Annotated in this window: 49 protein-coding genes and 3 pseudogenes (2 of these 52 running past the window's edge); 33 read left to right on the top strand and 19 right to left on the bottom strand. The window is 69.2% G+C overall.

Features of this window, described 5'->3' with window-relative positions:
- Positions 1 to 272: the 5' portion of a DegT/DnrJ/EryC1/StrS family aminotransferase gene (locus ACYP53_RS32045; protein ID WP_459650022.1), read on the bottom strand. Its footprint begins 853 nt before the window's first position; only the first 272 of its 1125 coding nucleotides appear in the window; the start codon lies at positions 270 to 272; its stop codon lies off the left edge, out of view.
- Positions 273 to 653: 381 nt separating this feature from the next.
- Here ACYP53_RS32045 and ACYP53_RS32040 point away from each other — a divergent pair, with 381 nt between their 5' ends.
- The 3 genes from ACYP53_RS32040 (at position 654) to ACYP53_RS32030 (ending at position 5201) form a co-directional block, all read left to right on the top strand.
- Positions 654 to 2855: an MMPL family transporter gene (locus ACYP53_RS32040; RefSeq protein WP_189921808.1), complete on the top strand. Its 2202-nt coding sequence runs from the start codon at positions 654 to 656 to the stop codon at positions 2853 to 2855.
- Positions 2856 to 3150: 295 nt separating this feature from the next.
- A complete protein-coding gene (locus tag ACYP53_RS32035; RefSeq protein WP_459650021.1) occupies positions 3151 to 4527 on the top strand; it encodes a sensor histidine kinase in 1377 nt (458 codons plus the stop codon).
- On the top strand, positions 4524 to 5201 hold the full coding sequence (locus ACYP53_RS32030; protein ID WP_189921804.1) for a response regulator transcription factor: 678 nt from the start codon (positions 4524 to 4526) through the stop codon (positions 5199 to 5201). Before ACYP53_RS32035 ends, ACYP53_RS32030 begins: the two co-directional genes overlap by 4 nt.
- Before the next feature lie 393 nt (positions 5202 to 5594).
- Here the strand turns inward: ACYP53_RS32030 and ACYP53_RS32025 are convergent, their stop codons facing one another.
- Positions 5595 to 6827 (bottom strand): PucR family transcriptional regulator, encoded by a 1233-nt coding sequence (locus ACYP53_RS32025; protein WP_229928986.1) that lies wholly within the window; start codon positions 6825 to 6827, stop codon positions 5595 to 5597.
- A gap of 370 nt (positions 6828 to 7197) precedes the next feature.
- Here ACYP53_RS32025 and ACYP53_RS32020 point away from each other — a divergent pair, with 370 nt between their 5' ends.
- The 4 genes from ACYP53_RS32020 (at position 7198) to ACYP53_RS32005 (ending at position 9484) form a co-directional block, all read left to right on the top strand.
- Positions 7198 to 8103 carry an AMP-binding protein gene (locus tag ACYP53_RS32020; protein WP_189921802.1) on the top strand — a complete coding sequence of 302 codons (906 nt, stop codon included), beginning with the start codon at positions 7198 to 7200 and terminating at the stop codon, positions 8101 to 8103.
- A 56-nt stretch (positions 8104 to 8159) separates the two neighbouring features.
- Positions 8160 to 8558: an SsgA family sporulation/cell division regulator gene (locus ACYP53_RS32015; protein WP_459650020.1), complete on the top strand. Its 399-nt coding sequence runs from the start codon at positions 8160 to 8162 to the stop codon at positions 8556 to 8558.
- 326 nt (positions 8559 to 8884) lie between these two features.
- Positions 8885 to 9040 carry a hypothetical protein gene (locus ACYP53_RS32010; RefSeq protein ID WP_459650019.1) on the top strand — a complete coding sequence of 52 codons (156 nt, stop codon included), beginning with the start codon at positions 8885 to 8887 and terminating at the stop codon, positions 9038 to 9040.
- A 117-nt stretch (positions 9041 to 9157) separates the two neighbouring features.
- Positions 9158 to 9484, top strand: a complete 327-nt coding sequence (locus ACYP53_RS32005; RefSeq protein ID WP_459650018.1) for a hypothetical protein — start codon at positions 9158 to 9160, stop codon at positions 9482 to 9484.
- A 251-nt stretch (positions 9485 to 9735) separates the two neighbouring features.
- Here the strand turns inward: ACYP53_RS32005 and ACYP53_RS32000 are convergent, their stop codons facing one another.
- Together ACYP53_RS32000 and ACYP53_RS31995 are read right to left on the bottom strand one after the other, a co-directional pair.
- Positions 9736 to 10146, bottom strand: a complete 411-nt coding sequence (locus ACYP53_RS32000; RefSeq protein ID WP_459650017.1) for a hypothetical protein — start codon at positions 10144 to 10146, stop codon at positions 9736 to 9738.
- Positions 10143 to 11189: a hypothetical protein gene (locus ACYP53_RS31995; protein WP_459650016.1), complete on the bottom strand. Its 1047-nt coding sequence runs from the start codon at positions 11187 to 11189 to the stop codon at positions 10143 to 10145. The genes ACYP53_RS32000 and ACYP53_RS31995 overlap by 4 nt, the downstream gene beginning before the upstream one ends.
- A 181-nt stretch (positions 11190 to 11370) precedes the next feature.
- Here ACYP53_RS31995 and ACYP53_RS31990 point away from each other — a divergent pair, with 181 nt between their 5' ends.
- The gene (locus ACYP53_RS31990; protein WP_459650015.1) at positions 11371 to 11835 is read left to right on the top strand and encodes a hypothetical protein; all 465 of its coding nucleotides are present in this window, start codon (positions 11371 to 11373) and stop codon (positions 11833 to 11835) included.
- A gap of 20 nt (positions 11836 to 11855) precedes the next feature.
- On the opposite strand, the gene ACYP53_RS31985 is transcribed toward ACYP53_RS31990, so the two are convergent.
- Complete coding sequence (locus ACYP53_RS31985; RefSeq protein ID WP_459650014.1) at positions 11856 to 12560, bottom strand: hypothetical protein; 705 nt, start codon at positions 12558 to 12560, stop codon at positions 11856 to 11858.
- A 67-nt stretch (positions 12561 to 12627) separates the two neighbouring features.
- Between ACYP53_RS31985 and ACYP53_RS31980 the strand changes: the two are divergent.
- Positions 12628 to 12785: pseudogene (locus ACYP53_RS31980) on the top strand (glycosyltransferase family 2 protein); the annotation flags it as partial.
- Positions 12786 to 12957: 172 nt separating this feature from the next.
- Positions 12958 to 15174, top strand: coding sequence for a protein kinase domain-containing protein (locus ACYP53_RS31975; protein ID WP_459650013.1), 2217 nt, complete (start codon positions 12958 to 12960; stop codon positions 15172 to 15174).
- A 44-nt stretch (positions 15175 to 15218) separates the two neighbouring features.
- Here the strand turns inward: ACYP53_RS31975 and ACYP53_RS31970 are convergent, their stop codons facing one another.
- The 8 genes and pseudogenes from ACYP53_RS31970 to ACYP53_RS31935 form a co-directional block, all read right to left on the bottom strand.
- On the bottom strand, positions 15219 to 15911 hold the full coding sequence (locus tag ACYP53_RS31970) for a hypothetical protein (RefSeq protein WP_459650012.1): 693 nt from the start codon (positions 15909 to 15911) through the stop codon (positions 15219 to 15221).
- Positions 15908 to 18268, bottom strand: a complete 2361-nt coding sequence (locus tag ACYP53_RS31965) for an XRE family transcriptional regulator (protein ID WP_459650011.1) — start codon at positions 18266 to 18268, stop codon at positions 15908 to 15910. Before ACYP53_RS31965 ends, ACYP53_RS31970 begins: the two co-directional genes overlap by 4 nt.
- Complete coding sequence (locus ACYP53_RS31960) at positions 18265 to 18591, bottom strand: helix-turn-helix domain-containing protein (RefSeq protein ID WP_459650010.1); 327 nt, start codon at positions 18589 to 18591, stop codon at positions 18265 to 18267. The genes ACYP53_RS31965 and ACYP53_RS31960 overlap by 4 nt, the downstream gene beginning before the upstream one ends.
- Positions 18588 to 19673 (bottom strand): annotated as a pseudogene (locus ACYP53_RS31955) (tyrosine-type recombinase/integrase). Before ACYP53_RS31955 ends, ACYP53_RS31960 begins: the two are co-directional and overlap by 4 nt.
- 55 nt (positions 19674 to 19728) lie before the next feature.
- Complete coding sequence (locus ACYP53_RS31950) at positions 19729 to 20979, bottom strand: hypothetical protein (protein WP_459650009.1); 1251 nt, start codon at positions 20977 to 20979, stop codon at positions 19729 to 19731.
- Complete coding sequence (locus tag ACYP53_RS31945; RefSeq protein WP_459650008.1) at positions 20976 to 22736, bottom strand: hypothetical protein; 1761 nt, start codon at positions 22734 to 22736, stop codon at positions 20976 to 20978. Before ACYP53_RS31945 ends, ACYP53_RS31950 begins: the two co-directional genes overlap by 4 nt.
- A complete protein-coding gene (locus tag ACYP53_RS31940) occupies positions 22733 to 24295 on the bottom strand; it encodes a site-specific integrase (RefSeq protein WP_459650007.1) in 1563 nt (520 codons plus the stop codon). Before ACYP53_RS31940 ends, ACYP53_RS31945 begins: the two co-directional genes overlap by 4 nt.
- A gap of 572 nt (positions 24296 to 24867) precedes the next feature.
- Positions 24868 to 25038 carry a hypothetical protein gene (locus ACYP53_RS31935; RefSeq protein ID WP_459650006.1) on the bottom strand — a complete coding sequence of 57 codons (171 nt, stop codon included), beginning with the start codon at positions 25036 to 25038 and terminating at the stop codon, positions 24868 to 24870.
- Between the two features lie 593 nt (positions 25039 to 25631).
- On the opposite strand from ACYP53_RS31935, the gene ACYP53_RS31930 reads away from it, so the two are divergent.
- The 5 genes from ACYP53_RS31930 to ACYP53_RS31910 are packed head-to-tail and all read left to right on the top strand — an operon-like array spanning position 25632 to position 30635.
- A complete protein-coding gene (locus ACYP53_RS31930) occupies positions 25632 to 26150 on the top strand; it encodes a hypothetical protein (RefSeq protein ID WP_459650005.1) in 519 nt (172 codons plus the stop codon).
- Positions 26150 to 26818 (top strand): hypothetical protein, encoded by a 669-nt coding sequence (locus ACYP53_RS31925; RefSeq protein WP_459650004.1) that lies wholly within the window; start codon positions 26150 to 26152, stop codon positions 26816 to 26818. Before ACYP53_RS31930 ends, ACYP53_RS31925 begins: the two co-directional genes overlap by 1 nt.
- A gap of 46 nt (positions 26819 to 26864) precedes the next feature.
- Positions 26865 to 27884, top strand: coding sequence for a hypothetical protein (locus ACYP53_RS31920; protein ID WP_459650003.1), 1020 nt, complete (start codon positions 26865 to 26867; stop codon positions 27882 to 27884).
- A complete protein-coding gene (locus ACYP53_RS31915; protein WP_459650002.1) occupies positions 27881 to 30055 on the top strand; it encodes a site-specific integrase in 2175 nt (724 codons plus the stop codon). The genes ACYP53_RS31920 and ACYP53_RS31915 overlap by 4 nt, the downstream gene beginning before the upstream one ends.
- Position 30056: 1 nt before the next feature.
- A complete protein-coding gene (locus ACYP53_RS31910) occupies positions 30057 to 30635 on the top strand; it encodes a hypothetical protein (protein WP_459650001.1) in 579 nt (192 codons plus the stop codon).
- Positions 30636 to 30780: 145 nt separating this feature from the next.
- Here the strand turns inward: ACYP53_RS31910 and ACYP53_RS31905 are convergent, their stop codons facing one another.
- Together ACYP53_RS31905 and ACYP53_RS31900 are read right to left on the bottom strand one after the other, a co-directional pair.
- Positions 30781 to 31713: a hypothetical protein gene (locus ACYP53_RS31905; protein ID WP_459650000.1), complete on the bottom strand. Its 933-nt coding sequence runs from the start codon at positions 31711 to 31713 to the stop codon at positions 30781 to 30783.
- Entirely contained in the window at positions 31713 to 32108 is a 396-nt protein-coding gene (locus ACYP53_RS31900; protein WP_459649999.1) for a hypothetical protein, read from the bottom strand. The genes ACYP53_RS31905 and ACYP53_RS31900 overlap by 1 nt, the downstream gene beginning before the upstream one ends.
- Before the next feature lie 173 nt (positions 32109 to 32281).
- Between ACYP53_RS31900 and ACYP53_RS31895 the strand changes: the two genes are divergently transcribed.
- From ACYP53_RS31895 to ACYP53_RS31865, 7 genes and pseudogenes are all read left to right on the top strand, one after another.
- The gene (locus ACYP53_RS31895) at positions 32282 to 35980 is read left to right on the top strand and encodes a CHAT domain-containing tetratricopeptide repeat protein (RefSeq protein WP_459649998.1); all 3699 of its coding nucleotides are present in this window, start codon (positions 32282 to 32284) and stop codon (positions 35978 to 35980) included.
- 155 nt (positions 35981 to 36135) lie between these two features.
- Positions 36136 to 36986, top strand: a protein-coding gene (locus ACYP53_RS31890; protein ID WP_459647992.1) for an IS5 family transposase whose coding sequence is annotated in 2 segments (ribosomal slippage) — positions 36136 to 36502 and positions 36502 to 36986 — 852 coding nt in all. Because the reading frame shifts where the segments join, the coding sequence is not laid out codon by codon here.
- A 279-nt stretch (positions 36987 to 37265) separates the two neighbouring features.
- Positions 37266 to 37451 carry a hypothetical protein gene (locus ACYP53_RS31885; protein ID WP_459649997.1) on the top strand — a complete coding sequence of 62 codons (186 nt, stop codon included), beginning with the start codon at positions 37266 to 37268 and terminating at the stop codon, positions 37449 to 37451.
- Positions 37452 to 37532: 81 nt separating this feature from the next.
- Positions 37533 to 38376, top strand: a pseudogene (locus ACYP53_RS31880) (IS5 family transposase).
- Positions 38377 to 38495: 119 nt separating this feature from the next.
- Positions 38496 to 39146 carry a hypothetical protein gene (locus tag ACYP53_RS31875; protein ID WP_459649996.1) on the top strand — a complete coding sequence of 217 codons (651 nt, stop codon included), beginning with the start codon at positions 38496 to 38498 and terminating at the stop codon, positions 39144 to 39146.
- Between the two features lie 214 nt (positions 39147 to 39360).
- Complete coding sequence (locus ACYP53_RS31870) at positions 39361 to 40122, top strand: NUDIX domain-containing protein (protein WP_459649995.1); 762 nt, start codon at positions 39361 to 39363, stop codon at positions 40120 to 40122.
- Between the two features lie 186 nt (positions 40123 to 40308).
- Positions 40309 to 40920, top strand: coding sequence for a hypothetical protein (locus tag ACYP53_RS31865; RefSeq protein WP_459649994.1), 612 nt, complete (start codon positions 40309 to 40311; stop codon positions 40918 to 40920).
- Between the two features lie 51 nt (positions 40921 to 40971).
- Here ACYP53_RS31865 and ACYP53_RS31860 read toward each other — a convergent pair whose 3' ends face one another.
- Positions 40972 to 41937: a phosphotransferase family protein gene (locus ACYP53_RS31860; RefSeq protein WP_459649993.1), complete on the bottom strand. Its 966-nt coding sequence runs from the start codon at positions 41935 to 41937 to the stop codon at positions 40972 to 40974.
- A 452-nt stretch (positions 41938 to 42389) separates the two neighbouring features.
- Here ACYP53_RS31860 and ACYP53_RS31855 point away from each other — a divergent pair, with 452 nt between their 5' ends.
- A complete protein-coding gene (locus tag ACYP53_RS31855; RefSeq protein WP_459649992.1) occupies positions 42390 to 43631 on the top strand; it encodes an RICIN domain-containing protein in 1242 nt (413 codons plus the stop codon).
- Between the two features lie 306 nt (positions 43632 to 43937).
- Here ACYP53_RS31855 and ACYP53_RS31850 read toward each other — a convergent pair whose 3' ends face one another.
- The 3 genes from ACYP53_RS31850 to ACYP53_RS31840 all read right to left on the bottom strand — a co-directional run bounded on the left by ACYP53_RS31850 (position 43938) and on the right by ACYP53_RS31840 (position 45445).
- Positions 43938 to 44165, bottom strand: coding sequence for a hypothetical protein (locus ACYP53_RS31850; RefSeq protein WP_459649991.1), 228 nt, complete (start codon positions 44163 to 44165; stop codon positions 43938 to 43940).
- Positions 44166 to 44621: 456 nt separating this feature from the next.
- Positions 44622 to 44945: a hypothetical protein gene (locus ACYP53_RS31845; RefSeq protein ID WP_459649990.1), complete on the bottom strand. Its 324-nt coding sequence runs from the start codon at positions 44943 to 44945 to the stop codon at positions 44622 to 44624.
- Positions 44945 to 45445, bottom strand: a complete 501-nt coding sequence (locus tag ACYP53_RS31840; RefSeq protein ID WP_459649989.1) for an ATP-binding protein — start codon at positions 45443 to 45445, stop codon at positions 44945 to 44947. Before ACYP53_RS31840 ends, ACYP53_RS31845 begins: the two co-directional genes overlap by 1 nt.
- Positions 45446 to 45593: 148 nt before the next feature.
- On the opposite strand from ACYP53_RS31840, the gene ACYP53_RS31835 reads away from it, so the two are divergent.
- The 10 genes from ACYP53_RS31835 to ACYP53_RS31790 all read left to right on the top strand — a co-directional run.
- Positions 45594 to 46775 carry a helix-turn-helix domain-containing protein gene (locus tag ACYP53_RS31835; RefSeq protein WP_459649988.1) on the top strand — a complete coding sequence of 394 codons (1182 nt, stop codon included), beginning with the start codon at positions 45594 to 45596 and terminating at the stop codon, positions 46773 to 46775.
- Between the two features lie 11 nt (positions 46776 to 46786).
- Entirely contained in the window at positions 46787 to 47236 is a 450-nt protein-coding gene (locus ACYP53_RS31830; protein ID WP_459649987.1) for an N-acetyltransferase family protein, read from the top strand.
- Positions 47237 to 47886: 650 nt separating this feature from the next.
- Positions 47887 to 50187, top strand: coding sequence for a hypothetical protein (locus ACYP53_RS31825; RefSeq protein WP_459649986.1), 2301 nt, complete (start codon positions 47887 to 47889; stop codon positions 50185 to 50187).
- 88 nt (positions 50188 to 50275) lie between these two features.
- Positions 50276 to 50941: a hypothetical protein gene (locus ACYP53_RS31820; protein WP_459649985.1), complete on the top strand. Its 666-nt coding sequence runs from the start codon at positions 50276 to 50278 to the stop codon at positions 50939 to 50941.
- A 1089-nt stretch (positions 50942 to 52030) separates the two neighbouring features.
- Positions 52031 to 52378 carry a PRC-barrel domain-containing protein gene (locus tag ACYP53_RS31815; protein WP_189922009.1) on the top strand — a complete coding sequence of 116 codons (348 nt, stop codon included), beginning with the start codon at positions 52031 to 52033 and terminating at the stop codon, positions 52376 to 52378.
- 129 nt (positions 52379 to 52507) lie between these two features.
- A complete protein-coding gene (locus ACYP53_RS31810; RefSeq protein WP_189921792.1) occupies positions 52508 to 52774 on the top strand; it encodes a metal-sensitive transcriptional regulator in 267 nt (88 codons plus the stop codon).
- A gap of 375 nt (positions 52775 to 53149) precedes the next feature.
- A complete protein-coding gene (locus ACYP53_RS31805) occupies positions 53150 to 54586 on the top strand; it encodes an endonuclease/exonuclease/phosphatase family protein (RefSeq protein ID WP_459649984.1) in 1437 nt (478 codons plus the stop codon).
- A gap of 14 nt (positions 54587 to 54600) precedes the next feature.
- Complete coding sequence (locus tag ACYP53_RS31800) at positions 54601 to 56613, top strand: phosphocholine-specific phospholipase C (RefSeq protein WP_459649983.1); 2013 nt, start codon at positions 54601 to 54603, stop codon at positions 56611 to 56613.
- A gap of 148 nt (positions 56614 to 56761) precedes the next feature.
- A complete protein-coding gene (locus tag ACYP53_RS31795) occupies positions 56762 to 57235 on the top strand; it encodes a VOC family protein (protein ID WP_459649982.1) in 474 nt (157 codons plus the stop codon).
- Between the two features lie 4 nt (positions 57236 to 57239).
- Positions 57240 to 57671, top strand: the 5' portion of a protein-coding gene (locus ACYP53_RS31790) for an SRPBCC family protein (protein WP_459649981.1). The gene runs 24 nt beyond the window's last position; the window shows 432 of its 456 coding nt (coding positions 1-432); its start codon is at positions 57240 to 57242; its stop codon lies off the right edge, out of view.

Below are 57671 nucleotides of genomic sequence, written 5' to 3'. Positions count from 1 at the left end.
ACGGCGCCGGCGGTCGCGTAGAAGGTGACGGCGGGCACGACGACGTCGCGGCCGCGGACGTCGACGGTGCGCAGGATCATCTCCAGCGCGGCCGTGCCGCTGCTCACCGCGACGGCGTGCGAGGCGCCGTGCTCGGCCGCGAAGGCCTGCTCGAAGCGCTCGGTCCACGGGCCGAGGGTGAGGGCGCCGGTGGTGAGCATCTCGGTCACCGCCTCGGCGACGGCCGCGCGGTCGCTCTCGTCGAACACGATGCGGGCGGCTGGAACGCCCATGGGGCACCTCCGGCGGCGGGCTGCGCGTGCAGCACCGATCAGGTCGGATCCTCCCGAACCGTACGAAAAGCGGTCGGGTCAGGCACATCACGCTACTTCGCCCGGCGGGGTCACGGCCCGTCGTCGCCGTCCGCACGGGTGACCCGGCTGCTTCCGCCGCAGGTAGGAGGGCTACTTCCGATGCGGGGCGTGCGCTCCTCCGTACAGGGGATGGGCGTACTGCGTCCGCAGTACGCAAACGGCCTGCACAGAGATGACGACGGAGCAGGGGGCGGCGATCAAGGATTGGTCACGCTGCGGCGGACCGCGCCCTCGGGGGCGTACGGCCCGCCCGCGGCGCGCTCCGTACCGAGAACCGCATCCGAAGGAGTCCGCTCTCCCGTGGCCACGTTCCTCTATCGTCTGGGCCGATGGGCCTTCGTCCGGCGCCGGCTGGTGACCTTGCTCTGGGTCGCCGTGCTGGCGGCCGTCGGAGTCCTGGCGGCCAAGGCGCCCGCCGCACCCGACGACGGCTTCTCGATGCCCGGCACGGAGGCGCAGAAGGCCTTCGACCTGATGAACGAGCGCTTCCCCGGCGGTCACGCCGACGGCGCCGCGGCCCGGCTGGTGTTCGTCGCGCCCTCCGGGCAGAAGATCACCGCCGCGCCCAACCAGCAGGCGGTCGAGCGGACGGTCGAGGAGCTGGCCCACGCCGACCAGGTCACCGGCGCGGTCAACCCGTTCAAGGCGGGCGCCGTCTCCAAGGACGGCACCACCGCCTACGCGACGGTGAGCTACTCCGCCAAGGCGGGCGAGCTGTCCAAGGGCGCCACCGACGCCCTGGAGCAGGCCGCCCGGCACGGCCGGGACGCCGGGCTCAAGGTCGAGGTCGGCGGCAACGCGCTGATGGCCAAGCCCGAGGCCGGCGGCAGCAGCGAGGCGATCGGCATGGCGCTGTCCGCCGTCGTCCTGGTCATCACCTTCGGCTCGCTGGTCGCGGCCGGCCTGCCGCTGCTCACGGCGGTCGTCGGCGTCGGCCTGGGCATGGCGCTGATCACCGCGCTGGGCAGCACGCTGGGCCTGTCCGGCACCACCGGCACGCTCGCCATGATGCTCGGCCTCGCCGTCGGCATCGACTACGCGGTGTTCATCGTCTCCCGCTACCGGGCCGAGCTCAGCGAGGGGCGGACACCGCAGGAGGCGGCCGGCCGGGCCGTGGGCACCGCCGGTTCCGCCGTGGTGTTCGCCGGCCTCACCGTGGTGATCGCCCTAGCCGGGCTCTCCGTGGTCGGCATCCCGATGCTGGCCAAGATGGGCCTGGCTGCCGCCGGCACGGTCGTCATAGCCGTGCTGGTCGCGCTCACCCTGGTCCCCGCGCTGCTGGGCTTCCTCGGCCGCAAGGTGCTGCCGCGCAAGGTCCGCAAGGCCCGCGGCGACGCGGACCGGGCGGCGGCGAAGGAGAACGGCGGCGCCCGCTGGGCCCGGTTCGTGCTGCGCCGCCCGCTCGCGGTGCTGCTCGGCGGTGTGATCGGCCTCGGCGTGCTCGCGGCGCCCGCGCTCGACCTGCGGCTCGGCCTGCCGGGCGACGAGGCCAAGCCCACCTCCACCACCCAGCGCCGCGCCTACGACCTGCTCTCCGAGGGCTTCGGCCCCGGCTTCAACGGCCCGCTGACGGTCCTGGTGGACGCCAAGGGCGTCGCCGACCCGAAGGCGGCGGCGGACGCGGTCGCCAAGAAGGTCGCCGGCATGTCGGGCGTGGTCACCGTGACGCCGCCGATGTTCAACAAGGCGGGCGACACGGCCCTGCTCAACGCGGTACCGGCGACCGGCCCGAGCGAGTCCGAGACCAAGGACATCGTGCACACCATCCGGGGCGACGCGGCCGGTCTGAAGTCGGCCACCGGGGCGACGGTCCTGGTCAGCGGCACCACGGCGATGAACATCGACGTGTCGCAGAAGCTCACGGACGCGCTGCTGCCCTACCTGGCGGTGGTGGTCGGCCTCGCCGTCCTGCTGCTGCTGGTGGTCTTCCGCTCCGTGCTCGTCCCGCTGAAGGCGGCGCTCGGTTTCCTGCTCTCGGTGGCCGCCGCGCTCGGCGCCGTGGTCGCGGTCTTCCAGTGGGGCTGGCTGGCCGACCTGATCGGCGTGGAGCAGACCGGCCCGGTGATGAGCATGATGCCGATCTTCATGATCGGCGTGGTCTTCGGGCTCGCCATGGACTACGAGGTGTTCCTGGTCACCCGGATCCGGGAGGCCTTCGTCCACGGCGAGCAGCCCGAGGAGGCGATCGTCACCGGCTTCCGGCACAACGCCCGGGTGGTCACCGCCGCCGCCTTCATCATGATCGCCGTCTTCGCGGGCTTCATCGGGATGGGCGAGCCGATGATCAAGATGATGGGCCTGGGCCTCGCGGCGGCCGTCGCCTTCGACGCCTTCGTCGTCCGGATGACCATCGTCCCGGCGGTCCTCGCCCTGCTCGGCCGCCACGCCTGGTGGCTGCCGCGCCGGCTCGACCGGCTGATACCGGACGTGGACGTCGAGGGCAGCAAGCTGCAGACGCCCGCCGCCGAACCGGCCCCGGCCCGGGAGTCGGTCACCGTCTAGGCCGCCGTCGTACGAACTGGTCGTACGGAGCAGTCGTACGGAGTGGTCGTACGGACACACCGGACCGGCTCGTGCAGGCACACCGGACCGGCCCGGGCGGGACAGGCCCGGGCCGGTCCGGCACCGGCAGGTTCGGACACCGGTTCGAGCCCCTACCGTTACCGTTGCTGTCGGGGGCCACCGCCCGCGCGGAGGCTCCCGACCCGGCCCGCCGCCCCCACCGGGACGCGGCGCGGCACCCACTGGCGAAGCCCGGCGAGGGTGCGGCCAGGGCCCCGACCCGGAGAGCACGACCATGACCGACACCTGGCGCCAGCGCCTGCGCCGCGACCACCCCCGGCTGCTCGACGTCGCCGGCGGGGCGACGGTGCTCACGATCACCGCCCTCGGTGCCACCATCGACCAGACCGGTGGCCACTTCACCCCGGTCGACCCGGCCACCGGCGTGATCGCGATGGTCTCCGCCGTCACCGTCCTCGCGCACCGCCGCCACCCGCGCGCGGTGGTCGCCGTCACGCTGGCCTGCACGATGCTGCTCGCCTGGACCAGCCCCCGGCTCACCGCCACCCTGGCCACCCCGCTGCTGCTCGCCCTCTACTTCCTCGCCGTCCGCACCGACCGCGCCACCGCGCTGCGCGCCTCGATCACCACCGCCGTCCTGCTCACCGGCATCGCCCTGCTGTTCGGCCCCGGCGGCCCGCTCGGCGAACGGCTCGGCGTCCTCGCCTGGGCCCTGCTGCCGGGCGCACTCGGCGACTCGATCCGCAACCGCCGCGCCCACCTCGCGGCCATCGAGGAGCGCGCCGAGCGCGCCGAACGCACCCGCGAGGAGGAGGCGCGCCGCCGGGTCGCCGACGAGCGGATCCGGATCGCCCGCGACCTGCACGACGTGGTCGCCCACCACATCGCCCTCGCCAACGCCCAAGCCGGCATCGCCGTCCACCTCATGGACAACCACCCCGTCCAGGCCCGCGAGGTGCTCAGTCACATCACCGACGCCACCGGCTCGGCCCTGCAGGAGCTGCGCGCCACCGTCGGCCTGCTGCGCCGCGCGGAGGAGCCCGCCCCGCTCGAACCCACCCCGGGCCTGGACCGGCTGCCCGAGCTGATCGGTTCCTTCGAGCGGGCCGGGCTGCCGGTCCGGCTCACCGTCCGGGGCGAGCCCCGTCCGCTGTCGCCCGGGGTCGACCTCACCGCCTTCCGGATCGTCCAGGAGTCGCTGACGAACGTCGCCAAGCACGCCCACGGCGCCGACGCCGAGGTCACCCTCGCCTACACCGAGAGCCGGGTGGCCGTCAGCGTCGCCAACGGCCGTCCGGCCGCGACCGCTCGCCCCCGCGCCGCGCTGCTGCCCGAGCCCGCCCCGGGGGAGAGCGGCTTCGGGCTGATCGGCATGCGGGAACGGGCCGGTGCGGTCGGCGGCCGGCTCAGTGCCGACCGGCGGACCGACGGCGGCTTCCTGGTGACCGCCGAGCTGCCCCTGCGCACCGGCGCCCGCGACGAGGGCCCGGCCCAGGCCGGCGCGGCCGGCGGGGCAGGGGCCGTCGGTGGGGCCGGGGCCGCCGAAACGAGGGCCGAGGGACGGGACCACGCCGTTCGCGGCACCGCCGCACCGCACTGCTTCCCCCGCGCGGTCCGGGCCGTCCGCTCCGAGGAGAGGGATCACGCATGACCATCCGGGTGCTGCTCGCCGACGACCAGGCCCTGCTGCGCGGCGCCTTCCGCATGCTGATCGACGCGGAGGAGGACATGGAGGTGGTCGGCGAGGCCGCCGACGGGCGCGAGGCCGTGGCACTCGCCCGGGCCACCAAGCCCGACATCGTCCTGATGGACATCCGGATGCCGGGTGCGGACGGCCTCGGCGCCACCGCCGAGATCTGCGGCGACGAGGAGCTGTCCGGCACCCGGGTGCTGATCCTCACCACCTTCGAGATCGACGAGTACGTGGCCCAGGCGCTGCGGGCGGGCGCCGGCGGCTTCCTCGGCAAGGGCGCCGACCCCAAGGAGCTGCTCGCGGCCGTCCGGACGGTGGCGGCCGGCGAGGCCCTGCTCTCGCCCGCCGCCACCCGGGCGGTGATCGACCAGTTCCTGTCCCAGCCGGACCGGGGCGTCACCGGCCCGGTGAGCGAGCGGTTGGCCGTCCTCACGGCCCGCGAGCGCGAGGTGATGTCGATGGCCGCGACCGGACTCACCAACGAGGAGATCGCCGAGCGGATGTTCGTCAGCCCCTTCACCGTCCGCACCCATGTGCACCGGGCGATGTCCAAGCTCGACGCCCGGGACCGCGCCCAACTCGTCGCGATCGCCTACCAGTCCGGCCTGGTCCCGCCCGGCCGCCCGTCCTGACCGGGCGGGCCGGCCGCTCGCACCCCGTTTCCATCTCCGCTTCCACCACTGCTTCCACCCCGCGCGGCGTCTTTCGGCCGAGTGTTCGTCAGATTTCCCTAGAGCGCCCGGCAGTAGGCGGCACGTCAGGCGCTTGGCGGTGGGCGGCCGTCCGAGCGGTAGCAGGGGGACGCACGGCGGATGAGCATACGCAGCGTGACGATCGCAGCGGTCAGGGAGACACCGGTCCGGCCGCAGAGCGGCGAGCACGGGCTGCAACTGGCGGCAGTGCCTGCGGGTGTTCAGGGCGTCGTGGCAGACGGTCCTCGCGGCCCGGGCATGGGTGTGTCCGGGCAACGGCTCTGCCCTGTATTCGATTCGCGACAGAGCTGAAGATCGCACGGACCCCAGGGATCACGATGTGGCGCTGGAGACCGGCTCTGACACGCGGTTGCGGTCCAGGAGCGTCGGAAAGGTGCCGACGGCGTCGACGGCGATGGCGAGTTCGGCGATGACTTTGGGGTCGTCGAGCGGGCCGCGCAGGTACTCCTCCAGGCGGTGCATGCGGTAGCGCACGGTGTTCTGGTGGCAGTAGAGCGTGCGGCTCGCTTCGGCCGCCGATCCGTGGGCGTCGAGCCAGGCGCGGGCGGTGGTGAGGAGGGTGGTGCGGTCGCTCTCGGGCAGGGACAGTACTCCGCCGAGGATGCGGTTGACGGCGCGTCGGGTCGTCTCCAGGTTGGTCATCACCATCTCGGTCAGCGGTGTGTCGTCGAGCCGGCGCACCGCCGCGGTGCCCGCGGGCAGGGATTCGAGCGCGACCTGGGCGTAGCGCAGTGCGCGGGGTGTCTGGTCGAGTCGGTCGTAGGCGGGGCTGACTCCCACCCGCCCGTTTGTGGTGGCCCGGACGGCTTCGAGGATGTGCGGGACGGCGTCCCGGTTGGGGCAGGAGAGCACGCCCATCTCGTGGCCGGGTTGTGCGCGCCATGCTGTTCCGGTGTCGAGGGCCCGGCACTTGGCGTCCAGTCCGGGCAGGGGTGGGGTGCCGGTCGCCTGGGTCTCGGCTGTCACGACGAGGAAGGTTCCGCGATAGGGGAAGTCGAGCATGTGGGCGATCTCCCAGACGGTTTCGTCGCCCGGTGGGGGCCCGTCGACGAGTGCTGCTACCAGGGCCGAGCGGCGCCGGTCTGTCTCGACCAGGCGCTCGGCGAGGGCGTCCCGGTAGGAGGCGGTCAGGGCCTGGGAGTACGCGTCCGACACCTCCCAGTAGCCGGTGGCGGCGTGCAGGAGCGCGGCCTGGGCCTGCGGGCCGGACCGCAGGGCCTCGGCGAGCAGTTGTTCCCAGGTGTAGATGAAGCCGAGTCGGTAGGCGCGCAGCACCTCGGGCAGCGGCACTTCCTGGGTGGCCCGGAGTCGGCCGGTCGCCGTCGGCCCGGAGAGGTCGATCGCTTCGTGGGAGCCGGTGAGGTAGGCGAGGGTGAAGGCGGTGTTGTGCCGTAGCGACCTGCGCAGGTCTTCCGGCGGCACGGTCCGGTAGTGCTCGATCTCGGCCAGGAGCCGTTCGGCCATGGCCGACACGTGCGTGTCGAGCCTGGCGAGGAAGGCATCCGAGATGTCGGCCACGCTCGGCCCTGGGACTGCCTGGTGCACGCCTACTCCTGTTTTCGCTGATCCGGTACTGGCCTCTTTACGCGGGGCGGGCCTCCCCTTGGGCGGTCCGTGGGGAGTGAGTCTGGCGCACGATCCGGCCGCTGTGCGACGTCTTCGCCGGGGCGTCACGCTTCAGGGAAGGTCTCGGCTCCCGGTTGACTGAGGGTCATGCCGCTGGTCGTGCGGCCTGGTTGTCGCGGGCGACAGCGACCGACGGGGGAACACTGTCGGTGTCCACATGGGCTCTGACGGTTGCGACGCGTGAGGATCGTCCCCATCGAGACAAGCGGTCCTCCTCAGGTACGGGGGCCCGCGTGCGCAGGTGCGCGACCCCAGTCTCGCGTCGATGTCTGTGTGCCAGGAGAACCAATTGAGCAACCTCGCGACCAACCTCAAGGACGCAGCCGGGCAGTACCCGCAGCGTCCGGCGATCCGCGCCGACGCGGACGTGCTGACCTACGCCGACCTGGACGAACTCAGCGCGCGGGTCGCCGGCGGGCTGCTCGCCCACGGCGTGCGGCCCGGCGAACGGGTGGGACTCGTGCTGCCCGCCGTCGCGGCCTTCCCGGTGCTCTACTACGGTGTCCTGCGGATCGGCGCGGTGGTCGTCACGGTCGACCCGGTACTCGGCTTCCGCACGGTCCGCCGTCGCCTTCGCGAGTCCGGAGTACGGCTGGTCTTCGCCTCGCACGACCCCACGGACCGGCCGACGCCAGACGCCAGCCCCGTGTGGGTTCCCACCGGGCCGGACATCCTGGACCAACTCGCTTTCTGGCCCCAGCACTTCAACATCGCCCAAAAGGCAGACGAGGACATCGCCGTCGTGCACCATCCTGCGGGCGCGAGCGGCTCCTCGATGCCCACCAAGCTGACCCACGGCGCGATGCGTGCGGACGCCTTCACCGCGGCGATCGAGCTGCTCGACCTGGCACCGGGCGTCACCCTCGTCAGCGCCCTGCCGATGAGCCACCCCGCCGGGCAGAGCTGTGGGCTCAACGCGACGGTCCTCGCCGGGGCGTGCCTGACCCTGCTGCCGGGCGCGGCGCACCCGACAGCCGCCCCAAGGTCCGTAGAGCGGGAGCCCGCCATCGGGGAGCACCGGCAGGCCCCGCTCCTCGGCGGTGACCGGGGCCTGCGGGGCACCTCCCACGGCGTACTCGCCGCCGACGGCAGGACGCAACCTGCTTCCCGGCACAGTCTCGTCGCCCACGCGAAAGCGCGTGTGGGGGACGCCGGGCACCGGTACACCGTCACGGCGCTCGGGCGACGGCCGTGACCCACCAGGACCCCACCCGTGTGCCGGCCCAGCGGTCCGTGAGCGTGTCGTGCATCGTGCCGGTCCCGCTGGAGGTGGTCGGCAGCGATCTCACCGTCCTCGTCCCGGGCTTCCTGTGGTACGACGTCGGCGAGCCGTACGCCGTCCATCTGGACATCTACACCGGCCACAGTGAACCGATCACCTGGTTCTTCGCCCGCGACCTCCTGCGCACCGGCCTTCGCGAGCCCGCCGGCCACGGCGATGTAACCATCCGTACCGACAGCCGCGAGCGGCCCGGCCACGTCCTGATCACCCTCACCGGCGAGCACTCGACGGCCCTGATGCGCGCCCGGGCGTCCGACATCGAGTACTTCCTGCGACAGACCGACGACCTCGTCCTACCCGGGACCGAGCACGAACACCTCGACCTGGACACTGTCGTCGGTCAGCTCCTGGGCCGTCCGGCCCCGTGACCCCCCGACCGAAGCACGAGAAGGAAACCCACTCGCGTGAGCATCGTCCCGCTCGACCCCGCTTCCCCCGCTTCGCACGCCGTGGGCATCGACTTCGACCAAACACTGGTCTTCCCTGTCAAGTCAGCGTGTTGAGACGGGTGCCAGTTACAGGTGTGCGACATCCCGCGAGTTCTCTTGAGCCCTGCTGAGTGACCGAGGCCGTGGCCAGGTGGTGGCTCGGCTGGGGGCTGACTCGTTGATCTGGTCATGGACATGGACCACGTGCACCCGAGTCCGATCCGGCGGCCGACGACCTGCCCCTGCGGCCCAAGCCCGCGCGGATCGTGCGGTCCGAAGGTCTGCTCACCGCCGAGGAGATCGACCTGCGCGAGCGTCTGGTCGCCCAGCGCGCCCAGCTGACCGCCACCGACCGTGCGGCTGAACCCAAGATCATCCCTTTGCGTCAACGGCTGTACCGCTACTTCTCAGGACCGGGGTGATGTCTTTACGCCACCGTATTGATTCCCGGCCATTCTGCCGAAAGTTACCGCTTCGTGACGCTGTGTCCTGCAACGCTCTGGCCAGGCAGGCAGGGTGCCGGCCAGTGAGGAGACGCCATGTCCGACACCACGCCTAACGCCAAGGGACCGGCCCCGATCCAGGGCAAGCCCGTAACGACCGAGCCGACGCTTGTCCCGGCATCCGAGGTCAAGCCCGAGGACCTCGGGTCGCTGAGCCTGCGCTACGTGGACGGTCAGCCCCAGCTCGTTGTCAGCGGGGGGACGTTCATCCCGGCAGGGCTAACGGTGGTGAATGATTCCGGCACTCCTGTAGCGGCGTACGCGGCGAGCCCCCTAACCGCCGACGCGACCAACGCCAATCCGCAGATCAGCACGCGGCACTGGGCCAGTGTGCACGAGCAGCTCGTCTTCACCGATCGGTAGGGCGCCTTCAACTGCAATGTGCAGTAGGCAAGCCGGGGTACCGGGTGTGAGCGGCGCCCCCGGACACGACGGCGCCACGAAGATCACCTGGACCCCCGGCACGTCCTGACCGTCCTGTCGGACACCCGAGGCGGCGCCGGTCTTCTGGCCGGCGCCGCCTCGCCAGCACGGAGACTGCCGGTGGCCCCGCGCACGGGCAGGGCAGCATCATGAGCCGGCGCGCACCGGAGTCTGGCTCCTCGGGGTGCTCGCTACGAGGGTGTCCGCCGTCTGAGCAGGACGATGTCGGGGTCGTCGGTCGCCAGCTGGTCACGGAGCCGCTGGTTCTCCAGCGTGAGCTGGTTGACGACACGGACCAGGGCCGGGACGTCGGCGCGGAGCTGGCCGAGTTCCTTGTTCTTCGCAGCGATCGTCTTCTTCAGTTTGGCGGCGGTGGCCCGCAGTCGGGCTTCGGTGTCCGGGACGGCGCCGCGCTGCTGGACGTGGTTGTAGAACTCGTTGCGCAGATCGGGGTGGCGCTGGGTCAGGGCGTTGCGGGGGACTCCGGCTTCCTGGGCGAGGGCCACGATCGTGAGCGCGCCGTTGGAGTGCTGCGGGGTGCCGGCCAGGATGCGCTGCATGGCGGCGCGGATGCGGTCGCGCTCGTCGAGGGCGGGGGTCATCGTGGTGAGGTCTCCGGCTCGGTGAGGCGGGTGCGGTCGTGTTCGTCGGCCCAGGACCGGAGTCGGGCGGCGTTGGCTCGAAGCCGTTCGGCGACGGGCTCGGGAGTGTGGTGGGCCTGCTGGTGGAGCTGGTCGGCGCGCGCCCGCAGTTGGTCGGCGTGGCGGTCGGTGCGCACGGTGTTCCCGCAGCCGGGTACGCACCGGTCCAGGGTGGGGACCTCCCGGGCGCCTTCGCGGGCGCACAGGGCGGTGTCGCTGCGGTAGAGGCATAGGAGGAGGGCGTGCGGGTTGTCGTAGAGGACGGTGCCGTCGCGTCCGAGGAAGGTGCGGGCGAAGCGGGCGGTGATGCGGCGGCCTTCGAACCGCGGGGTGTTGGCGGCTTGGAGGAGGGCCCGTCGGGCTGCCGGGCCGGACACGCCGCCGCCGCCGGCGAAGTGCTCGCGTAGGTCGGCGGCGGTTTCGGCGACGCCGAGGGCGGTCTCGATGTCGATGACGCTGTGGATCCCGCCTCGGGCGCGGGTGCCGTAGCGGCCGGAGGTCTCGGTGTCGAGGGCGGTGCGCAGGTGCCCGTACTGGATGGCCAGGGCGACCAGGCCGCCGGGTCTGCGGGCGATGTGCCAGGCGAGGGTGCGGCGGAAGCGGGCGAGCCCGACTTTGCCGGCCGGGTCGGGTGGGATGGTCTCTTGCGGGAGCCCGTGTCGTGCGGCTTCGGCGTTGCACCAGGTGATGAAGTCTTCGACGCGCACTCGCATGCTGTGCTGCTTGAGGGCGCCGGTGCCGGAGCGCTTGCACGCGAAGTCGTGGACGTTGCGGTCGAAGAGAAGGGCTCCGGCGGGGGCGATCTGCTCCAGTACGCGGATCGCGCGGACGACGGGCGGGATCGCGACCCAGGGCACGGTGCGCTCCAGGCCGGCGGCGACGTGGTTGCCGTCGTCGTCGACGGCGGACTTGAAGTGCGTGCTGGTGATCAGATGGGTTTCGGGCTCGGCTGCCTCGTCGCCGGCGGGCTCTTCGGATTCGTCGTTGCCCTCGGGGTCGGCCACGCGGATGAGGTGCCGTGCCGGGGCGCCGCCGGGGCGTTCGCCCGGATCGGGGCAGCACCCGGAGCGCAGCGCGAGCACTACTGGCGGGAGGGGGTTATTCCGACCATGCACTATTCCCTCGCGAAGGGCTGTCCCGTTTAAGCAGGTGAGGTGGAGCTGGCGGTCGCGGTACGGTCCCTTGGTGGAGCTCTTGAACTCCGCCTGCCCGCTGCACGGACCCGGCATCGACCCCTCGTCTTTGGTCGGCAGTCGGCTCGTCGAGGTACTGGCGTCCTGGCACAGATACGACGGGCGCCCCGGCGATGCCCCAGTCGAGATGTGGCTGATCGACGATCGGGGCAGGTCCACCAACATCGCCAGCAGCACCGACTGGTGCCTCATGGTCGATTCCTCCCGGCCCGATGACGGCGTAGACATGGGCGACTGGGGCAGGATCGACGTCCTGCCCATACGTGACGAGACACCGCTGGCGCCCCACCTCGGCGAAGTTCTGCTCGGCGTCCGGCAGGAGTGGGAGCCCGAAACAGGGCGCGTGGCGCTTGAGCTGGACTTCCCATCGGGAAGCGTCCGCTGCGAGAGCTGGAGCGGTGACCTCCGTGTCCTGACCGTGGACCGGCCCGCGGGCCCGATAACGCCAATGCCGTGATCTTGGAGCGGCTGGTGCAATCACGGCGTCGGAGCCATCCTGGATAGCCCCGTCGCCCACAACACCGTCGGTTCGTCCGAGTCCGGCTCGGCGTGCCGGTGGCTGCCACCGCTCAGCGGGGAGTCGGCACCACCACGGCGCCCCGCTCCAGGCCGTCTGCTCCCAAGGAGATGGTCAGCCGTGTCCTGGGCACAGTCGTCGGGTGCTCCGATCGCCGTGAGCGCGGCGTTCACGCGTGCTGGCGCCTCCGGCGGCAACTCGTCGTCGGCGAGCAACGGCAGCAGGAGCAGGAGTCGGGCCGCGGTGTCATGCACGCCGACGGCGGTCAGGTCGGGCGTCTCGGCGATGTGCATGATGTCGCGCCAGGACAAGCCCGGTCCGTACCAGTCGCCGTCAAAGCTGGCCAGCTCCTCTGCCCGAGGCCAGCCTGCTCGGGTCAGCAGGTAGTCGATCCCGAAGTCACCAACGAGATTCCGATACACGACGACGGTGCTGTGACCGCCTTCGAACGGGATGCGGAACGCCGGCCAGGCCTGGTCGTCCAGAAGAACCTCGGCCAGGGCGTCGGTGTCCGCGCCATCGTCACCGAACCACTCGGGTGTCGGTCGGACCTCACCCGAGACGGTCCGGCACATGGCCAGAAGATGATTGGACCAGAACCCGGCGTGTTCAAGCAGCCACTCACTCTCGACCAACGGCCCGAAGTCGTATCCCTTGATCAGCACGGACCAGAGTCTCAGGTCCCACCGACGTTCCCTCGCGCCCGGCCCGTCCGCTGTAGCGGGACAGCCCTTCAGTACTGAAACAGGTCTTCTCTACCGGAAGTGGCCCGGGCAGAGCACAAGCCAACAGCTCATGTCAACGAAGGCGAACGGTTCGCCCGCATGGCAGTCGTGGAAGCACGGGCGCGGGTGCTCGCCGCACTCCGCGGGTGGCGCGTCGACGCCTGATGAGCGCCTGACCCGCCAGACGCTGATCACCGCCTCCAGCAACCCGCAAGTTGGGGCAGTCACCGGAAGTGACGCCGTCGGCTGACAGCTGGCCGACTCCTCCCCTGTGGCCCTGGCCGATGAGGCGATAGCCTGAATTAAGCCTCTGGCACCAGTCACCAGGGAGGCCAGCATGAACCGGGCAGTGATCGTAGGGATTGATACCTATCCCGAGTCACCCCTATATGGGTGCGTGAACGACGCGAACGATATGGCCGCATGCCTTTCGCTGGAACAGTACGATTTTGACTGCAATGTGCTATTGAATAGCCAAGCAACCCGTGCAAAGATTCTGCAGGCCATGTCAGAGATTGCATATAGCGAAGATGGGGGAGATACGCTTCTCTTCTATTTTGCAGGCCATGGCGAAGTGCTCGGACAGGCCGGCCACCTCGTCACCTTTGATGCGGAGCCATTCGACCCCGGCATATCCTTGAGCCACCTGGCTCAAATCATGGAATCCGCAAGCCATGGCTTTAATCACGTAATTAGCATTCTAGACTGCTGCTACGCCGGCGCCGCGTTCGGATGGGTGAACAGCAGGCCGTTGCAACCCGGGGACATCGAGCGCGAAGTAACGACAGTCAACGAAAGCCGCTGCATCCTTGCAGCTTGCCGCCCCGAAGAGGAAGCGCAGGAATCAGACGGAAACGGTGCCTTTACTCAAGCGCTAACCGATGCCTTACTCGGTGCGGCCGTTAATTGGGATGGCAATATAACACTACTTGGAATTTACGAGTACGTCTCCGAAGTGATCCCTCCGGAGATTCAAACCCCAGTATTTAAAGGCGACATCGCGGGAACCGTAGTAGTTGGCACGGGATTTTCACCACGCCAAGGCAAGCAGATTGACAGGGGGGACCTCTCTCAAACGCTCTCAAAAGCCCACCATCTGGTTGACCAGTACCACCACCTGCAACTGAGAGAGCTCTCAGAGCGAACTGTCCGATTGCGACAGGGGGCCAAAACATGCTCTACCGAACTAGAGGACGTGGTGCGCTGGTTTAACGATACCGAGAAGGCCCTTCCAGACATTCGTCGCGCACAGGGATGGATGGATCTCACTTCACGTGTACGTGAGCACAGAAAGAACTTGGCCGACCTTAGCGTAGGCGAAGAAACCCGCTATGGGCGCGTATTGAAGGAACTTGGCGACGGCGGCTACGGAAGGGTTTGGGAACTCGAAGGGCAGGATAACAAGCATTACGCGATCAAGGTTTTTCACGGCAATGAGCTAGGCGATGAAATTAAAGTTCAGCGATTTGCCAATGGCTACAATGCCATGCGCAAGTTGGAGCACCCGAGAATAGTGCGCGTGCACGCCATTATGGACGCACCGTTTGGCTTCATTATGGATGCCATTCCCGGGAAGAACCTCCGGACGGCAATCGACCGCAGCAACCCGGAGCTAATACTGCGCCTAATGATTGACATCTGCGAAACCGTGCAGTATGCACACTCTCAAGGGGTCAAGCATCGCGATATCAAGCCAGAGAACATCATTTTGGTCTATGGCGAGGACGGCCACCTGATCCCCTACCTGACCGATTTTGATCTCGCCTACCACGAAACGAACAGGACTGTGACCATGGTCGGCATGGGAGTTGGTGGTGTAATAAATTATGCCGCCCCTGAACAGTTCTATGAGCCGAACAGCAAGAACGCCAGAAGCGAGACGGTTGATGTCTTCAGTCTCGCGCAGTTGCTCTACTTCCTCTGTACTGGCCGCGATCCGAGCGGCGAGAACTTTGACAGAAACGTTCGCGTGCTAAAGCAAGAGCTTGGAAGCTGGGTTGATGATCGAGCTGCGAGTGCCCTTATCGACGTGTACACGAGCTCGACATCCAAGTCACCCTCCGACCGCCCACAGAGCGTTCTGGAATTGACCACTCCAATCAGAAAGGCAGAGTCTATCGTTCAGATCGCAAGCGGCACGGATCTAATCCCTGAGGACGACCTCTGTCGTCGCATAGGGTCTCTCTATGCAGGTTACGAGCAATATACAGCCACCGACGGCGAGTGCCGAATGGCCAGCCTGTCTGGGCAAATGGAAATTATCGTTCGTCTCAACAACGTCTCGTCATCAAAGTCCGCTTCCCTTGAAATCGAGATCGCGGTTACAGACAAGATCCCAATCCCGTCCCAGAAGTCCGGCAAGTCCGCCAGAGAAACCATCAACACCCGACTTGACAAAGTATTCGCAAAGGATGCCAACGTTATCCGGCATTCGGGAAATAAGGGCGCCTACCAGGTCTTTCTCGCCGTTGATAAAGTTTCGCTCGATGTGCACGGAATAACCGAGGTTGCGGAGATACTTAGCAAGGCGGTATCGGGCATTGAACAGTGGTGATCGGATCCACGGCAGCAATAAGCAAGGTGGCGACGTCTGACGCACTAGTCAACGCGAGCCGCGAGGCAGCCGGCCCGGTCGCGTCGGGTGGTTCCCTCCGGCGTGAAGGTGAAGCCGTCCGTGAACAAGGTGCCACCGTCCCGGAATGCCCAGAGGGCAGGTTCGGCGTGGACGGAAGCCGACGATGAGCTTGGCTCAGGGGCGAAGCTGTTCCAGAGGTGGAAGCAGAGCAGGGTGTCGTCGCGTTGGTCGGTCGCGTAGGCCAGCGTCTTGGGGTAGTTGGGGTTGTTTCCTCCGAAGAGGACCGAGGGCGGCCCGAACGCCGTGACGACGTCGCTGAGAAGACGGTCCTCTCGGCACCAGGTCTCGCTGACGCGACGGATCTCGTAGTGCTCGGCCGAGGTGAGGGTCCGGTCGAGTTGCAGCCATCCCTGGCGGTGTGCGATCTCGGCGTAGACCGAGGCCACGGCGCCCTCGTGTGCATCACCCCAGAGATCTTGAAAGGCTCCGCGCACGCCGGTAGAGGAGGATCCTCGGCGGGTTTGCAGGTCCTTCAGTTCCTGCTGCCACTCCTGCTCGGTGGCGTCCGCGAACGCCACCGCGTCGAGGTAGAGCCTGATCGCGGTCTCACCGCCGTACATTCCCGGGCGGCGCAGGGCGCCGTTCAGGTGCATGACCAGGTAGTCGAGCACTTCTTGGGCTGTGCGCCCGTCGTTGCGTCCGGTCGGGTCGGTCATCGTCTGCCTTCCTGTTGGTCCTCGGCGCGTGCTGCGAGGTACTCGGCCCAGTCGCGTCGGGCGTAGGTGACCCAGCGGATCGCGGTGTGGCGGTGCATGCCGGTCAGGTCGGCGAGGATGGGGCTGGGGAGGTCGGCGGCGAGCGCGGCGAGGGCGGAGTTGCGGGCCGCGCGGACCGAGATTCCGTGGCGGTTGAGCTTCTGCGTCATGGCATGGGTCGAGATGGGCTTCCCTGGGACCAGGCCCGGGAACAGCAGCCGGGGGCCCGGGGTGGCCTGGGCGAACAGGGATCGTGAGCCGGGCAGGGGCGCTTCCGCCAGCTGATTCAGCAGACCGGCCCGTCGCGGGGGCAGCAGCACGGGGTGACGGCCGAGCATCAGGTGGGAGTGCTTGCCGCCGTGCTGCAGGTGGTCGGGCGTCAGATGGCAGAGCCGCTCCGCGGACGGACCGAAGAGAAGCGTGATCGCGCCGGCTGCGCGGACGTCCAGAGGCAGGGCGTCGTCGGTCAGGCATCGCTGGAGGAGGCTCCAGCGGTCGTCCTCATCGAGCAGGGCCTGCGGCTCCTGCTGCGGGATCGAGGGGACGGTGAGGTTGCGGGTGAGTCGGCGGCTCGCAGTCCAGTTCAGGAAGTGGCGGATCAAGTAGCGCCGTTGGCTCGCGCCGCCAGTAACCCAGTCATCGACGTGCTCCTGGGTGAGGTCTTCGAGTGCGAGTTGCTGCTGGTCGAGCCAGGCCAGCAGTTCCAGGGCCACGCTGACGCGCCGTCTGAGATCGCGGTCGGCGGAGGCCGGGTAACGGCGGACGGCGGCGCGTTGGCGTGCGCGTCGGAGTAAGAACCAGTGCAGGAAGGGGCGGGCGAGGTTGGCGTGGGCCGCCGGCTTGACGGCCAGTTCATGCTCCAGCCAACCGGGGATCCGTTCGATGTCCTCGTTGCGGGCGCCCAAGACGCCGGTGTGCACGAGGAGTTGCCGGATGTAGCGCTGGTTCCGACTGGGCGGCAGCTCGTCGAGCAGCTCATGGCTGAGCGGGCGGTCCTCGGTGACGAGGCGGGCGAGGAGCTTGCTGTTCGGGCTCTCGCGGATCCACTGGATCGCCTGGAAGGGCGCCGGAGCGGCAGCCAGCGCCGTCGCGAGCGGCTGCAACTGCTCGGGGACCACGCCGTCGGCCCCGGCGAGCAGGAGGTTGACCCGCTCGGCGAGAACGCAGAACGCGCACCGGCCCCGGCTGTGCGGGTTGCCGGCCCGGCCGCACTGGCGGCAGGTGTAATCGGCGGCGAAGCCGACGCAGGGGCCGCAGACGCCGGTGCCGTCGGTGTCCCGCGCGATGAGCGGCTGGACCGTGCCACAGCGTGAGCACTCGGCCGGCGACCGAAGGACGGTGTTGTAGCAGGTCATGCAGACCGGCCCGATCGGCCACCGCGTGTTGACCGGCTTGGTCCGGCCGCAGCGGGCGCATGGCTCGCCCTGTCGGTTGCGCCGGTAGCAGTTGCCGCAGACGGGCTGGCCCTGGAGCTTGCTGCTGCAGGGCCGGATCCGACCGCAGGCGGAGCAGGTCACCTCGGGGCCGCGGTAGCAGCCGTCACACAGGTCGGGCTCACCGTCGTGCGCGTTGCGTGCGATGCGCTTGACCTGTCCGCACCGGCCGCAGGGCCGTCGTGGGCGACGGTGGCGGTTGTAGCAGAGGTGGCAGAGAGCGCCGTCGGCGTCGACCAGCGCCGCGACCGCGGTCTTGCCGCAGGTCACGCAGGTGTGAGTGGGGCGCTTCCAACACCTCACGCACAGGCCCCGGCCGTCTGCTCGGCGGACGACCGGGTTCTGGTGCTCGCCGCACCCGGCGCACTCCTCCAGGCGGGCGGGGTCCTTGTGGTAGCAGGCCGTGCAGATGCCGCCCTCGGGCCGGCGGGCGGAGATCCGCATGCCCTCGCGGTGGCAGCGCGCGCAGGTGGCGCGGCGACTGTTGGCGTCACAGGTCGCGCAGAGCCGTCCCTCGGGCCGGAGCTGGCGAAGGTCGGTCCGCACCGTGCCGCAGTGCGCGCAGCCGGGGCGGACCACCGGATGGCCGCCCTCGTGCAGCACCTGGGTCAGCCGCAGCAGGACCGGCGGGCAGAGCGAACTCCCGGAGCTCAGGGCAGCGGGATGGCCGGCCAGGTGTTCGGCGAGCTCTTCCAGGTAGCGGGCCGCCCCGCGGACGGGGATCGGCACCGCGGCCACCAGTGCGGCTGCGGCCTCCTCGGCATCGAGGCCGGGCAGGGCAGCGGTGAGCATGGTGGTGACGGCGGCGACGGCGGCCTCCAGCCGCGCGGCCTGGGCGGCGAGGCGGGCGACGACCGACGGCGCGGTCGGCGAGGGCGCGGTCACAGGCCCTCCGGGCGCCGGATGGAGGTCCGACGCACGGCCGGCAGCGGACCGGGAGTCTCGCCGCCACCGGTCTTGCGGACTTCCTGGTTGACGACCTGAACCTCGATCAAGTCGTTCGGCTGGCAGGCGAGGATGTCGCACAGCGCCGCCAGGACATCCATCGACAGCCGCTGCGGAGGCTGGGTGACCAGCCGGAAGACCTGCTCGCGAGAGAGCGTGATGCCCCGCTCGGCCAGCAGCGGTACCAGGTCGGTGGTCTGGAACATCTCCCGGTCGGCCATGAGCTTGCGCAGGTTCCAGCGGTAACCCATCTTCTTGATCACTTGGGGTCCTCCCAGATGCCGGGGTAGCGATGGGTCAACTTCCGCTGCAGCAGCCGGTTGCGATACTCGTCCGAGACGCCGGTATAGATGGCCGTGGTGCTGGCGTAGCCGTGTCCGGCCTGGTCCTGGACAAACCGCTCCGGGTAGTCGAACTCGACGAGATGCGTGATGTACGAGTGTCTCAGGCAGTGCAATTTCAGCTCTTCTGGCAGGTCAGCGGCCTTCCGTGCGGCGTCGAAGGCTTCGTTCGCCGACCGGCGGGACAGGCGCCCACTGCGTTCGGTGACCCAGATCGCCGGGTGCTTCCCGGCGCCGAACCGGGGGCGGACCTCGGTCAGGTAGTGGTCCAGGACGTCGACGATCCAGTCCATCTCCGGGACCGTGAAGATGGTGCGGCGCTTGGGCGGGCTGCCCTTCGAGGACTTCCCGTACCGGACGAAGATCGCCCCGTGGCGCCCATACTGCGGTGCCTTCGGGTTGCGCCGCAGGTCGGCGACATCGAGATGCACGCTCTCCCGACGGCGCATGCCGTAGGCGTAGTAGCTCTTGAGCAGGGCGGAGTCCCGCATCGCGGCCAACGCGCCCTTGCGGCCCCGCTTCCGGATCTCCTCGACCCGACCGTCGGCGGCGTCGAACAGGGCCTGGATCTCGTCATAGGTCAGCGGGCGGCGACTCGGGTCGCCCTCGTACTCGCTGACGTGGGTGACGGTGTTCCACTAGTGCAGGATCTGCACCGGCACCTGGCCGAAGCGCTCCTGGCAGACGTTCATCCAGCCGTAGCGCGCATCGGTGATGTACTCGCAGAACAGCCGAAGGTGGTTCTGGTAGCCGCGGCCGCTCGACACCGTGAACGTCGGCGTCTTCGCCCGCAGGTGGTCGATGAACGCCTCGACCTCGGCCGGCTGCCACTGCCACGGGTACTGGTTGGTGAACTCGGCGAACCGGCGGACCAGCGACAGCCTCGGCTTGATGGTTGAGTCCCAGTTCAGGAAGCGGCTCCGCTGCTGCTTGGTCCACCCCTCCAGCATCGCCTCGAACACCGCCGGCTCGGGGTCCAGGTACGAGACCCCGTCCACGAGCATCAGGTGGGCTGCCCCCGCCAGATCAGCCGCTCTAGCCACTCCAACCTCCGTTGCGTTAGATGCAACATTGTTGGGATGGCGCGTTTCGAGCGCAAGAGCCGCTGGCCGATCGGTTACCCCTCGCCTGGCGACCGCGAAGGCACCCCCGACCACCTGCGGATATGCGTGTTGCCAGCCCTGTCGAGTGTTGCATCAAACGCAATTCCGCCCTTTTCTCCTGGGGGCGCATGCTGGTCAGGTAGGCGCAGACGATGAACGCGGCGGTGCCCAGGTGCCGCATCAGCGTGATGGTCTCGGTGTAGTCCAGGTGCTCGCGCCAGGGCCGTGCGGCGATCAGGCCGGTGACGGGCGCTTGCAGCGGGCACGGGCCGGGGCGCAGAGCGACGGCGGCGGTGAGGGCGTGGGTCTTGTTCATCGCGTCGAGCTGTTTCCCAGAGGCCCCGGTGCGGGCCAGCACGTAGTCGCGTGCCAGCCGGACCGCCCCGTTCTCGGAGTTGGAGGGCAGCGGCAGCGCGTCTGCCAGCAGGGGCTCGAAGAAGGCGTGCAACGCGGCCTTGCCCTGGGGGGTGGACCGATGGGACCGCGCGATCGCCCTCAGCCGCCCGCTCTCCCGCCAGGCCGCCAGGATGTCGCCGGAGAGGTCCTCGACCATGCGGACGGCCCAGACGAGCAGCGGGCCCATGGTCTCCTCGGCCAGCGGCTCCCGCGCGTTCTCGCCGCCCAGGGCGCTGGCGGCGGGGAGGTAGTCGTCGACACCGAACTCATCCCACGGGGGCCGGGCGAATCCGGCCGGGCGGCCGCTGAGGCCGTCGAAGGCCCACAGGCGGACCAGGGCGGTGAACTGCCGGACCGCGGCGCTGCGTGATGGGCTGGTGTCCCGGAGGTGGAGGCCGTAGTCGTGCAGCACCTGCTGGTCGCACGCGCCCAGCGAGCGGACGTCCCTGCCGGCGAGCCAGAGGGCGAGGTGCTTCCAGTGGTCAATGGTCTCGTGGACAAGGGCGGGAGACAGGCGGGTACGCATCTTGACGCCGCGCTGCTTGACGAAGGTCGGTCTCAGCTCGCCGTTGATCAGCGTCCACACCACCAGGCGGAGCTCTTCGCGCAGTACGGCCGGGAACTGCCGCCAGGTCACCGAGCGCAGGCTCTCGCTCGGGTTGGCGACGAGCGGGGCCAGTGACCACACTGGGTCACCGAAGTTCGAGGCGAAGTGCGCGTGGTCGGCGGCGACCAGGTGCGCCGGGACGACCGGCGTCGTCGGGGAGGGCAAGGGGAGGCGGAAGCGGTCGATCGCGGGTGCGGTGGTCACGGGTCGAGGTCTCCGGAGAGCAGGTGGCTGATGAGGGTCCGGTCCGCTTCGGTGACGTCGGCCAAGGCTGTGCGCCAGGCCGGGCCGCCGATCTGGTGGCGGAGGTCTTCGAGACGGGCGTGGGCGTCGTTCCACCCTTCGGCCCAGACGGCGGCCGGCAGGACCGGGCGGGCGTTGTCGAGCGCCTGGTGAAGGTGCGCCAGCCGCGGATGTTGGCCGGGGTGGATGCGCGCGTTGCGGCAACCCAGGCAGAGCAGGAACGAGGCGCCGCAGCCGCCGTCCGCCGTCGGGGACGGCCCGTGCTGAGGCTCGTGGCAGCTCGCGAGCACGGTGTGCCGGTCGTCCGGGTCGTGTGCTTCGCGCAGTTCGGCCGCCAGTTCCACGCTCTGGCGGGCCCGGGCGAGAGCGTCGTGGGCGCCCGCCGCGATGACGGGGACGGCGGCGTCCTGCACCTGCTTGTCGGGCAGCACGTAGGCCCGGTCGTGAGTGTCCTGGGAGTGTTGGGCCGGCTCCCGGCGCTCGATCGCGATGACGGTGCGCCGTCCGCGCTTGAACGGCGAGCCGCCGACCCCGGCGGCCTTGGCCCAGTGCTGGGCGGACTCGGTCGTCACACCGAACCGGATCGGCCCGATCGCCTGCGGCCGGTCACGGTCCGAGCTCGTACGTCGGTGGTGCTGGGGCCGCCACGCCACGAAGTGGTCCGTGCCGGGCGACAGGCGCTCGGCCAGGTCACGGGCGAACCGCGTCGCCGACAGCGCTTCGGTGATGAGACGCCCGGCGGTACCGGCTCCGAGATCGGTGAGGCTCTCGGTCTCGAACCACCGCCCGCCGCCTCGGCGCCGCTTCTCCAGCGGCACCAGGTAGGTCGCACGCCCATCGTCTTCACCGTCATCGGGTGCGGCCCGCGGGGCCGGCGCCCGGTCGATCACCGACAGGTTCCAGCCGAAGTCGACCATCAGCAGCACACCCAGCGCGGCCGCCTCCAGCCGGGACAGGTACAGGCGCTGCCACGTGGCCAAGGGAGAGGTGCCACCAAGAGCACGGCGGTAGCGGTGCGGAAGCGTGAGCTTCCCGCCCGGGCACAGCACCACCGGGGGGAAGCCCGTTCGAGCAAGGGCGTCGAGCGCCTCCCCGGCCAGCCACTCGGCGCCTCCGGGGGCGATCGCCCCGCAGCGCCAGCGCTCCAGAAGGCGGGCGTTCTCCTCGATCCGCAGCAGAGCGGCCCGGAAGGTCCGGCGCGCCGCGGTCTTGACCCGCTGGAACTCCTGGCCGCTGTAGGACCCCTCGCCTTGAGCCCGGAGAACACCGACGCGCCGTGCCAGCTCCTCCGCGACGGGGCCCGACTGGAGGCGCTCGTCGCGGCGCAGCAGCGCCGCTACGTCCCGCCAGCGGTGCCGGCCACTCGTGGTCGACTTCAACGAGTCCCACCAGGCCCTGACCACCTGCGCGTCCAGGCCGTCGACGTCCTCGGGCGGATGCTGGTGGTCGAGGACGTACGTGACGAAGGCGTTCAGGTGCCTCCAGGCGGCCCGGGAACTCTGGTGGCTGGTCCAGTTGCGGCCGCACGGGACGGCGAACAGGCGGGCCAGAGAGCGCTGCATCGGCTCGCCGACCGGCAGGAGGGAGAAGTCGTACTCCCGCACGAAGCCCTGCGCGTTGCGGTGCCGCACCACCAGGCCACCAGCATCCAGCGGGTTCGGGCGTGAGGGCTGCTGTCCGGCGTCCGGCAGGGACGCCTTGCGGCCGCGGCCGCTCACCAGACCACCCCATCGGGTGACAGCCTGGCGTCGATGTCCACGATGCCTTCAGCCTCCTGGGCGACACGGGCGAACACGTCGTCCACGCCCGGCGCCGGCATGTCCAGCGGCGCGGAGACGACGGCGAGCAGCGACGCCAGCTGAAGGTGCCGCACGGGTGCCAGATAGATGTTCACCGTCGTCTCCCGCGAGGCGTGGCCGAGCAACCCCTGCACCATGAACCACGGATCGCCGTACAGCAGACGGAAGTCCCGCCGCTCCGCCGCGGTCAGGCCGTAGCGGCGGTCCATCAGCTCGTTCAGCACCACGAGCATGTAGAGGGCGAACGAGTGCCGTGCGGGGTGCGGCGAGGCCGTCGGCCAGTACACCTTGTGAGGGTCCGAGCGAAGGTGCCGAGGTGGCGCGAGGGCCTCCTCGCACCGCCGGTTGGCTTCGGCGAACACCCCGTTCCAGGAGTGCGGCCGCAGCGGCAGACCCTCCTCGGTCAGCCACAGCCACAACGGCTCCGGACCCCCGGGCCCTTCGGTGAACAGCAGTATCCGCTCCTGCCAGGTGAACTTGCCGAGCTCCCGCTCACCGCAGGTCCCGTCCCGCTCCACCCACCGCACCCTCGGCTTCAGCCCGGACACCACCTCGGTCACCAGGCGCATCCCCGCCAGGCGGTCGTACCGGCCAGCTCGCTGGGCCCCGGCGACCGACCAGGCGCGGGAGGACTCGACGTAGGTCTCCACGTCGCCGACCGCCCCGGCCGAGACGTAGAAGGTGCGCGACGCCTTGGAGCGCGTCACCTTGGCGGCCACCCGGCCGTGGGCGTACAGCGCCCCCGCGGGCGGCACGTCCGGAACCTCAAAGGTCAACAGCGACCCGGCCTCCTGGCGGCGCAGCCCCGACGACGTCACCGTCCGCACGAACGCCACGTTCCGGTCCTCCAGACGGCCCGCCCAGCCGAATCGCTGTCGGCCGTCCCGGTCGAGCCCGCGCAGTCCGACATCCGCCCACAACCGCCACGTCCGGGGAGTCAGCCACCGCACGTTCGACGCCCGGGCGTCCTTCGCCCGGGCCACCGGAACCTCCGCCACGGCTCCGTCCCGGCCCACCACCTCGCGCATCTCCACCGGGTTGGAGGCGATCCAGCCGGCGCGCTTCGCCCACCGGTAGAGCGCCGTGAACGCCGCCAGCTCGCGGTTCCACTTGGACCCGCCGATCTGACCGGGGTTCTCCGGTGCCTCCTGCCGCCAGAACTCGTAGTCGTTCAGGTCCTGGCCCGTCGCCTGGACCCACGACTTGCCACGCCCCCAGAGAAAGGTCAGCAACAATGCAATGTCGGTCGCGTAGTTCCTCTTGGTCTCCACCTCGTAGAAGCGAAACACCCTCGACTGCACGTAGCGGCTCAGCAGCGGGTCGACCTGGTAGTCCGGCGACAGGAAGATCGGATCTCCAGGACGGACACCGCTCGACGCCTCGCGTTCCCCGAGGCACTCCCAACCGCGCAGCAGGCCCGGCCGGACACCGGCCGCCGTGCTGCCCTCAGGCACCCAGAACACCTTCCAGTCTGCCAACGAAGCACCCCTTCGGATCGCGTTCAACAAGCGCATCCAATAGGGAAATCCACGCCCATGACAGGGGCTGGCAGGACGGCCGGATCTACGGCGCCCCGATCCCCGGAGCCATCGCATCTCTGCACGCACTCGCCGCCGTCCGCTCGGTGTTCGTCGTTACCGCCCGCCACCCCCGCTTCCACCCTGCCGTCGCCGCCTGGCTCACCCACCACTGCGGGCTGGAAGCCATCGTCGACAACGATCCCGAAAGGGCCTACTGGCTCGTTGTCCCTGCTTAGTTGCAGTGTCTCTTTACGTTCTCTTGGTAGCGCTGAGCTGCCCGTTTGCGCGTTGCAGTGAGTCGAGTCGGCTGGGTAGCGTCCCCACCCCATGGAACAAGTGATCTTCTCCTCCAAGGGGTGGGAGACATGGGGCCTGGAGTTCAGGCCAACGATCCCCGAGGGGATGCCGCTGGTCGTCGATGAGGATCTCCTCTTCGACGACGATGCCGGGTTGCGCCCCTCGGCCGTGATCAACCGGTGGGCCTGCGAGCTGCCCGTCAACGGCTGCCCGGCCGCGAAGTCCTGGCCGTACTACGTGCGCACCGTGCGGGAGTGGACGGACTTCGCGGCCGGCCTCGGGGTCGGGCTGTTCGACGGCCGGCAGCAGTTGAAGGCCGCGTTGAGCGCGTACGCGGTCCACCGGTCGTCCGGCCCGCTGGAAGCGCGGTTCGAGGCGTCGACGTGGAACCAGAGCGTCAGCATCCTGTCCGGTTTCTACCGGTGGGCGGTGGACGAGGGGTGTGCCACGGCGGAGCCGTTCACCTACCGGCAGGCCATGACCTTCTTCTCGGGGGTGCCGCAGCAGGTCAGGGTGAACCTGGCCCGGCGGCGGCAGCCGAAGGAGCATGTGACGGTCAAGTACCTCGCGGACGACTTCTCGGAGCTGTCCCTGCTGGGGCTGGCCGGGCTGGACCGGGCCGGCGGCCCGCTGTTCAAGGGCCGGGAGCTGGCGCGCAACACGGCGGTCGGCAGGATGGTGCTGTCGACCGGGACACGCTGCCAGGAGTTCACCTACCTGCTGGAGTGTGAGGTCCCTCCGTTGCCGTCGCGCCGTTCGGACTTGCCCGTGCCGTTCCCAGTGCCGCAGGGGGTGACCAAGGGCAGCAAGGCCCGCCAGTCGTGGATCGACTATGACGCCCTGGCCGAGCTGCACTCCTATCTCGCTCTGGAGCGGGCGGCCTCGGTCGAGGGCTCGGCCTGGAGACCGCCGTCGCGGTGGGGCGAGCCGCTTGGTCGTCACCGAGGCGGACGCGCGGGGCGGCCGGGTAAACGGGCGGCGGGTGACATGGGCGGCGATGACCCCTGCGGAACGGCGGCGCCTGGTTGCCCCGGGCGGCGGCACGATGCTGCTGGCCGTGCAGAACGGCGGCGGGCCGTTCACTGCCTGGCCGACGGTGTTCGAGCGCACCTCGCAGCGACTGCGCGAGCACGTCGACCCGCGGTTCCCGCACGTCTACCCGCACCGGCTGCGGCACACGATGGCGATGGCCACGATGGCTCGCCTCGTGCGCGGCTACTACGAGCAGGCCGCCCGGCTGGTGAGGGACGCCGACGACGACGCCGGCATGGCGTTCTACTTGCGCTCCAGCGAGCCGCTGCTGGTCCTGCTGGTCCTGCTGGTCCTGCTGGTCCTGCGGGACCTGTTGGGCCACTCCAGCGCCCTGACCACGGAGAAGTACCTCCACCGGCTGGACACCACGCGGATCTTCCGCGAGCTGTACGTGAACGTCGGCGAGGAGTACGGCCTGCTCGACGGCCTCGCGGCTAATCGGGAAGCCCGGGCCGAGTTCGACGAGGAAGAGGGGGAAGCCTGATGCCGGCCGAGGTGGTCGACGAGCCGCTGGGGATCTCGGTCCGCTTCAGCGACGGCACCGGTTGCGTGAGCCACGTCGGCGAGACGCCGAATCCCGCGCTGGCCAGGGCGATGATGACGGGCCTGGCGGAGCTGGTCCATCCGCACGGGACGCTCGACTCGAAGTCCTCGGTCGTCGGCTATCTGAGCGCCGTGCGCAGGTTCACCGAGGGCCTGGCGCGGCTCGGCTTCACCGGGCCGGCCGCGGACCTGACCCGCGCGAAGCTGGCCGAGCACTGGATGGCGGACCGGCACGTCGGCCGGGAAGGGCAGTGCCGCGCGATGCTCGCCCGGGCCGACGACCTGGGACAGCTCCTGCACCCGCAGGTGCGGGCGTTCGTCGACGGCCGCAGGTTCGCGGTCGGCCAGGAAAGCGGGCCGGGCCTGCGCCCGTACAGCGAAGGCGAATGGGAGCGACTCGTCGCGCTATGCCGCTCCCAGACGGTCGGTTCCTTCCGTTGTCACCGCGAGGCCCTCGCACTGGCGGATGGCGGATGCGACCCGGTGGAGGGCGGGTGGAGCGAGCAGAACGTCCTGTGGCTGATGAAGAACCGTGGCCCGACCGGCACGATCGGTCGGCTGACCCGCGCCATGGGCCAAAAGCGCCGCCCGCGGCGTCATCACCGGTAACCAGGCGCAGGAACTGCTGGAGAGCCTGTACCCGCCGCCGCGGATCGTGATCCCGTACCGGATCCTGTTCGGCACGCTGACCGGCATCGTCCCCGACGGGATCGACGAGCTCGGCCTCGACGACATCGACTGGGCGGGCGACAGCCAGGTGCTGCTCGACTACGTCAAGGGCCGCACCGCCGGGGAGAGCCTGACCCTGTCCCGGGCGGCGACGCGCCTGCTGGAGCAGTGGCTCGCCCACTCGGCGCTCACCCGCAGCTTCGCCCCCGAGGAGGACCGTGCCCGGCTGTGGGTTCGCTACGACCTGCGCCTGCAGTGGTGCGGACCGCCGCCCGGCAACTCGACCTACCGGGCGTGGGTGGCCAGGAACGCCCTGGTCGACGATCTGGGCGCGCCGCTTCGCATCCATCTGCACCGCCTGCGCACGACCCACGCCGCGCTGCGTGACCGCCGGTCCTGGCGCGGCAGCCGCCGCGCGACGATCGATCCGAACCGCAGCCCCGGCGTCGAGGGCGACTCCTATCTGACGCTCGGCACCGACCGGCAGCGCGAGGCGGTCGAGGAGATCGCCGCCACGGCCGTCGGCGACCTGGTGCGACGCGCCCAGCCGCCGGTGGTCCTCGACGGCGAGGACGTCACCGAGCTGGTGCGCGCCTACCCGCGCAAAGTCGCCGAGCTCGGCCTGGACGACGAGAGCCTGCGGGACCTGGTCGGCGGGGAGCGCGACGTGTTCACCGCCGCGTGCGCCGACCAGCTGTCGGGCCTGCACGGCCCGAAGGGCAAACCCTGCCCGGCCCGCCCCTGGGTGTGCCTGCTGTGCCCACTAGCGCTGTTCGCGCCCCGCCACCTGCCCAACCTGCTGCGGCTACGCGCGTTCTTCTCCCGGCAGTGGAACCAGATGACCACCGACCACTTCATGGCCGTCTTCGGCCCCTACGCCCAGCGCCTCGACGAGATCCTCCAGCCGGGCGTTCACTTCACCACCGCACAGCTCGCGGACGCGGCAACCCAGGTGGCCGGCCACGACGGCGAACTTCCCCTGCGCCCCGAGGAGGGCACCGCATGAACCTGCCCGTCTCCCCAGCCCCTGCGGCGGGAGTGAAGCCGTCGCCCTTCACCGGGCAGGACGTGTGCGCCGCAGCAGGATTCACCGTGGACCACGGCCGGACGAGGCCCGTCTTCGACAACGACGTGTGGGACCTGTCCGGCGTGGTCGGTCTTCCGCTGTCCACCCCGCCGGAGCAGACGGTGTTCCACTTCACCGCGATCCGCAACCCCCGCTGGCGGCTGGTGGCCAAGGAATTCCTCTTCGCCCGCCTGGCCCCCGGGCACGAGGCGGTGCGCGAGCTCGGCGGCGCCTTCCGCACCCCGTTGGGCATCCGCACCTGCAGCCAGCGCCTCAAGCAGGTCTCCAGCTGGCTGAACTGGCTCACCGACCAGGGCGTCACCACTCTCGGTGATGTCGTCCAGGAACACTGCGCGGCCTACCTGGAATGGCGCCGCTGGATCCGCGACGACAAGGGCCGACCGATCCGCGAGTGCGAGCCGGATCACAAGCAGTACATCGTCCTCGGCACTCAGGAGCTCGCCTCCTACACCGACCTGTTCACCGCTGACGCCTACCGCCCGGGCTTCAGACCGTGGGGCAGGGCCAGCGCGTTCGCTGTCGCCGGCGCGCCGAAGGGCGGCCGCCAGGCCAACCGGACCCCGCCGCTTCCCCAGGAGGTGTTCCAGCCCTTGCTCGCCGCGTGCCTCTACCTGGTGGAGACGATCGGCCTGCACCTGGCCGCCGTCCATCGCGAGCTGGAAGCCGAGCCCGACGGCCCCCAGCGCCGGGACGCCGAGGGCGACCGATGGGAGTTCTTCCGGAAGCTGGTCGCCGACCACGTAGCCTCGGGCCGGCCGCTTCCCGCGACGGAGCCGGACGCCGTCCAGCACCGGCTGGAGAACGGCTGGTCGCCGGCCGATCCGCTGCTACGGCTCAACTTCCGCCATCTCGCCCACCGCATCGGCCTCGAACACTGGGACCACCAGTACTTGCCCTGGCGGCGCCCTCTCCTGGAGGAGGCCGTCGCGGCGGTCGGCATCCAGCCCCGCTGGGCACGCGACGCAAAACTGGTCGAGCGGGCGGACGGCGGCGGCCAGGCCCCCTGGACGCTGCCGCTGTCCTCCGACGAGGTTCGCTCACTGGTGCTGCGGGTCCGCTCAGCCGCTCTGATCGTGATCGCGGCCCTGACCGGGATGCGCACCAGCGAGTTGAACGAGCTTCCCGTGGACTGCCGCGTCGAGCCGCAGGTCCTAGGCGGCGGCCGGGTCCGCTACCGGCTGCGGAGCACCCTGATCAAGGGGCAGAAGCTCGGCGGGACCCCCGAGGAGTGGGTCACCGTCGAAGTGGCTTACCAGGCCGCAGAGCTCGCCGCCGACCTCCTGCACCCGGCCAGGGACACCACCGTCCTGTTCCCCAAACTCGCCTTCTACCGCTACTACCCGCTCCTGCGGGACTGGGTCAACGGCCCCGACGGCCGCTGGCTGGGCCTGGCCCCGATCCCCGAGGAGAACGTTAACCTGCGGCGGCTGCGGCGCACCCTCGCCGTGGAGATGGCGAACCGGCCCGGCGGACTCCTGGCGGCGAAGATCGCGCTCAAGCACGTCAGCGTCGCCACCACCGAGGGCTACGCCGCCCGCCCCGGCGGCGCCCAGGCCTCCCTCCTCGCCGAGGTCGGGAAGCTGGAAGCCGAGCGGAACAAGGACCTCACCTGGCAGGTCTGGCAGGACTACAAGGCCGGCCGGATGCCCGCCGGCCCCGGCGCCAAGAGCCTGCTCGACTTCTTCGCTTTCGTCGACGCCCACACCAGCGTCGAACCCGGAGCGCCGGCCACCAGGCGCGGCGACCAGGAGGTGCTGAACCTCGTGGCCCGGCGCGCGAAGACCCTGCATCTGGGCACCGCGAACTACTGCTGGTTCGCCGACCCCGCCAAGGCCCTGTGCCTGAAACTGGCCGGCACACCGGCCGCCGACCGGCCGCTGGTGGGGATGTGCGACGCCGCACGCTGCCCGCAGGCCACGCACCACCCCTGCCACCGGCCCGTCTGGGCCGCGGGCGCCGAGAGCAAGAAGGCGTTCATCGCCGCGATCGGCCGCAGCCAGAGAACGGAGAAGGCTCGGTTGCAGCAGGAGCTCGACCGCGACCTACGGGTCCTGGCAGCCATCGACACCGCCAACGGAAGCGAGACGTGACGTGGCCCGCATCACTGAACAGACCCGGGCACGGAACGAGGAGGCGATCCGCGCGGCCATGGACCGACTGCTGCGAGGCGACCTACCCGACGGCGGTCGGTGCGACCTCAAGACCTTGGCAGTCGAAGCCGGTGTCACCCGGACTGCCTTCTACCCGAAGAAGACCCGCGACGGCTCCAGCCGGCCCGGCCCCTACCAGCACCTCGCCGAGGAGTTCACCCGCCGACAACTCAAGGCGATGCAGGCCTCCGGAGTATCCCCGGACCCGCGTGACACCCACATCACCCGCCTCAAGGACGCCAACGCCGCCCTGGCACAGCGCCTCCAGGCCAAGGAACAACAGATCAAGGACCTCACCACCTTCCGGCAGCTTGCCCTCTCCCGCATCGCCGCCCAGCAGCTTGAGATCGAACGCCTACGCGCCCAGCACCCGCCACAAGCACAGGGCTCTACCCATACGGCCCTGCGGTCAGTGCCCGAAGCGCCAGAGCCGGTGATCTCCGTCACTCCCGCAGCGTCCGTTCGTAGCCCGGAAAGCGACAGCGCCGGCAAACCCGATACGAGCAGGACGCCGCTCTGAGGGCTGCGGCCACCTTTGTCCCGCACCTGCGAGACCGTAGAACTGCCGGAGGGGCAACGTTCTCCTGATGGGGCTCCGCAAGCATTACGGACCAAGCGACGAGGGCCCGTCGTCCGTCGAACGGCCTGCCGGAAAGGGCGGGCCGTTACGGGGGCGGGGGTGGGAGCTGGGTGCGTAGGTAGCGCGTGAGGGAACGGCCGAGGTCATGGGTGAGCGGTCCGGTGTGGTCGATGCCGAGTTGTTGGGCCAGGTCTGTGGCGTGCAGCCGGGCGGCGGCCTCTAGGAGCTGCGCATAGGTGTCGGTGGCGGTGCGGGTTCGGTGGCGGGCGGTGGCGGCCAGCACCACGGCGAGGGGGGCGGCGGGCCACCACCAGACAACCAGGAGTGCATAGAGGACGGCCCAGGCGGCCAGCGTGGTGGCGCGGGACAGGGCTGCGCGGGCGGTCGTCAGCTCACTGCGGACCATGTCCGGCAGGGCGAGCCACAAGTGCGGCCAGATGGTGGCCAGGTCTAGGTGGTGGTCGCGTTCCAGACGGAGAGCCGCGGCATGGACGCGATCGCCGCTCCAGGTGGGCCGATCAGGTCGTTCCACCGCGATCTGGTCTCGCGTCCGAGCCGCCCGATGCCTCACCATGGGATCGGGCCGATTAGCGGGGTCGGGGGCTTTCGCCCGCTGGTATTCGGCGTGCCAGGTCGCGTGCGCGGTGCCCCAACGTTGCCGCCGACGGCGGACCCAGCGTTCGGCAAGGTCGCCAAACGGGTTCGGCCAGGCGCGCCACCCGGCAGCCAGCACAAGGCGCTCGATGAGTGCGCCGAGGGCCTGGGCTGCAATGCCGACTGCGGCGGCCCCAGCCAGCACTGCGGCCAACAGCACCACCTGTCCTCCGGTGGTCGTCACAGCGGGCGCCTTCGCATAGCTGGTGATCTTGCCGATGAGCTGGCTCATGTCCAGGGCGTGCTGGTGGCCGAGATTGACCGCCACAGCGGCCACTGCCAGGTAAAGGGCCCCGGGTAGCACCAGCAGGGACAGCCATCGGTCGGCGAGCTTTTTGGCGAGCTCGCTCAGCAGCCCACCCATCAGTCGAGCGATTCGCGGGGCAGCTCCTGCCCGCTGATCGAACAGCGGGGCGGGAACTGGGTGAGCTCGCTCTCATCCCGTCCGCTACACACTCGCAGTGGGCACCGATAGACGATCTCTAGACTCTCCACCCCCACCGCGTCGATGCCGCGAAGGTCGGCTTGCCCGTACACCCCCGGCGCATCGCCGGCAGCCTGAACGGCCGCATGCAGCGCGTCCAGCAGATTGGCGACATCTTGTCTGGGGCTGGCCTGGATGGCCGTCAACAACCGTGGCAATGGCGCGGAGGCGTCGGTTCCGTCGTCGCCGAGGGTGGCGCGGATCTCGTCCAGGTGTCCACATACATAGGCCAGCCCGGCAGCAATCCGCGTGGAGACTTGTTCCGGTGTCGTCAACCTGAACCTCCGGGTGTAAGTGCTAGCGAGTAGCGGTGGACACGGCAAACCGTGCCGACAGCTACGAGCCCGGCAGCGGTGGTCGCCTCACGCTCATCGTCGCAAGACCTCGCGGCGCCAGCAAACGTGTGCCTAGCCTTGTAGTGATAGTGAAGGGTGCTGATGGTAGGCACATGGAGGCACAGATGGGAGCAGAGCAAAAGCACACCACTGCCCCAGGTGCCGAGCCGCTCGCCGCGCTGCGGGACGCGGTGGCGACCCGACTCAAGCGGGTAACTGAGGCGCAGGATATTGCACCAGTCTTCGAACCCCAGGCCATCGACGACGCACGCCAGCTCGCCGCTGTGTTGCGCGACGACGACGGTGACCTGGGCTCCCGGTATCTGCTGGGCTGGTTTCACTGGTACCGCTACCTAGGATTGCCCGAAGACCGGGACCAGCACGACCTGCACGCTGCGGTCGCGAGGCTCACCCCCTGCTTCATCGCAGGCGTCGACCGCCGGCAGCTGCCCGAGCCACTGCTGCCCACGCTTGCCGATCAGGCGGTCTCCCGCGCTATCTCCCTGCTCGCGCACGCACTCACCTCGACTGACCCCCACTCAATCACCGCGACCGTCGAACTGTGGCAGCAGATCTTGGCCGCCACCTCCGCCGACCACCCCGACCGGGTCGGGCGGCTGTCCAATCTTGGAAGTGCCCTGTGCACCCGGTTTGTGCGGACCGGGGCGCTGGCTGACCTGGACGAGGCAGTCCGGCTGTGCCAAGAGGCGGTGGCCGCCACCCCCGCCGACCACCCCGACCTGGCCAGCATGCTGTCCAACCTCGGGGGTGTCCTACAGAGCCGGTTTGTGCGGACCGGGGCGCTGGCTGACCTGGACGAGGCAGTCCGGCTGTGCCAAGAGGCGGTGGCCGCCACCCCCGCCGACCACCCCGACCGGGCCGGGAGGCTGTCCAACATCGGGGCTGCCTTGCAGACCCGGTTTGTGCGGACCGGGGCGCTGGCTGACCTGGACAAGGCGATCACCACCCTCCAAGAGGCGGTGGCCACTGGAGCCCACCACCCGAATCGGGCCAGCATGCTGTCCAACCTCGGGAACGCCCTGCGGACCCGCTTCGAGCGGACCGGGGCGCTGGCTGACCTGGACGAGGCAGTCCGGCTGTGCCAAGAGGCGGTGGCCGCCACCCCCGCCGACCACCCAGACCAGGCCATCATGCTGTCCAACCTCGGAAGCGCCCTGAAGGCCCGGTTCGAGCGGACCGGGGCGGGCGCCGACCTGGACAAGGCGATCACCACCCTCCAAGAGGCGGTGGCCGCCACCCCCGCCGACCACCCCAACCGGCCCGGGTACCTGTCCAACCTCGGGAACGCCCTGATGGCTCGGTTCGAGCGGACCGGGGCGCTGGCTGACCTGGATAAGGCGATCACCACCCTCCAAGAGGCGGTGGCCGCCACCCCCGCCGACCACCCAGACCTGGCCAGCATGCTGTCCAACCTCGGGGTTGCCCTGTGCACCCGGTTTGTGCGGACCGGGGCGCTGGCTGACCTGGATAAGGCGATCACCACCCTCCAAGAGGCGGTGGCTGCCACCCCCGCCGACCACCCCAACCGGCCCGGGTACCTGTCCAACCTCGGGAACGCCCTGATGGCTCGGTTCGAGCGGACCGGGGCGCTGGCTGATCTGGGCAAGGCGATCACCACCCTCCAAGAGGCGGTGGCCACCGCCACCCACCACCCGAACCGGCCCGGGTGCCTGTCCAACCTCGGGAACGCCCTGATGGCTCGGTTTGAGCGGACCGGGGCGCTGGCTGACCTGGACGAGGCGGTCCGGGTGTGCCAAGAGGCGGTGGCCGCCACCCCCGCCGACCACCCGAACCGGGCCAGAATGCTGTCCAACCTTGGGGTTGCCCTGCAGACCCGGTTTGTGCGGACCGGGGCGCTGGCTGACCTGGACGAGGCGGTCCGGGTGTGCCAAGAGGCGGTGGCCGCCACCCCCGCCGACCACCCCGACCGGGCCGTGCGGCTGTTCAACCTTGGGAACACCATGCGGACCCGGTTCGATCGGACCGGGGTGCTGGCTGACCTGGATAAGGCGATCACCACCCTCCAAGAGGTAGTGGACGTCGGTGTGGCACCGCCGTCGATTCGGGTGCGGGCGGCCCGAATGGCGGGTTTGCTTGCCGTGGGATCCGAGCCAGGTCGGGCGGCGACATTGTTGGAGCGAGCCGTATGGTTGTTGCCCGAGGTGACGCCGCGTCAGCTAGAGCGGGAAGATCAGCAGCACGCATTGGGCGGCTTCGCCGGGCTGGCCGCTGATGCAGCCGCATTGGCGCTGGAAAATCCCGTCATGCCCGCAGGCGAGCGGGCGGCCCTGGCGCTCCGGCTGCTGGAAGCGGGCCGGGCGGTGCTGCTCGGCCAAGCCCTGGAGACCCGCAGCGATCTCACCGACCTCACCCAGCAACGTCCTGACCTGGCCACCCGCTTCATCCACCTGCGGGACCTGCTTGACCAGTCGACTGCCACATTCACCGGAGACCGCGCGGATGGCACTACCAGCGCAACTGCCAGTCCCGAGCGCGCCGCGCGAGATCGGCGGCTCTTGGTGGGGGAGTGGGCCGATTTACTGGACGAGATCCGCGCGCTACCAGAATTCAGCTCTTTTGCCCTGCCGCCCACGGTCGACGAGCTCCTGGCCCAGGCCACCGAGGGGGCGGTGGTGGTCTTTAACGTCAGCCGGTATCGCAGCGACGCCCTACTGCTCACCACCCGCGGCATCACCTGCCTTCCGCTGCCCGGCTTGCCCATCGACGCGGTGGTCGACCAGGTCAACACCTTTCACCAGGCGCTGGACACCGCCGGCCGCGGCCGCACCGCACAGGACCGGCGATCCGCTCAACGGCAACTCTCCCAGATCTTGCGATGGTTGTGGGACAACGCCGCCGGCCCGGTGCTGGACGAACTGGGCCGCCACGCCGCGCCGGTGTCAGACCAAGTGTGGCCCCGAGTATGGTGGGCGCCCGGCGGGCTGCTGGGCTTGCTGCCCATCCACGCCGCTGGCTACCACACCGAGCCGCCTGACCCTGCCGCTCGGGCCGTAATGGACCGGGTCGTCTCCTCCTACATCCCCACCGTCGGCGCCCTGCGGCACGCCCGCCAGCGCCCTCCAGTTATCGACCTGGCCGCGGCCAGGCGCGCGCTGATCGTGGCGATGCCTACCACTCCCGGCGTCCCCGGCCGCCTGCATTACGTGCTCGACGAGGCCCGCAAGCTCGCCACGCACCTGCCCGTCCCGGCCGTTCTCAGTGAACCCGATCCCCTACCCACAGGCCCCGCTGGCGGTCCCGCCCAGCCCCTTTCCCGCGCTGCTTCCGCCTCGAGCACCCTGCCGACCAAGGACAACGTTCTAGGCTTGCTGGCCACCTGCTCGATCGCACATTTTGCCTGTCATGGCGTCAGCGACCCTGCTGACCCTTCCCGCAGCCGTCTTCTGCTGCACGACCACGAAAGCGCACCGCTTACCGTCGCCGCCCTCGCGGCGGTCCGCCTCGACCACGCCCAGCTGGCCTACCTGTCGGCCTGCGAGACCGCCGTGACCACCCACACTCAACTCCTTGACGAGGCCATCCACATGGCCTCCGCGTTCCAACTCGCAGGGTACCCCCACGTCATCGGCACCCTGTGGGCGATCAACGACTACCGCGCCGTCCAGATCGCTGACGCTTTCTACTCCGCCCTCACCACCGGCGCCGGTAACGGCCCTTCCCTTGAAATCGGCCAAGCAGCGGACGCCCTGCACCGCGCCGTCCGCACTGTCCGTCAAACGCTTCCCACCACCCCCTCCCTCTGGGCCGCCCATCTGCATGCTGGCGCATGAGCGGCACCCGGAACAGTCACGACCCGGCGAGGTCGAGTCCGACTCGCTCGACGTCGCCATGCTCAAGCGCGGTGGGCCTCAGATGCCCGTCCTTTTGCGAGTCTGACAGCTTCTACTCGTCTAGGGCGTTTCTTTCCGATCATCGGATCGTTGGTCTGGTCGTGCCGTTGACTGACGCGCAGTGGGCGCGGATAGAGCCGTTGTTGCCGGACCGGACGCCGAAGCGGGGCGGTCGGTGGCGCGATCACCGGCAGGTGATCGACGCGATCGCGTGGAAGTTCCAGACCGGCTCGCAGTGGGTGCACCTGCCCGCCGAGTACGGCTCGTGGAAGGGTGTCTACACCCGGCTGCGGAACTGGGCGATCGACGGCACCTGGGAGCGGGTCTTCACCGCCCTGCTCGCGCGGGCCGACGCCGAGGGCGACCTGGACTGGGTCGTGGCGGTCGACTCCACGATCGTTCGCGCGCACCAGAACGCGGCCGGGGCCCGTCAAAAGGGGCGCCGGCCGGTGAGCCCGGCCACCACGCGATCGGGCGTTCGCGCGGCGGGCTGACGACGAAGGTCCACCTCGCCGCGGACGGCCGCTGCCGCCCGCTGTGCTTCGTCCTCACGCCCGGCCAGGCCGGCGACGCGCCCGCGTTCGAGCAGGTCATGGCCGCCCTGCGGGTGCCCAGGCCGGTCGGCCGGCCGCGCACCCGGCCCCTCGTGGTCCTGGCGGACCGGGCCTACTCCTCCCGGGCCATCCGCGAGCACCTGAGAAGGCGCGGCATCCGGGCGGTGATCCCGCAGCCCGCCGACCAGATCGCCAACCGCCGACGCAAGGGCCGGTTCGGGGGCCGCCCGCCCGCCTTCGACCGCGAGGCCTACAAGCAGCGCAACACCGTCGAACGGTGCATCAACCGCCTGAAGAACTGGCGCGGCCTGGCCACCCGCTACGAGAAGACCGCCACCGTCTACCAGGCAGGACTCCACATCGCGGGCATCTTCATCTGGTCCGCCCGCTGATCCAAAAGAAAGGACCTAGCGCCTTCGTCGCCGAGGGATCTTCGAAGCCCCGATGGGCACCGCAGCCGCTGGCGTTGCTCCGGGCTGTCATGTGACGAGCGTGCTCGTGCAGGGAGGTGCCTATACGTTGGGGGCGATACCGCCGCGTCGCTAGCAATGTGACTCGTGTCCCTGACCATGCTTCATGTCGCACGAAATGCGACATGAAGCTCGCGATGGCTCGACCGCTCCATTGCTGTTTCAGCGGACCGGTATGGGACTCAGCTTGCGTGGGACACGGTGAGGGGCGGAACAAGGACCGGCCGGTGCCTGCTCGTCACCAACAAGAAACTCGGCGCGGCGCTGTACATCGACGACCGGGGCCTTCGCTTCACCGGCGACTGGACCACCACCCTCACCCAGGCCCGCCACGCGATCGGCCTCACGGCAGACCCGCATTCCGGCGAACTCGACCGCACGTCCTGACCGACCCGATCCGTTGACAGGCCCTCCTGCGACGCTCCGCCACGCTCCCGCCGGGTACACTCAGTGATCACCGAGGGGCTCATGTCTGTCCTGCCGTCATGCCTGCTCGAACCGCTGTGGGCCCAGTTCGCGGCGCTGCTGCCCGAGCACGTCGATACCCACCCGCTCGGCTGCCACAACCCGCGCATCTCCGACCGGGTCGTCTTCGATCACGTCATCGCCGCCTTGGTGCACGGCTCCGGATACGAGCGCATCGCGGGCCCAAGCTGCTCGGACCGCACGATCAGACGCCGCGTCAAGTACTGGGCTCAGCTCGGCATAGCCGAACAGGTCCACGCGCTCGCCCTCCGGGCGTACGACCGCATGGTCGGCCTGGAACTCGACGACCTGTCCGTGGACGGCCGCATCACCAAGGCCCCGTGCAGTGGCGAGGCCGCCGGGAGTTCCCCGGTGGACCGGGGCAAACAGGCCCTAAAACGCTCGGTGGCCACCGAAGCCACCGGCGTCGTGCTCGGCATCGTTTCGGCCGGGGCCAACCGCCACGACTCCCCGCTGCTCGCGCCCACCCTCAAGGCCGCCGACGACCAGGTCGGCGGGCTTCCAGACCGGGCGACCGTGAACCTGGACCGTGGCTACGACAGCGACAAGACGCGTCGCATGCTCGGGGAGTCGGGCTTCATCGGCGAGATCGCCCGCAAGGGCGTCCCTGCCCCGATCCAGGCCGGCAAGAGGTGGCTGGTGGAGCGGACCCACGCGTGGATGAACGGCTTCGGCAAGCTGCGGCGCTGCACCGAGAAGCGCAACCGCGTTGTGGACTTCTACCTCTACCTGGCCGCTGCGATCGTCACGCTGCGTATGCTCATCCGCCGTGCGACCCCCCCGCTACCGCTGGGACGGCCGCCCCACCACCAAACGCCTGAAGTGACGCCTACTGCCGGGCGCTCTTAGTGGAAACGGATCACGTCCTCGGCGTGACCGAAAACCGCCTCCGAACTGTTGTTTCAGCGAGTAGTCTTCCGGTGACTCAGAATGAGGAGGATGTTCGTGGAAACCAAGGACACGGCCGGCGAGGTGCGGATTCTCCAGCCGTTGCCCGGGCGTACGGCGGACGAATCGCAGGCGTTCGACCTTCGGCTCGCGCGTCTGCTCCGTCTGATCGGGGTCGAGGTCGCCCCCGGCCCCGACTACCAGAGCGCGGCTCGTTGGGAGGTCCACAAGGCGGTCGCCGGAAGGGCCGAGCTGCCCGACGAGTACTTCGAGGCCCTGGTGGAGGCGGCGGTCCACGACCCCAACCCGAGCTTCAACCGGCGCTTCGTCGAGCCCGCCCTGCTCGCCTTCGGGCAGCGCCCGGTCCGCCTCGCCCTGCTCGGCTACCTGCGGACCGGCACCAACCCGGAACGGGCCGGTGCCGCGCGGGCCTGGTACTGGACGGCGCTGACGGTCGGGGACGGCCGCAACGGCGCCCCCGCCGACGAGGGGGCGAGCGTCCGGAACGCCTGGTACGAGACCGCGCTGCGGGAGTTCGTCGCCAACGCTGACCTGGACGTCCGCCGGTGCATCCTCCCCGGCCTCCCGCTCGTGCCGCGCGCCTACCCGGCGGAGCTGCACGGCCTGGTCGAGGCGGCGGTCGGGATAGCCCGCTCGCACCCCGACGAGTACATCCGGCACCGCGCCGAGATCCAGGTCGGCCTCTGACCTTCGGGCGTCCCCGCTCCGGGTGCGCGCAGCGAGGTGTGTACCCGGAGCGGTACCCTGATCGACGTCGCCCGTCCGGCCGGTCGATCCGCCCGCGATCCGGCGATTCGCGCGCCAACTGGCCTTCCGTTCCCACTGATTCGTGAGCTTGTCGTCCGATCATGACAGTTCCGATCGACTGCGACCGATCCCGGGGTCCTGCCACCATGGCGGGATGACCGAAGACATGCCGGTCGCGGCCCGTCCGGCCGCGCCCGTCGGCGTCGAGCTCCTCGAACCCGCCGGTATCCGCCTGGTCGAGACCCCCGCACCGTCCCTGCCCGCGAGCGAGCGGGCCGCACTGGACCGCGTCTGGGCGCAGGCCGTCCGGGCCGACCCCGGCCTCTTCGACGGCCCGGCCGTCGCCTGCACCGGCCTCACCCCGGACGGCCCCGACATCCTCGTCCTGCACTGGGCGCCCGTCGGCTACCGCCTCTTCGCCCTGCGCCTCGTCCCGGGCGCCACCACCCGGGTGAGCTCCCTGTACGTCGCCGTCGTCCAACCGGCCGACGACGGACGGATCCTGGTCGGCCGCTCGCCCGACTCGGCCACCCGGCCCGGCCGTTGGTGCCTGCCGGGCGGCTGCGCCGAACCGCCCCCGCCCGGCGACCCCCTCGACCCGTGCGCCCTCCGCCGGCACGCCGCCCGGGAACTCAACGAGGAGACCGGCGTGTTCACCTCCCCGGACGAGCTGACCCGCTGGCTCCTCGTCCGCGGCGACCACGGCAACGTCGGCGTGCTCCACCTCGCCCCGTCCCGACCCGCCGTCGAACTGACCGCACGCCACGCCGAGCTGTACGCCGCCCACCGCTCACTCGGCACCGAGCCGGAGCTCGACCGGATCGCCCTGGTCGGCTCCCTGGCCGAAGCCGCCGCCCTCCCCGGCCCCCAGGCCGACCACCTCGCCCCGGTCCTGCGCCGCCTCCTGGGCGGCTGACCGAGCGCCCCGCCCCGCACCGGGGCCGCCGCCCTCCCGAACGCCTGCCCGGAGGTCCGCCCGGAAGTCCGCCCGGAGGCCCTGCCCCGCTCCGGCCGCGGGGCCGTGTCCGACGAAGGAAATTCCGTGCGCGGGCCGGTGGGGGCACGGCAGGATCGGGCCGTGGGAACGACCATTCAAGGATCCGTGGAGTGCCGTACCTGGGGCCCTGGCCTCGGCGTCGAAGAGACGGCGTGGTACTCGGCCATCGAGCTGTCCATGCTCGGTATGACCAGGGACTACAGCGCCTTCGCCTGCCTCTTCGGAGTCCGGGACCTCAGCACCCGCTGGCAGCCGGTCGCTGCCGATCGCGGCTTGCCCGCCGACGTCTCGGACAGCGTCCGTACCGAGCACGCGTCATGGGGTGGGGCGGCGTTCGGCGCCACCTGGCTGGGCTGGGACGAGATCCTCGCCATCGACTGGGACGAACCCGCGGTGCCCCGGGCAACCGGCATCGCCCGGTACCGGCGGCAGCCGGACGGCACGCTGGAGTTGGTGCACCGGGAGGTCTGGAGCCGGGGGTTCGCGAGGGCGAGCGGGGTCGACACCCTGAGCGTCGACCCCGCTCGCATCGGTGAACTGTGGGCCGAGGGCACCGAATGGGACACCGGTACCACGGTCTTCCGCGCGGAACGCGCCCGGCGGCGCGACGCCGTTCCCGCCGACGGTCCGTGGCAGCCGGTGTGGACCGTCATGCGCGCCCTCGCCGACGTGCACGGCGACCGGAACGTCCGGCTGGTCGTCTGGTTCGAGGAGTAGCCGGCCGGCCGGGATCGCCGGTTCGGCTCCTGGGCCGGCTCCAAGGCCGCGTCACAGCAGTGCCAGGGCCTCCGTGAGGTTGTACTCCGCGATGGCCGCCATGGCCGACCGGTCGGGGAAGCCGCCGTCGAGCAGCCGCAGCGGGCCCGCGGTGAGGGCGAGCCGCTGGGCCAGCGTGTAGAGGGCGAGCCGGTCCTCGTCCAGTCCGTCCACGGCCAGCGGGCGGTAGGCGTCGTGCAGGCGGATCCGCAGGAAGACGTGCTCCCACTCGACGTCGAAGTACATCGCGCCCTCGATGTCGATCACCACCGGGTGCCCGGCCTGGTCCACCAGGACGTGGTCGGGCCCCAGTTCACCGTGCACGGCCGCGTACTCCGTGCGCGGCCGCACCGCCGCTGCCAGGGCCAGCAGCCGCTCCTCCAGTCGGTCACGGGCCCGCGCGATCCGCTGATCGCGCGCCGCCGCCCCGGCGAGGTCCCGTAGCGCGCGGTCCAGGACGACGCCCTCGCAGGAGGTCCCGCGCGCGGTGCCGCCGCCGTCGACCACGGCCACCTTGCCGTAGGCGGGCGCCCGATGACTCCGCATCGCCTCCAGCGCCTCCCCGAACCGGTCCATCACGGGGGCCGCCGCGCGCGGGTCACGCGCCAGCAGCGCCTCCAGGTTCCGGCCGGGAAGGTCCTCGACGATCGCGAGCTCGGCCGGACCGTGCGCCCCGTCCCGGTCGAGGAGCCGCAGCTCCGGCACCCGTACGCCCAGAGCGTGCAGGCGCGCGTGCGCGGCCGCGAACAGGTCGAGCCCGAGACCGGGCGAGAACGGGTCGGTCAGGTCGTCGTCACCCTCGGCCGCCGGCCAGTAGTTCTCTGAGGCGGCCCACAGATACGCGATCGCTGTCGTCGCGTCGTCCATCACCAGGCGGTACACGCCCTTCTTGCTGCCACCCGCGAGCCGCTCGACCGCCACCAGCCGTCGCCCACCACCCAGCGCCGCCCGCGCCGCACCCGCCAACCGCCCCCGCACCGGACCCGCCCCTTCCTCCCTCACCCGCGACCCGGGCACCCTACGGGAGCCAGAAAGTCGCCCGCACCTGGGAGCACAATCAGTAGACCGGTCTACATTCACCCTCTGGCGCGGTGGCACCCCGGTGAGCATGGAGGCTCGCCGGGTCAGCGTTCATCCGGCCATCTGACGTTCAGGTTGACGTGATGCTGGCCCGTGCGTGTACCAATTGGTGGTCCGTATGTGAGGGTGCCGGTGCGTCGTGCGGACCGCGGAACCAGGACCCATAGCGTCTCCCGGGGAGAGGCCCGGTGGGCGGTCGGGTGTCGACCGGCGCCACAGGTCCTCTTCGCCGGGCGGCGAGTGCCTTCGTACCGGCCGAGGAGTCTTCGGCGTCTTCCGAACCGGCAGCCCTCGGCAGTGGCGGGCGGCGCCGCTCAGCGGTCATTCCATCGACGACCATGAGGATGTCCATGTCACGCATCGCGCTCGCGGCCATCACCACCGCAGGAGTGCTGGGGCTGACGGCCGCCGGCCCTGCGGCCACCACCGCGTACGCGGCCCCGTCGGCGCAGAACGGCCGCGCGGCCAAGGCGCCGACGCACTCCACCAGCGCGTCCGAGAATCGCGCGCGACGCATCGTCAGCCGCTATTTGAACCTGCACCAGTGCACGTACAAGTACAGCAACGGCAAGATGTACACCACCGTGGTACCCACCACGCCCTTCAGCGCGGGCACCAACGTGTCGGGTACCGCCGACACCCAGCTGTCGTGCACCGCGGGAACGGGCGGCTGGCAGCTGGATCCCGGAAACTCGGCGGTCAAGCCGCTGGACCTGACCACAGGCCAGTACCTGAACCTGCACCAGTGCACGTACAAGTACACCGACGGCACGATGTACACCACCGTGATGCCCAACACGCCGTTCAGCACCGGCACGAATGTGTCGAACGCGCAGGACACCCAGCTGTCATGCGCCGCGGGAACGGGCGGCTGGCAGCTGGATCCCGGAAACTCGGCGGTCAAGCCGCTGGACCTGGACTCGGGCCAGTACCTGAACCTGCATCAGTGCGTCTACAAGTACACCGACGGCACGATGTACACCACCGTGATGCCCAACACGCCGTTCAGCACCGGCACGAATGTGTCGAACACGCGGGACACCCAGCCGTCGTGCGCCGCAGGCACGGGCGGCTGGCAGCTGGACCCCGGAAACTCGGGCGTCTTCACGGCGGAGCTGTTCACCACCGACTCCGACAACCTTTTCATCAACCGCATGGACGGCAGCCGGATGGCGCTCGGCATGGACGCGACGGGCGCGGGCGCGCAGGCCATCTCGCTGCGGTCGCCAGGATGGGTCTACCAGACCCGTAAGTGGACCGTCGTCACCAAGCGCAGCGGCTACCAGGTCATCCGGAACGACGCCGCCAACCTGTGCCTGCAACCCGTCAACGCCTCCCCGGCCGCGGGCAACGCCATCGTCGTACAGCCCTGCAACGGCTCGGCCGCCCAGGACTGGGACACCAGGTCCGAGCAGAGCAACTACGCCGGCACCTCCGGCTGGTCCGCCTACCGCCCGCGCACCAACCCTTCTCTCGCCATCACCCTCCAGACCTACCAGGGCTCGGGCAGCTGGGACAGCCTCTACCTCGACACCGACCAGAACAGCGCCGACCGGCTCTGGCGCTTCCAGAAGGAAGGCACCTCTTGGTGAGGTGCCCCCCGCGCGTCGGACGCCCCATCGGACCAGGGGGGCCGACGCCTGCTCTCCTCACAGCTGAGTAAGGCGAGCCGATGCTCCATCGGAAGTGATCCGGAGCTCAAGATCATGCGCGTCCGGGAGCGATCGTGATCGCTGCCGCTGTCGAAAACGTTCTGTACTTACTCAAGAGGCGGCGCGCGGCGCCGCCGGTCGCGCGTCGCCCCGGCCGGGCTGCGGCCTGACGGCCGGTCCCGGCCGGTCGCCGGCGGCCCGGGAACCGGACCGCCCTCGGTTCCTGGACGCGTTGGCGAGGCGATGTCACTCCGCCTGAGTGGGATCGTCTCTCCGCGCCATGCGGTTCAGGGCCTCACCGAGCTTGCGGGCTCCGGAGGCGGTGCCCTTCAGGAACGCGACGCCTTGCCCGTCATCCGACCACCCGGCCTGGGCCTTGATGAGATCAGTGCCCTGGAGTCCCAGAGCGGACAGCACGGCGTTCAGTTCAACCGCGGCAGCCCTTGCCTCAAGCCACGCGGACTCGTAGTCCACGCCCTCCACCATGGGCCCACCGCCCAGGAAGACCTGCCCGCTGCCCTCAGGGCACTCGATGGCGGCATAGCGGAGCGGGCGGGCAAAAGCAACAACCGCCGCAACCATGCTCTGACATGCCAATGATCCCAACCCCGAGGGGTGTCGGCTGTAAACGCAGAACCACCCCGGGCCGTCAGGAGGGGCGCGGGGTGGTTCTGCACGTCTTCAGTTCTCAGGGCTCGCGTCGTCTCGGACCCGTTGGACCCGGGCGGCCTTCGGGGCCGTCCGCAAGAATCCGGCGCCGCAGATCCGCCCGGAGGTCGGCGAGGTGGCCCGGCTCAGCGCACCACTGTTCCACCTCGCGGTGAGCCGCACGCCTGCTCGGCGAGATCGCGAGGACCGGGCGGGAGAACTGGCCCTTCAGTGATCACCACATCAGACCGTGATCCACCCAGAGCCCGAGTTTCCGCCACATCATGCGACGGCCCCGCCAGCCGCCGGGTAGACCTTGACCACGTGGGGCGTCAGGCCGACGAAGGCGAGCGCGCGCACCTCCCCGTACTCCGTGAGCCGGTGCGCGATCACCTGCGCGGCGTCCATCCCGAACAACTCGTCGAAGTACTGCTGCTGGTACTCGTCGAGCGGCAGCGCCCGCAGCGAGCCGAGGAGTGCCCGCAAGGCGTCCGCCAGGCCGGAGAACCGCGCGGGCTCGGTGATTCCCTTGATCTCGACCACCACCGGGAACGGGTCCGGCGTGCTCGGTCCCGTGCACGCGGCCGGCTTTTCGATCAGCTCCATCACACACTGCTTTCCGGGCCCACCAGTGCCCACACGATCTTTCCGATGCCTTCCAGCCGGGGCCCATAGCCCCACTCCACCGACAAGGCCTCCACCAGGCACAAACCCCGACCGGACGGGTCGTCCGGGCCCGCAGACCGCCGGATCACCGGTATGTCGCTGCTGGCGTCGTGCACCTCGATTCGCAGGTGGTCGCAGACCGCCTCGAATCGAACCGCGATGCGCCGCCCCCGGGGTACGCGGGCGTGCACCACGGCATTGGTCACCAACTCGGACAGGACGAGCCCGCCCCCGATGGTGAGCGCATCCCCACCCGGCGCACCGTGCAGAAACGTCTGCAGCAGCGTTCGGGCCGACGGAACCGATGCCCGATGCCGTGGAAGCCAGAAGAACGCACTGGGTGCTCTTGCGGCCGGTGTGACAAGCGCGTCAGACACACCGATCCCCTCCATCTGTGGCTCATGTGAGGCGCAATGCGGGAAGAGCTGATCAATCGTCATATCAGCTGGGATTTCCGCGTATACGCCGAGTATCTGCGTTTCTGGGAGTAGCTTCGTAGGAAGCGGCAGCAGCCGTAAGAGACCAGCTGTCCGCAGCCGTCCGCAGCCGTGCGGACACCGCGGACACTGCGGACGCCGAAGGCATGACATGACTGACGAGACATTCGCTCAGGCTCTCCGGCGCTTGCGCGGAACCCTGTCCGTGCGCGACGTCGCGAGCCTTGCCAAGTGCAGCAAGACGGTTGTCTCCGACCTTGAGACCGGTCGTCGTCAGCCCACCGTGGCGATAGCTGCTGCCCTCGACGCGGCTCTCGGTGCGGACGGACTCCTTCTCGATCTCGCCGAACATCTGCCGGGGCTGCCTACGAGGGAGCGCGCCGCGGCTCTCCAGGTGGGACTGGCCGAGGATCTCGCCGCCGGCCCGATGACCGGCGCCTCCTTGGACGAGTGGGAGTTCAACGTTGCGCGTCACGGGCGCGCGACGCGCTACCGGCCCGAACACGACCTCCTGGCAGACCTCCTGGCGGACTTCGCGGACTTCGCGGACTTGCGGCTCCAGCTCAAGCACCAGCACCCGCCGGCGGTAAAACGTCGCCTCCTGTCGGCCTGCGCCTGCCTGTCGGGCTTGATGGCGCTCACGCTGCTCAAGTTGGACGACCTGGGAGCCCGCGACTGGTGGCGGACCGGCAGGGCAGCCGCGACCAAGGCCGAGGACCGAGCTGTGCTCGCATGGATCTATGCCCAGGAGTCCTACCAGCTCTACTACGGAGGAGACCTCGGGGGTGCGATCGAACTAGCCGTCAGAGCACAGCAGTTGGCAGGAGGAATGCCGTGCGTGGCGGATGCTCTGGTCGCACCGTTAAAGGCACGAGCGCACGCGTTGGCCGGTCGGCGCGAGGAAACGTCCGACGCGCTTGAGCGGGCGCGCCGTGCTCTGAGCCGCTTGTCGCCAGAAGACCGACAGCCCTCCGCACTCGGCTACGACGAGGCCCAGCTTCACTTCCACTCCGGCAACGCGTGGACGTCCTTGCACGACACGGAACGTGCCTGGGATGAGCAGCAACAGGCGTTGGCCCTGTACCCGGTGGAGAACAGGACCGATCGGGCACTCATCCAGCTGGATCGCGCGGCGTGCCTCACCTGGGACGGCGACCCCGCCACCGGGGCCCGCCTCGCAGTGGACAGCATCCTCGCGCTACCTGAGGAGCACCGCAGCGCTCTGATCCTCTACCGAGCACGCGATCTTGCGGCTAAGGTGCCCGAAGCGGAGAGGCGACTGCCGGAGGTCCGGGTCCTACGCGAAGTGCTTGCCCTGCCCTCGGCCGGATGAAGGGGCAACCCATGGGCACAATGATCGCGCGAGCAACCGAGGCTGACTGCGACATCATCGCGACCATCCTCGGTGAGACCGAGCAGTACTACGGCGGCGCCGCCGATGCCCCCGATCCGGAGCAGGTCCGCAGCGCCCTGTTTGGCTCCTGGCCGGCCGCCATGGTCCTACTCTCGCGCGACGGCGACGAGGTTACCGGCCTCGCCTCGGTGAGCTTCCTCTGGCCGGCCGCAGGGGCCGACACCAGCCTGTACCTCAAGGAACTCTACGTTCGCGAGCCGCACCGCCGCCGCGGGATCGCACGGGAGCTGATGGCCGCCGTCCACGCCGAAGCGCGCTCCGCTAGCTGCTCCCGCGTCGAGTGGACCGCAGACCGGGACAATCCCGCCGCCCTGGCCTTCTATGCAGCGCTAGGGGTAGCTCTGAACACCGGGAAGATCTTCTACCGTTCCCGAGCCTAGGTCTCGCGTGTTCATGGGAAAGGCTGCAGTGTGCAGGCACCCTCTACGTGCGGATGGGGCGTCAACTGGGTGGCACCGGCACGAAGAAGAGAATCTGCACACTGGCCCACGCCCTGTCGAGCGAGGGAAGCCCGGGTTGCACGGCCTTTATGATCGCGGTGAGCTGCCTCTCGTTGTCGGCATCTGAGCAACGCCAATGATCAGCACGGTCTGATCCCGCTCGCCCAGGCCCTCCAAATGAAGCAGGAGGCGGGCGGGGCCTGCACTATCGGACTCACAAGGGTCCATGCGCTCAAGGGTTACGACAGCCCAGAGCTACAGAACGGCTCGCCGGGAACGGATCCTGCCCAGAGTAGCCAGTGCAGGCGTCGAGTCCAGCCAGACCGTCGGCTGCGATCGGTGGGTGATCGAGTGCACCGATGGCTGGTGGGTGTCCAGATACTACGGACGCGATCTACCTGGCCTTTCGCGATATCGCCGCCATCGTCACTGCCGTAAGCGGCTGGTGGCGCTCACTCTATGTAGTAGAAGGCCTGTATCAGCCTTCGCTGTGGCCGTAGAAACGCGAAGTCCCGCAGTTGCCCACGTTAGCGGCCAGAGGCATGGTGGGACCATAGGAATCTGTAGTCATTCAATGGCTGGTGGTCTAGATGGCAACCTCGGCCGATCTGGCAGCTCTCTATGGAGATTTGCGAGCGAGTCTATTAAGTCGACATTTTGCCCTTGGTCGGTACTTCCGAACCAATTATTTGTCGCTGTTCAATTTGCTTGGTGATCTCAGTGAGCCGGAGGCGCCTCCGGATAATGCAAGCACCCCGAGAATTCGGCCGTCGTCCTATGGGTCAGCTTCCGATCTTTTGGCGACTGACGAACTGCAGAAGAAAGAGCGCTGGAGAATTGCCAAGCATCAGCGTGAAAATCCACTGATGTTTTCCAGTCAGATGCTTATTTGCCTGTCTGTTGAGCACTATCTCGGCCGGGTCGAAGTTGCGCCAATTATCAAGTGTGCACTTGACTCAATCGGTTCACTATACAAGTTTGATAAACCCTTTCAAGGCTACCCAATCCGATGGGATCCTGTAACGTCCGACCTTTGGGTGGTCGCTCGAAACTCGGATGGAAAGTCAAGGATCCGCTACAATTACGAGTTCTTGCTCGCGCAGGACCGTCGCTCGTATCTCTACTGCACGCCGTTGGAGCACCCGAATTACACGCGAAATATCCGCGACCGAGAACTTGGGCGGATGACTAAAGGGCGGCAAGAAGCTTACCGAAGAGGGCGTGATCGATCTCTTGAGCTCTATCGAGCATGGGAACCATCAATGGACGAGATCGTCGGCCTGATATGCGGATATGATTCGGTATACAGGTTGGTTGACGATCAGGATATCAAGAGTGAAGTGCAGGAGCAGGCGCGGTGGCTCGGCGAGTATTTGGCCGAACATGGCTACCTGCTAGTTCGTCCATGCGGTGGATTCACAGCCCGAGGTGCGAGTGGCGTACTGCCGGCTCTGGAATTCCCATGGCAGCGAGTGTTCGAACGAATTACTGATCAACCCGCCTCCGTTTATAGCCCCCGCGTTAGTTTCGAGGGAGCGTTGGATAAGGCCAAGGTCTGGGATAGCCTTAAAGGCCCCCTTCTCAATGCGACGATAGCAGGAGGCCTTTTAAATCTTGCACTCTTTGTCAGTCCATTTACTACTGGTTTTCTTGCGGCTGCAGGAGCAGTGAGTGGAGTCCTAGGGGGGCAGCAAGCTGCGCTAAATGCAATAATATCTCCAACGCTCTTGGCTCGTGCTGCAATACTCTATGTTCATCGGGAATGCTTCGATGTGACTGAGGGAGAACAGGGTGACTTCGCACTCGCTTATCTGCTGAAGCAACTCCCCCAGGAGGCGCGGTTCCGCCTATGGATGCTTCTTAGCGGGAAGATGAGTTTCGGTTGGCCTGACTATTTTCCCCCATTCGTTGCGCTAACTGCCTTGGATGACACAGATGGCGTGGTCTCGACGGCTTACATTAGGTTCCTTCGGGAGCGGAGTAGGCGACCAGAGCTAGATTCTGAGAAAATGACCGAGGATTCGGGAAGGGACGTCGACGGGTACGGGGCTAGCCCATTTGCAAGCGCTGTAGCGGTTGTTCTAGGGGCGGGGAGTGAAGAAGAGCGGCGTCTCGTGTCCCTGCTCAATCGTTGGCATGACAAAATTCAAGCCACCTGGAAAGGTGACCATCGACTGCAAGATAGTGACCAGTGCGTTGACGAGATCTACAGACCTGCCCTAAATTACATGGCGGCGCTGGCGTTGGCGTGGCTACATTCTAAGCGCCAGGAAGAGAGTGGAAATCCTGTAGGTAGTGATATTGAATTTCCCGAGCCGCCCTCTAATGACCTTAGATTTCTCGATCCGACTGTCCCCCGGGATGTCCTTCAAGACAGTTCCTTTATTCTGCCCAAAGAGGATATTTTTGGCGACGGTATAGAGCTTGGCGATGTCACCCTCTTTGGTTCGAGCATATTTGGGAAGTCGGACGAGCCGGCCCCCATTTTGAAACCGTCCAAAGATAAGGTTATCGCTGGGGGGACTCCAGTCACCGTCAAGGTGACTGAAGCTACTCGTGAAGTCGACACCGGGATAGATATCCAGCCAGAAGACGAGATAGAAATATCAGCGTCTGGAAAAATTTGGGCAGGAGTCTTGTTCGTGGGGGACAATGGTCCGAATGGTCTAAGCGTTCTCGACAATGATCTTAAATTCCCGGTTCCTGGGAGTCATCCGTATGCTCTAACTGGAAGAATAGGAGACGGCGGGCCGTTCTTTGTCGGTGAGACATATTCTATCCTCTATGTCGGTCCGCCTGGACGATTGTTCCTAGGGATAAATGACGACACCCCAAATAATGGTTCGGGAGACAAGAAGTGGTTTACGTGCGACATAAAGGTGCGACGCTGAAGTCCTGTCTTGACTAGTGAACATGGCTAGCCGCTTATGACGGGTTGCGGCGAGATTCTCATGCTTTGATTCTAAGGAGTTGAGTCGCGTGAGCGAGAATTCAGTTAATCGAGATGAAGGCGAGTTGAAGATCTGGGAGTATCCAACTCCGCCCGGCTTGGGTGGCGCTTACGAGCAGGTGACGGGCGTGGCAGCCCCTCTGTTGGCTGGCTTCTCGATTGTGTTGACCGGTGTCGTTTGTCAGGCCTCAGACGCCTTCAGGTGGCCCGGCTGGGCCTTAGTCTGTCTTGTCGCGGCTGCAATTTTTCTAGTCGCAAGTCTGCAATGTGGATTCTGGGCTAAAGGCTATCTCTACTCTGTGAGAGACCTTCAGGGTTGGCGGCCAGGGCCATGGGCCGAATTTGTTGAACAAAACCTGGTGCAAGAGCAGGTGTCCGATTATGGAAAGTGGAACTCTTGGAAGTCGTGGGCTTCGGCGTTCTATCGGGCCGGAATAGTGATTCTAGCTGTCGGTGTCGGGTTTACTGTTGCACCACCGGTTAAGTATGGCCATGGGGTAGATGCGGTGGCGGTTCCGCCTGTCGATGCTGACCTGAGATGGACGGCGATGTGGCTAGCGTTTGCTGCGGCAATCGGGGAGGTTGCTTGGGTGGTAGTTGCGTGGTGGAAGTTTCGAGAGGACCAGCCAGGTCAGGAATCCTGTGTGGGCGGGATGAATGCTGCTATGAAGGATGGCGGTGATGGTTCAACTTAGCAATGAAACCTCGAAGGCGTATTTACCTGGGTCGTCCGAGGAATCGGGACTGGATGTCTGAGAAAGAGTTTCCTTCGCCGAAGGTTCGTAAGATTCTGGCAGGAGTCCTAGGTGGTGCCGTAGCGCTTGGAATAATAATTACTGCAAACACGCCAATAGGGAAAAGGCGATGCAAGCTTCATGGCCTACATAACTGCCCAAAATGCGGCAGCAGTCGACCGGAGGCCGAAAGGTGGAAGCGTCGAATTTGCGGCGATGATTCGAGAGGATGCTAATTTGCGTAGCGCTCGCGTGGAGGACGAAGGGACGCAGTCGTCGACCTTTCAATGGGGGTCGCCGTGTCGCGCTGGACTCCAGGCTATTTGGCTGCCGCGCGACGGTGCGGGCCGGTGGCGGGAAGCTTTACGCACCCGCCGCTGGCGGGGCCCGCGTCGGGCAAGTCCGGGGGGCCACTCGGCCACATTGCGGTCAGGCCCAACAGCCCTGACCGAGCCGCGCAAGCTTACGGCCCCCCGGGCATGCCCGACCCCACCACCGGCAGGACCCCGCCCAAAGCTTCCCGCCACCTCGTGGGGCGCCCCGCCGGCCCGGCTGGTTGATCTAGGAAAAGGGTGGCTGACCTGCGAAAATGGGCTGCGGGGAGGTTTGGCTGCCGCGCGGATTCGGTAAACTACTATCAGAGGAAGTACCTGCCGAGGTAGTAGTCGTATATCCGGGCCGGGTGGGGGATGTCGGGCCGGAGGTCGGCCGCGGCCACGGCCCCGCCGGTCTCCCACATGGACTCGTACGCCACGGCTGCTGCCCCTTCGCCCCGGAAACTCTGCCGGTAATAGTCTGATGATCTACTCACGGCCTTGCTGGCGCACAGCTTAAAGGCCAGGTCACGGCGCTGGTGCCGGTTGGGCGGGTCACCCCCGTATGTCCTATTCGTCGTACCGTGCGGGTCCGGGCGCACGGCCGAGTGCGCACGCCTCCGCCGGCTCGCCGCGCGTCGTCGTCCATCCCGGCGCAGGATGGGAGGTCGGGGCGGTGGAACGAGCGGGGCAGTGGAGCATCCGGCGACGGGAGGTCCGGGCCGTGGCGATAGCAATGGCGGACATCCGCGAGTGGCGTGGCCACGCGGTGGTCGACGAGAAGGGGCACCGGATCGGCTCGCTGGAGTCGGTCTACGTCGAGACGGCCAGCGACGAGGCGTTCTTCGCGACGGTCACGGTCGGCTTGGCCGGTCGCCGCCGCCTGGTGTTCGTCCCGCTCGTCGGTGCCGTGGCCGGGCCGGACTACGTCCGGGTGGCGTACTCGAAGAACCAGGTCAAGCAGGCTCCGGCGATCGGGACCGACGACATCCTGCCCGCCGGGGACGAACCCGCCGTGTTCGCGTACTACGAGCTTCCGTACGCGACCGGTGCCGGTGGCGAACGGCGGCTGGCCCGCCGCTGAGGGTCCGGTGCCGAGGGGACGGTGCGGGGAGCCGGCGGGCGGGGCCGGTGCGGCCCTCGACCGCCCGGGAATGAATACCCCGCCGGGTACACTTGTCCATCGACAGTCGATGCGAAAGGCGGCCCCGGCATGCAGGTGGACGAGGAATCGGTCGGCGCGGTCCTGAACCGGCTGCGTCGCGCCCAGGGCCAGTTGGCCGGGGTGATCGCGATGATCGAGGCGGGCCGGGACTGCAAGGACGTGGTCACCCAGCTCGCCGCCGTGTCGCGCGCGCTCGACCGGGCCGGGTTCAAGATCGTCGCCAGCGGGATGCGGCAGTGCCTGGCCGCTGCCGACGAGGACTCCGCGCCGATGAGCGAGGCGGAGCTGGAGAAGCTGTTCCTCGCCCTGGCCTGACCACCCGCGCGGGCGGAGGGACGCCCGAGCCGGCGGGAGCGAGGGCGAGGGCAACAACGCGAGCGCCCCACATACACGTCCACGAGGGCCGTGACGGTTCATCCGTCGCGGCCCTCATCGCGTCCCCATGGATGTTCCCGCGCCGCCCGACGATCCGTCATGCGTCGTTCACGTGCAGGTCGCCGTCCTTCGGATGAATGAGGCCGCCCGCAGTTGTACAGCCAACTGCGCTGTACGGCCGACCGTGCCGCGCAGCCACCCGGCCGTACAGCCAACTGCGCGCACCCTCCCTCCCAGCCTCCGTGACCAGCCGTACCCGGCCCCGGCGAACCGTCCCCCGGCGGTCCCGGCCGCCGGGCGGCGGACAGGACAACCGTGGCCGCAGGCAGCGCCCTGACCATCACCACCTCCTCCGACCCGACCGAAGGCGACCGCCTCACCTTCCACTGGAGCACCGACGCCCCCGACGCCAAGAACTGGGTCGGCGTCTACGACGGCAGCCGCCAGCCCGGCACCGGCTCCTCGCTGCTCTGGAAGTACACCCCGGGTGCGGCCGGCGACGTCCAGCTCGACACCTCCGCGCTGACCGGCGGCCCGTACACCGCCTACCTGCTGGCCAAGGACGGCTACGGCGTCCTCGCCCGGACCGAGCCGTTCGCCTTCCGCCCCAAGCCGGCCGTGGTCCGCCCGCACGCCGCCGTCGACGCCTTCACCGCCACGCCCGTCGCCCCCGGCGCCACCGTGCGGATCAAGCTCGGCGGCCTCTGGTCCCGCCCGGCCGGCAACGCGCCCGGGTCGGCCTCCTACCGCAAGGTCGGTGGCCCGGCCTGGGCCTCCGTCGGCGCGGACGGCACGCTCGGCGGCACCGCCCCCGCGAAGCCCGGGAAGACCCCCGAGGTGGTCGTGGTGGGCGTCAAGGACAGCGCGGGCGCCACCGACACCGTCACCGTCCTGGTCCCCGTGGTCGACCCGGCGGCGCCGCCGCGGCTCAAGGCCGCGAGCTGGAACCTGCACGACGCGGGCGCCTCGTACACCGACGCGCTGGAGAAGCAGCTGCGGGTGGTCCTCGCCCAGGGCCTGGACGTGCTCGCGCTCCAGGAGACGGCGGGGGAGCGGGCTCGGACGCTCGCGGACGCCCTCGGCTGGTACGCCTACCAGAGCCCGGGCAGCGTCGGCATCCTCAGCCGCCACCCGCTCGCCGACGTCACCCCGCCGACCGCCGACCTGCCCGCCGCCGCGGCCACCCTGCAGCTGCCCGGCGGCCGCGCGGTCCGCTTCTGGGCCACACACCTGGACGAGACCGGCTACGGCCCGTACGCCGTCCAGGACGGTGGCTCCGCCGCCCAGGTGCTGGCCGCCGAGAACGGCTCGCTCCGGCTGAAGCAGGCCAGGGCGCTGGCCGCCGCCGTGCGCGCGGACCTCGCGCGGGGGCTCCCGCTCGTCCTGGGCGGTGCGCTCTCCTCGCCGTCCCACCGGGACTGGACGGCCGCCACCGCCGCCGCGCACGGCGGCGTCGGCCCGCTGGAGTGGCCGGTCACCGTGGCCCTGGAGGCCGCCGGGCTGACCGACGCCTTCCGCGAGGAGTACCGCGACCCGGCCGAGGCCCCCGGCGCCACCTGGTCGCCGACCCGCAAGCGGCGCGGCGACCGGCCGGAGCCGCAGGACCGGATCGACTACGTCCAGTACGCCGGCCCGCTGAAGCTGGTCGAGGCGCACACCCTGGTCGCGGACTGGCCGCAGTCCGAGCCGAACGCCGCCGCCAACGAGTGGCCCTCCGACACCGCTGCCGCCGTCGCCACCTTCCAGCTCTGAGAGGCCAGTTCGTGATGTCCGAGCTCTCCCGCCGCACCTTCGTCGGCGCCACCGCGGCGGTCGGCGCCACCGCCCTGACCGGTCTGGCCGCCGCCCCGGCCGAGGCCGCGCCCGCCGGGTCCGCCTCCTCCGGGGCCGCCCCCGCAACCGCCGGGTCCGACCGGCTCACCGGGACCGTCAAGGACGTCAAGCACGTCGTCGTCCTGATGCAGGAGAACCGTTCCTTCGACCACTACTTCGGCACCCTCGCCGGAGTCCGCGGCTTCGGGGACAAGCAGGCGCTCCAGTTCCCGGACGGCGCCGACGTGTTCCGCCAGCCCGACAGCCGGCGCGGCGACGGCGGCGTGATGCTGCCGTACCGGATGGACACCGCCAAGTACAACGCGCAGAACGCCGGCGGCCTGCCGCACGACTGGGCGACCGGCCACCAGGCCATCAACAACGGCGCGATGAACAAGTGGATCGCCGCCAAGGGTGAGCGCACCATGGGCTACTTCACCCGGGACGACATCCCCTACCAGTACGCCCTGGCCGACGCGTTCACCGTCTGCGACGCCTACTTCACCTCCCTCGCCGGCCCCACCGACCCCAACCGGCTCTACCTGTGGACCGGCACCGCCGGCCCCGGCCGCGACGGCACCACCGGCCCGTGGATCGACAACACCCCGGTCACCGACAACCCGGTGGCCGACTGGACCACCTACGCCGAGCGGCTGCAGGCGGCCGGCGTCAGCTGGCGCGTCTACCACAACCCCAGCAAGGACGACCGCACCGGCGACTACGACGACAACGCGCTCTCCTACTTCAAGCAGTTCCACGCCTTCCCGCACGACGACCCGCGCTACGTCAACGCGATGACGAAGTTCGACCCGGCCGACTTCGACCGCCACTGCAAGGACGGCACCCTGCCGACCGTCTCCTGGCTGGTCGCGCCCTACCTGTTCTCCGAGCACCCGGAGGCCGGACCGGCCTACGGCGCGCACTGGGTCGACCAGGCGCTGCAGTCGCTGATGTCCAACCCGGACGTCTGGCGGCACACCGTCTTCCTGGTGATGTACGACGAGAACGACGGCTACTTCGACCACATGGTGCCGCCCACCCCCGAGCCCGGCACCCCCGAGGAGTTCACCCACGGACGGGCCATCGGCCTCGGCAACCGCGTCCCGCTCTGGGTCATCTCCCCCTGGTCGCGCGGCGGTTGGGTGGACTCCCAGGTGTTCGACCACACCTCGGTGCTGCGCTTCATGGAGCTGGTCACCGGTGTGGCCGAGCCCAACATCTCGGCCTGGCGCCGGTCCGTCTGCGGTGACCTCACCAGCTGCTTCGACTTCGCCGCGCCCGACCACTCGATCCCGGCGCTGCCCGACACCAAGGCCCTGATGGCCAGGGCCGACGCGGGCACCAAGCTGCCCGGGGTCGCCCTGCCGGCGGCCGGCGCCCAGTCGATGCCCGTCCAGGAGCGCGGCGAGCGCCCGCACCGCCCGCTGCCCTACCAGCCGTGGGCCGACGTGGAGGTGGACCGGAAGACCGGCAAGGTCGTCTGCACGATGAGCAACGACGGTTCGGTGGCGTTCCCGTACACCGTCTACCCGAACATCGTGCTCCCCTTCGCGGGCACCCCGTACACCGTCGCCCCCGGCGCCACCGCCCGCCACGTCTGGGACGCCGCCACCACCGACGGCCGCTACGACTTCACCGTCCACGGCCCGGACGGCTTCGTCCGCCGCTTCGCCGGCACCGTCGTCCGGGACGGGCGGGACGGCCAGAACGACATCGGCGTGCCGATCGTCACCGCCGACCTGCGCGGCCGCGGGCTCACCCTCCAGCTGGTCAACGACGGCATGACCGACGTGGCCTTCACCGCCGCGCCCAACGACTTCGCGGGCACCGCGCGGACCGCTTGGGTCAAGCCCGGCAAGCAGGTCGACCTGACCTGGCCGCTGGACGAGCAGGGCCGCTACGACGTCGTCGTCACCGCCCACACCGGGCAGCGCTTCACCCAGCGCTACGCGGGCTGGGTGCACTGACCCCGCGCTGACCGCGCAAGTACCGCGAACTGACCGACCGACGTGCCGTCAACCGACCGACGTGCCGTCAACCGGCCGGGGGCGCCGAACCGGTGACCCCCGGCCGTGGCTCGGCGCTCCTGTCGGACCCCGCCGCTACCGTCGGGCCATGAAGAACATCAGCACCTTCCTCTGGTTCGACGACCAGGCCGAAGAGGCCGCAGCCTTCTACACCTCGCTCTTCCCGGACTCCCGCATCACGCGCGTCACCCGCTACGGCGAGGCCGGCCCCGGCGTGCCCGGCTCGGTCATGACCGTCGACTTCGTCCTCGCCGGCCGCCCGTACGTCGCCCTCAACGGCGGGCCCGAGTTCACCTTCACCGAGGCCGTCTCGCTGCAGGTGGAGTGCGACGACCAGCGCGAGGTGGACGAGCTCTGGGCCAAGCTCACCGCCGACGGCGGCGCGCCGGGGCCCTGCGGCTGGCTCAAGGACCGCTACGGGTTCTCCTGGCAGATCACGCCGCGCGTCCTGCTCGACCTGGTCGGCGGCGAGGACCGGGCCAGGGCCGACCGCGTGATGGCGACCATGCTGCGGATGCAGAAACTGGAGATCCAGCCCCTGCTCGATGCGGCTGCGGGCTGATGCCGTGACCGCCCACGCCCACACCCACCGCGCCGTCGTCTACCTGCGGGCCACCCCGGAGCGGGTCTGGCACGCGCTCACCAACGCCGACGAGTCGGGCCTCTACTGGGGCCACCGCAACGTCTCGACCTGGCTGCCCGGCGCGCCCTGGGAGCACCAGCGCACCGACGACTCCGGGATCGCCGACGTCGTCGGCACCGTCGAGGCCGCCGACCGGCCGCACCGGCTGGTCACCACCTGGGCCGGGCCGCAGGAACGGCGTCCGGGCGGGCCCTCCCGGGTCACCTTCGAGATCAGCGGCTGGCAGGACCTCACCCGGCTCACCGTCACCCACGAGAACCTCGCGGACGAGGCCGAGCGGGCGGAGGCCGAGCAGGGCTGGTCGGCGGTGCTCTCCAACCTCAAGACCTACCTGGAGACCGGCCACCCGCTCCCG

The sequence above is a fragment of the Kitasatospora sp. Ki12 genome (assembly GCF_054601375.1).
This window is presented reverse-complemented; position numbering and strand designations above follow the sequence as displayed.

Bases quoted from the DNA above. Each gene is read 5' to 3' on its own strand.
- ACYP53_RS32035 (WP_459650021.1), top strand. From the start codon at position 3,151: ATGACCGACACCTGGCGCCAGCGCCTGCGCCGCGACCACCCCCGGCTG.
- ACYP53_RS32030 (WP_189921804.1), top strand. From the start codon at position 4,524: ATGACCATCCGGGTGCTGCTCGCCGACGACCAGGCCCTGCTGCGCGGC.
- ACYP53_RS32005 (WP_459650018.1), top strand. From the start codon at position 9,158: ATGTCCGACACCACGCCTAACGCCAAGGGACCGGCCCCGATCCAGGGC.
- ACYP53_RS32000 (WP_459650017.1), bottom strand. From the start codon at position 10,146: ATGACCCCCGCCCTCGACGAGCGCGACCGCATCCGCGCCGCCATGCAG.
- ACYP53_RS31975 (WP_459650013.1), top strand. From the start codon at position 12,958: ATGAACCGGGCAGTGATCGTAGGGATTGATACCTATCCCGAGTCACCC.
- ACYP53_RS31970 (WP_459650012.1), bottom strand. From the start codon at position 15,911: ATGACCGACCCGACCGGACGCAACGACGGGCGCACAGCCCAAGAAGTG.
- ACYP53_RS31935 (WP_459650006.1), bottom strand. From the start codon at position 25,038: ATGCTGACGCTCTGGTTCCACGTCGACGCCTCGAACCGCGCTTCCAGC.
- ACYP53_RS31930 (WP_459650005.1), top strand. From the start codon at position 25,632: ATGACCCCTGCGGAACGGCGGCGCCTGGTTGCCCCGGGCGGCGGCACG.
- ACYP53_RS31925 (WP_459650004.1), top strand. From the start codon at position 26,150: ATGCCGGCCGAGGTGGTCGACGAGCCGCTGGGGATCTCGGTCCGCTTC.
- ACYP53_RS31915 (WP_459650002.1), top strand. From the start codon at position 27,881: ATGAACCTGCCCGTCTCCCCAGCCCCTGCGGCGGGAGTGAAGCCGTCG.
- ACYP53_RS31905 (WP_459650000.1), bottom strand. From the start codon at position 31,713: ATGGGTGGGCTGCTGAGCGAGCTCGCCAAAAAGCTCGCCGACCGATGG.
- ACYP53_RS31895 (WP_459649998.1), top strand. From the start codon at position 32,282: ATGGAGGCACAGATGGGAGCAGAGCAAAAGCACACCACTGCCCCAGGT.
- ACYP53_RS31870 (WP_459649995.1), top strand. From the start codon at position 39,361: ATGACCGAAGACATGCCGGTCGCGGCCCGTCCGGCCGCGCCCGTCGGC.
- ACYP53_RS31855 (WP_459649992.1), top strand. From the start codon at position 42,390: ATGTCACGCATCGCGCTCGCGGCCATCACCACCGCAGGAGTGCTGGGG.
- ACYP53_RS31845 (WP_459649990.1), bottom strand. From the start codon at position 44,945: ATGGAGCTGATCGAAAAGCCGGCCGCGTGCACGGGACCGAGCACGCCG.
- ACYP53_RS31840 (WP_459649989.1), bottom strand. From the start codon at position 45,445: ATGACGATTGATCAGCTCTTCCCGCATTGCGCCTCACATGAGCCACAG.
- ACYP53_RS31835 (WP_459649988.1), top strand. From the start codon at position 45,594: ATGACTGACGAGACATTCGCTCAGGCTCTCCGGCGCTTGCGCGGAACC.
- ACYP53_RS31830 (WP_459649987.1), top strand. From the start codon at position 46,787: ATGGGCACAATGATCGCGCGAGCAACCGAGGCTGACTGCGACATCATC.
- ACYP53_RS31825 (WP_459649986.1), top strand. From the start codon at position 47,887: ATGGCAACCTCGGCCGATCTGGCAGCTCTCTATGGAGATTTGCGAGCG.
- ACYP53_RS31815 (WP_189922009.1), top strand. From the start codon at position 52,031: ATGGCGGACATCCGCGAGTGGCGTGGCCACGCGGTGGTCGACGAGAAG.
- ACYP53_RS31810 (WP_189921792.1), top strand. From the start codon at position 52,508: ATGCAGGTGGACGAGGAATCGGTCGGCGCGGTCCTGAACCGGCTGCGT.
- ACYP53_RS31800 (WP_459649983.1), top strand. From the start codon at position 54,601: ATGTCCGAGCTCTCCCGCCGCACCTTCGTCGGCGCCACCGCGGCGGTC.
- ACYP53_RS31795 (WP_459649982.1), top strand. From the start codon at position 56,762: ATGAAGAACATCAGCACCTTCCTCTGGTTCGACGACCAGGCCGAAGAG.